This window comes from Pseudomonas farris (assembly GCF_019145235.1).
Classification (GTDB): Bacteria; Pseudomonadota; Gammaproteobacteria; order Pseudomonadales; family Pseudomonadaceae; genus Aquipseudomonas; species Aquipseudomonas farris.
The window spans coordinates 568,622-626,292 of sequence record NZ_JAHSTV010000002.1; the positions used below are offsets into that span (position 1 = coordinate 568,622).

The window sequence follows — 57,671 nt, forward strand, 5'->3', positions numbered from 1 at the left end:
AAAACCGCGCCATCGGCCGCGCCGGGCTGCTGCCCAGGATCGGTTACAACTACAACAAGGGGCGTAACACCTCCAAGGTCACTCAAATTAATGAGGGGAGACCAGACTTCACCGAGGACCGCAACTACAGCAGTTACGGTTCGACCTTGACCCTGCAACAGCCGCTGCTCGATTACGAGGCTTATGCGGCGTACCGCAAAGGCGTGGCGCAATCGCTGTTCGCTGACGAAAACTATCGTGGCAAGAGCCAGGAACTGCTGGTTCGTGTGCTGGAGAATTACACCAAGGCGCTGTTCGCTCAGGACCAGATCGACATCGCGCGGGCCAAGAAAAAAGCCTTCGAACAGCAGTTTCAGCAGAACGAGCAGATGTTCCGCCAAGGGGAGGGCACGCGCACCGATATCCTCGAAGCCGAGTCACGTTACGAACTGGCGACCGCCGAGGAGATCGAGGCGCGCGATGAACAGGATGCGTCCTTGCGGGAGCTGGGCGCACTGATTGGCGTGCCGGCCATTGACATAGGCGACCTGACGCCGCTGGATCAGAACTTCCAGACCTTCACCCTGCAACCGGCCAATTACGACACCTGGCACGAGATGGCGGTGGCCAATAACCCGAAACTCGCCTCCCAGCGCCAGGCGGTGGAAGTGGCGCGTTACGAAGTCGAACGCAACCGTGCCGGCCACCTGCCAAAAGTCAGCGCCTACGCCTCGGTGCGCCAGAACGAATCGGAAAGCGGCAACACCTACAACCAGCGCTACGACACCAACACCATCGGCATTGAAGTCAATGTGCCGCTGTATGCCGGCGGCGGGGTCTCGGCCTCGACCCGGCAAGCCAGCCGAACCATGGAACAGGCCGAGTACGACCTGGACGGCAAGACCCGGGAAACCTTGATTCAGTTGCGCCGTCAGTTCAGCGCCTGCTTGTCGGGGGTCAATAAATTGCGGGCTTATCAGAAGGCATTGGTGTCGGCCGAAGCGCTGGTGGTTTCGACCAAGCAAAGCATTTTGGGCGGCGAACGGGTCAACCTCGATGCGCTGAATGCCGAACAACAACTGTTTACCACCCGCCGGGATCTGGCTCAGGCGCGGTACGACTATTTGATGGCCTGGACCAAGTTGCACTACTACGCCGGGACCTTGAGCGAGCAGGACCTGGCCAAGGTGGATGAGGCCTTCGGTCAAGGCCGGCCAACGAAGACCCAGTAACCCCTGTGGCGAGGGGGCTTGCCCCCGTTGGACGGCGAAGCCGTCGTGAAGCACGCGGCGCGATGTATCTGAAGTTGTGCATTGCATTGTTTGGCGCCGCTTCGCGGCCCAACGGGGGCAAGCCCCCTCGCCACACCGTCCCCGAACCGGGGGACTACAACTCTAAAAACGCCAAAAAGCGAGAGTCATGAACATGGATGTACAAATCAAGCCGATGTCGGTCGGCACGCTATTGCTCCTGATTGCAGCAGTGCCAGGCCCAGCCCAGGCGCTTTACCTGGAAACCGGCACTCTAGGCGATCCCGCCAGTTGGCGCTCGACGGAGTTCCAGCGCGATTGGGGCCTGGCGCGCATGCAGGCCGATCAAGCCTATGCCGCCGGCATCACTGGCAAGGGCGTGAAAATCGGCGCACTGGATTCCGGTTTCGATTCCAGCCATCCCGAATTTGCCGCCGAGCGTTATCACGCAGTGACCGCCAGTGGCAGCTATGTCGACGGCTCAGCGTTCAACGTCGACGGCACGCTCAACACCAACAACGACTCTCACGGCACCCACGTCACTGGCACCATGGGCGCTTCCCGGGATGGCACTGGCATGCACGGCGTGGCGTACAACGCGCAAATCTATGTCGGCAACACCAACAAGAACGACAGTTTCCTGTTCGGCCCCAGCCCCGACCCGCGCTACTTCACAGCGGTCTATAACGCCCTGGCGGATGCCGGTGTACGCGCGATCAACAACAGCTGGGGCAGCCAGCCGCCGGACGTCAGCTACCGAACCCTCGACGATCTGCACGCTGCCTACGCCCAACACTGGAACAAAGGCACCTGGCTCGATGCCGCCGCCGACGTTTCGCGCCGCGGCGTGATCAATGTGTTCAGCGCCGGCAACAGCGGTTACCCGAATGCCAGCGTGCGTTCGGCCTTGCCGTATTTTCAGCCGGACCTGGAAGGCCACTGGCTGGCAGTGTCGGGGCTGGATCAAAGCAATCAGCAGAAATACAACCAGTGCGGGATCGCCAAGTATTGGTGCATCACCACACCGGGCGCGAAGATCGACAGCACCATTCCCGGCGGCGGTTACGCGATCAAGTCCGGCACTTCCATGGCCGCGCCGCATGCCACCGGGGCACTGGCGCTGGTGATGGAACGCTATCCGTACATGAACAATCAGCAGGCGCTTGAGGTGCTGCTGACCACCGCAACGCAGCTCGACGGTTCGGTCACCGACGCACCAAGTACGCGCATCGGGTGGGGTGTGGCCAACCTTGAGCGGGCGATGCGCGGGCCGGGGCAATTGCTCGGGTCGTTTGACGCCAATCTGGGGGCAGGGCAAAGCGATGTCTGGAGCAACGGCATTACCGACAAGGCGCTGATTCAGCGTCAGGCCGAAGACGCCGCCGAACGCAGTGCCTGGCAACAGACGTTGAAGGACAAGGGCTGGGAGAACGGTGTCCCGGCTGGAGCCAGTCAGCAGGATCAGACCGATTACGCAGTGGGTACAGCTCGCGATTCCGCCGCCGCAAACCGAGTCTACGAAGGCAGCCTGATCAAGTCCGGTGCAGGGCGGTTGATGCTCACTGGCGACAACACTTATCGCGGCCCGACCACGGTCAATGGCGGGTTGCTGGCGGTGAACGGCTCGCTGACGTCGGCGGTCACCGTCAATGACAGTGGCACCCTCGGCGGTAACGGACGAATCGCTGCGGTGACCGCCAATCCCGGCGGCACCGTGGCGCCCGGTAATTCCATCGGTACGTTGCAAGTCAGCGGCGATGTGACGTTTGCGCCGGGTTCGACCTATGCCGTCGAACTGTCACCCACCAGCAGCGACCAGATTATTGCGGGCGGTACGGCCACGATCAGCGGCGCCACCGTGAGCCTGTCCCTGGAAAACAGCCCGACCTTACTCAGCACCCAACAAGTGCAAAGCCTGCTGGGCAATCAGTACAACATCTTGCAAGCGGCGGGCGGGATTCAAGGCCAGTTCGGCGCGGTGCTGCCCAACTACGTGTTCATCGGCGGCAGCCTCGATTACGCCGCGACCGGCATTCAGCTGAGCATTGAGCGTAACGCCACAACCTTCGCCAGCGTCGGGCAAACGCAGAATCAGCGTTCTGTCGCCGCCGCAGTGGAAGGGCTTGGCGCGGGTAACGCGGTGTACGAAAGTCTGTTGCTGTCACCGACCGCGAGTTCGGCGCAACAAGCCTTCCAGCAGTTGTCGGGGGAAATTTACCCGGCGCTGGGCTCGGTGCTGATCAACGACAGTCGTTATCTACGCGACGCAGTGGGTGAGCGTCTCAACGAAGCCAATGGCTCCCGAAGCAACGGCTGGATCAAGGCATTGGGCGCTTGGGGCAAGACCGATGACAGCCACGACACCGCCGGCTACACCACGTCGATTGGTGGTTTGTTGGCGGGTGTCGATGGCGCGGTGGATGACCAAACCCGTGTGGGCCTGGTCGCCGGTTATAGCGACAGCTCGGTCAGCATGGGCTCTGGAACTCACTCATCGGCGCAGGTCAACAGTTATCACTTGGGTGCCTATGCCGGCCACGAAATGGGCGCCTGGCGTCTGAGTGCCGGCGGTGCCTACAGCTGGCATCGGGCCGACATCAAACGTGACCTGCAATACGGTGACGTCAGCGCCAAACAGAAAGCCAAAGTCGATGCCGGGACCACCCAGGTGTTCGGCGAAGCGGCCTATCGCTTGAACCTACAAGCAATGGCCTTGGAGCCATTCGCCAACCTGGCTTACGTGCACCTCGACACCGAGGGCTTCACCGAAAAAGGTGACGCCGCCGCGCTCAAAAGCCGCGGCGACCGGCGCGACGCGGTACTCAGCACCTTAGGCATGCGAGCTCTGAAAACCCTGAAGCTGTCCGGCCAGCAACAACTGGACCTGAGCGGCAGCCTCGGCTGGCAGCACAACCTGAGCAACACCGATTCCGAGGAACACCTGGCGTTTGCCAGCGGTGGCACTCCGTTCGTGGTGGAAAGCTCGCCGCTGGTTCGCGATGCGGCGCTGGTGGGCGCCCATGTCAGCCTGGCCTTGAGCCGGGATGTTCGGTTGAACCTCGATTACACCGGCCAACTGGCCCGCCGCGAGAAAAGCCACGGCGTCGGGCTGAGTCTCAATTGGCAGTTTTAATGCGGTAAACACCGATTGTGGGTGAGGGGGCTTGGCGCGATCCATGTGGGAGCGGGCTTGCTCGCGAAGGCGGCGGAACAGTCAACATTGATATCGCCTGACACATCGCTTTCGCGAGCAAGCCCGCTCCCACAGGTTCCGCGCCTTCACTCAGAGGAATTGGCCCCCCCTGGCCACAAGGATTTTGCCAACACAACTAAGGACGGTAGCTCGATGATGAATAACAAGTACAACAACCTTGCCTTGCTCTGCGCATTGGCCACCCTGGGCACCGCACACGCGGCGCCCTACGTGGAAAACGGCAGAACAGGCGATCCCGATAGCTGGCGCAGCACGGAGTTCAACGCCGATTGGGGCCTGGGGGCGATCAATGCTCAGGAGGCCTATGCCGCCGGTTACACCGGCAAAGGGGTGAAACTGGGGATTTTCGACCAACCGGTTTACGCCTTGCACCCGGAGTTTTCCGGTGCCAATAAAGTGATCACGCTGGTCACCAGTGGCATCCGCGAATACACCGACCCGTACATTCCGGTCAAAGCCGGGGACGCCTTTCTCTATGACGGTTCGCCCTCGGTGGGCTCCAACGGCAAACTCGGTGCCCACGGCACCCACGTTGGCGGGATCGCCGCGGGCAGTCGCGATGGCGGGCCGATGCACGGCGTCGCCTTTGGTGCGCAAATCATCAGCGCCGACAACGGCGACCCGGGCCCGGAAGACGGGATCATTCGCGGCAACGACGGCGCGGTGTACAAGGCCGGTTGGGATGCCCTGATCGCCAGCGGCGCACGGATCATCAACAACAGCTGGGGCATCGGCATCACCGACCGCTTCGACCTGGGTGGTCGGGACCCGGCATACCCGCACTTCACCGTGCAGGACGCACAACTGCAATTCAACGAGATCCAGACTTTGCTGGGGACCAAACCCGGCGGTGCCTACGACGGCGCCATCGCCGCGGCCCGCAGTGGCATCGTGACGATCTTCGCCGCCGGCAACGACTACAACCTCAACAACCCGGACGCCATCGCCGGCCTCGGTTACTTCGTCCCGGAGATCGCGCCGAACTGGATGACCGTCGCCGCGTTGCAGAATAACCCGGACACCAGCAGCCCCGACCCTTACAACATCAGCACCTTCTCGTCGCGTTGCGGCTACACCGCGAGCTTCTGCGTGTCGGCACCGGGCAGCCGGATCTACAGTTCGATTATCAGCGGCACCAATGCCGATGACCTGACCACCGGCTACGCCAATTACAACGGCACCTCCATGGCGGCGCCGCACGTTGCAGGCTCGGTGGCGGTGTTGATGGAACGCTTCCCGTACATGACCGGCGCGCAAGTCGCCAGTGTGCTGCGCACCACCGCCACCGACCTCGGCGCAACCGGCGTCGACTCGCTGTACGGCTGGGGCATGATCAACCTGCGCAAAGGCATCGATGGCCCGGCCATGTTCGTGACCGAGCAGGACATTCCCGAAGAATTCCGCATCGAAGGCGCCTACGGCTCCAGCCAGTTTGTCGCGGACTTGCCGGGTATCGGCGCGATCATCGATGCCGGCAAACCCACCGAGCGTGTGTGCAATGACGTGCACTGCGGGCTCGACGTCTGGCGCAACGACATTTCTGGCCATGGCGGCTTGACCAAGCAGGGCATCGGCACGCTGGTGCTGACCGGCGCCAACACCTACGCTGGCCCGACCCTGGTCAATCAGGGCCGATTGGCGATCAATGGTTCGCTGCTGTCGGCTGTCACCGTCAATAACAGCGGGATCCTCGGCGGTAACGGCAGCATCGCGGCGCTGACCGCGAAAAGCGGCGGTACCGTGGCCCCCGGCAATTCCATCGGCACCCTGCAGGTGGCGGGCGACGTGGTTTTCGAACCTGGCTCGACCTATGCCGTAGAGCTGTCGCCCACCAGCAGCGACCAGATCATCGCCGACGGCAAGGCGATCATCGAGGGCGCAACCGTCAGCCTGTCTCTGGAAAACAGCCCGACATTGCTGACCACCAGTGAAGCGAAATCCCTGCTCGGCAATCAGTACAACATCCTGCAAGCGGCCGGCGGAATCGAAGGGCGCTTTGGTGCGGTGCTGCCGGATTACCTGTTTATCGGTGGCAGTCTCGACTACTCGGCTAGTGGCATTCAACTGGCAGTGGTGCGTAACGCGACGTCCTTCACCAGCGCTGGCCAAACCCCGAACCAACGCGCCGTGGCCGCTGCCGCCGAGCAGCTGGGGGCAGGCAATCCGCTCTACGAAACCCTGCTGCTGTCGCCGACCGCTGCTGTCGCGCAACAAGCGTTCCAGCAACTCTCCGGTGAGATTCATCCGGCAATCGGCACGCTGCTGATCAACGACAGCCGTTACCTGCGCGATGCAGTCGGCGAGCGTCTGCGTGAGCACGATCTGTTCGACGCCGGGGCACCCACCGATGACCGCAGCAACGCCTGGCTCAAAGTACTCGGTGCCTGGGGCAAGAGCGATGGCGGGGATGACAACGCCAGTTCCAACAGCTCCATTGGCGGGCTGCTGGCCGGTGTCGATGGCTTGATCACTGAAGATACGCGACTGGGTTTCGTCACCGGTTATAGCGACAGCTCGTTGAGCATGGGCGATGGCACGCACTCGTCGGCATCGGTCGACAGCTACCACTTGGGTGCCTACCTGGGCCATGAAATCGACGCGCTGCGCCTGAGCGTCGGTGGCGCTTACAGCTGGCATCGCATCGACGTCAAACGTGACCTGCAATTTAACGGCGTCAGCGGCAAGCAGAAATCCAAACGCGATGCGACCTCCGCGCAACTGTTCACCGAAGCGGCGTATCGCCTGGACCTGCAACCGATCGCTCTGGAGCCATTCATTAACTTGGCCTACGTGCACTTGAACACTGAAAGCTTCAGCGAAAAAGGTGATGCCGCCGCGCTCAAGGGCGGTGAAAACAACCGCGACGTGATGCTTTCGACCCTTGGCTTGCGGGCGAGCAAAGCCATTGCGTTGTCCGACCAGCAACAGCTGGAACTGTCCGGCACGCTCGGCTGGCAGCACAACCTGAGCAACACCCGTTCCGAAGACCACCTGGCCTTCGTCAACGGCAACACCGCGTTCAGCGTGCAAAGCGTGTCCATGGACCGCGATGCCGCGGTGGTCGGTGCCCGTGCGGGATTGGCGCTGGGCCGTGATACCCGTTTGAACCTGGATTACAACGGGCTGCTCGGCTCCCGGGAAAAAGACCACGGTGTGGGCCTGACCCTGGACTGGCAGTTCTGATTTGACGCTAAGGAAGCAAGAACATGGGACTGTTTGATTACAAAAATGCCGGCAGTGAGGCCGGCAAGGCGCTGTACTCCGACGCGATCGCGCTGACGCTCTACGCGTACACGCCGACCGGCCAGCCACTGCCGGTGACCGCTTGGGCGCCGATTGGCGCGGCAGCGTTGGGCTACCAGGGCAACGTCGGCGCTCAAGGCACCTTCTATGGTGAGAAGGACGGCTTCACCAGCGCCGAAGCCGAAATCCTCGGTAAATACGACGGGGCAGGGAAGCTGATCGGCATCGGTATCGCCTTCCGTGGCACTGGTGGCCTGGGCTACAGCGACACTTTCGGCGACATGAAAAACAATCTGCTGGCCGCGGTCGGCCCGGTGGATTACGCGACGAACTACGCGAAAAACGCCTTCGACACTTTGCTCAAGGACGTCGCCGCGTTCGCCATCACCCACGGCCTGAGTGCCAAAGACGTACTGGTCAGCGGGCATAGCCTCGGCGGGTTAGGGGTCAACAGCCTGGCGGAGTTGAGCGGCAATAACTGGGGCGGTTTCTTCAAGGACGCCAACTACATTGCCTTCGCCTCGCCGACCCAAAGCGCCACCGGCAACAACGTGCTGAACATCGGCTACGAGAACGACCCGGTGTTTCGAGTGCTCGACGGCACCACCTTCAGCAGTGGCTCGCTGGGCAAGCACGACGGTCATCAGGATTCGGCGACCAACAACATCGTCAACTTCAATGACCAGTACGCTTCCACTGCGCAAAACCTGGTGCCGTTCAGCATCCTCAATCCGCTGAACTGGTCGGCCCATGGTTCGTTGGGTTATGCCGACGGCTTGAACCGGGTGATCGACTCACGCTTCTACGACCTCACCGACAAAGACTCGACGCTGATCGTGTCCAACCTGTCGGAAGCGTCCCGAGGCACCACTTGGGTCGAGGACCTGGGCCGCAGCGGTGAGCCCCACACCGGCAGCACGTTCATCATTGGCACCGACAGCAATGACTTGCTCAAGGGCGGCACGGGCAATGACTTCATCGAAGGCCGTGACGGTAACGACCGGTTCCGCGATGACGGCGGCTACAACCTGCTGCTGGGTGGCAAGGGCAGCAACACCTTCGAGCTGCAGAAACCGTTGCAGAACTTCAGCGTTGCCAATGACGGCGACGGCACGCTGTATGTGCGCGACGCCTACGGCGGCATCAGCCTGACCCGCGACATCGGCGCGCTGGTGAGCAAGGAATCGGGCGCGTGGTGGGGCAGCAAGGACGTCACCTACAACGTCACCGCCAATGGCTTACTCAATGGCAGTGAACTGACCCACTACAACCATTCGCTCAATGGCAATGTTTACGGCAACACGCTGGTGGCCAGTGTCGACGGTGACTGGCTGTTCGGCAATGCCGGCGACGACCTGCTGCGCAGCGACAAAAGTCAGGTGACCTTCGTCGGTGGCGCGGGCAATGACGTGATGCATGCCTCGGGGAGCGGCAACAACACTTTCCTGTTCAGCGGCGCCTTCGGCTTCGACGCGATCAATGGCTACCAGGGCAGCGACAAACTGGTGTTCATGGGCGTCCAGGGCGCGGGGCAGGGCTATGACTACGCGCAGCATGCGACCCAGACCGGCAACGACACTGTGCTCAAGATTGGCGATTACGCCGTAACGCTGGTGGGCGTGGGTCTGGATAATCTCTCGGCTTCGGGAATTACGTTTGCGTAAAAGCTGCATGCACTAGAGGCTCCGGGGCGCCTCGTGATTGAGACGTCCTGGCTGTGAGCTATCTCTGACAATTCCAACAAAGAGAGAGGCAATACCAATGGGTGTGTATGACTACAAAAACTTCGGCACAGCAGACTCCAAGGCGTTGTTCAGCGACGCCATGGCGATCACGCTGTATTCCTATCACAACCTCGACAACGGTTTCGCCACCGGTTACCAGCAAAACGGCTTCGGCTTGGGCTTGCCGGCAACCCTGGTCACCGCGCTGATTGGCGGCACCGATTCCCAAGGTGTCATTCCCGGCATTCCCTGGAACCCCGATTCGGAAAAAGCTGCTCTCGAAGCTGTGCAAAAAGCAGGATGGACGCCGATCACCGCCGCGCAACTGGGCTATGACGGCAAGACCGACGCTCGCGGAACCTTCTTCGGCGAGAAGGACGGTTACACCAGCGCTCAAGTAGAGATTCTCGGCAAGTACGACGCCCAAGGTCATCTCACTGAAATCGGCATCGCCTTTCGCGGCACCAGCGGCCCGCGAGAAATCCAGATCGGCGACTCCATCGGTGACGTGATCAACGATTTGCTGGCGGCCTTGGGTCCCAAGGATTATGCGAAAAACTACGCGGGTGAAGCCTTCGGTAATTTGCTCAGTGACGTTGCAGCATTTGCCCAGGCCAATGGGTTGTCGGGCAAGGACGTGCTGGTCAGCGGCCACAGCCTCGGTGGCTTGGCGGTCAACAGCCTGGCGGACTTGAGCAGCGAAAAATGGTCCGGGTTCTACCAGGATTCCAACTACATCGCCTACGCCTCGCCGACCCAGAGCAGCAGCGACAAAGTGCTGAACATCGGTTATGAAAACGACCCGGTGTTCCGCGCCCTCGATGGCTCGACGTTCAACCTGTCCTCGGTGGGCGTGCACGATGCCGCCAAGGATTCGACGACCGATAACATCGTCAGCTTCAACGACCACTACGCCTCGACGGCGTGGAACGTGCTGCCGTATTCCATCCTCAACATCCCCACCTGGATTTCACACTTGCCCACCGGTTACGGCGACGGCATGACCCGGGTGCTTGAGTCGCAGTTCTACGACCTGACCAGCAAAGATTCGACCATCATCGTCGCCAACCTCTCGGACCCGGCGCGCAGCAACACGTGGGTCCAGGACTTGAACCGCAACGCCGAAACCCACAAAGGCAGCACCTTTATCATCGGCAGCGACGGCAATGACCTGATCCAGGGCGGTAAGGGCAACGACTACCTGGAAGGCCGCGACGGGAACGACACCTTCCGCGATGGCGGTGGCTACAACATCCTGTTGGGCGGCAAGGGCAGCAACGTGCTGGACCTGCAACAGTCGGTGAAAGAGTTTGTCTTCGCCAATGACGGTGCCGGCAACCTGTATGTGCGCGATGCCAATGGCGGCATCAGCATCACCCGCGACATCGGCAGCATCGTGACCAAGGAGCCGGGTTTTCTCTGGGGTGTGTTCAAGGATGACGTGACCCACAGCGTCACCGCCAATGGCCTTGCGGTCGGTAGCAATCTGACTCAGTACGCTTCAAGCCTGAAGGGCACGACCGGCGCCGACACCCTCAACGCGCACGCAACCGGCGACTGGATGTTTGGCTTCGATGGCAACGATCATTTGATTGGCAGCACCGGCAATGACGTGTTTGTCGGCGGGGCGGGTAATGACCTGATGGAGTCGGGCGGCGGGGTCGATACGTTCCTGTTCAGCGGCGCGTTTGGTCAGGACCGGGTGGTGGGTTATCAAGCCAACGACAAACTGGTGTTTTTCGGGGTTCAGGGCGTTGCGCCGAACGACGACTTCCGCGCCCATGCCACGGCGGTGGGGCAGGATACGCTGCTGACGTTTGGCAGCGATTCGGTGACTTTGGTGGGCGTGGGGCTGGACAGTTTGTCTGGTAGCGGGATTGTGATCGCCTGAGGGTGATGCGGTGCCGGTAAGGGCCTCTTCGCGAGCAAGCCCGCTCCCACATTTTGATCGCAGGTGTACCCATATTGGGTGTTCACTGAAGATCTAATGTGGGAGCGGGCTTGCTCGCGAAGAACGATAACGCGGTAAACCTGCCTGCCTACGTGACTCACCGTTCACTCCCGGACTCCAATACCTGCACCAACAGGAACTGGCACTAAACCATCAGCCCATCCACGCGTTATCCCTATGACGCCGGTGCTGCATGCCGCCATTGAGTACAGGAGATTTTGCAACGTGAGTAACAGCAAGAGGTACACCTTCGGTCTGGCGCTGGCCTTGTTATCGGCAACCGCCGCCGCAGAACTGCCTCAAAGCTCGATTCTGACCCGTTACGGGGTCACCTCCGATCAACTGCCCAAACCGGCCGAGATCGAAACCACCAAACCCGCCAAGCCCGTCGAAGAGAAAAGCCGCTTTCAGGTCCAGCCGGAACAGCCTTGGGTGACAGTGCGCCTGGGCGACGGCAAACAACCGGAGAAGACCGGCAATATCAGCATCGATCGTTCGATGCAGCAGGAACGGGAGCGTTGCCAGCGGATGCAGGAACGACTGATGCTCAAAGGAGGACAGTCCTTCTCCTGCGATAACAATATTCTGGGAACTCACTGAGCATAACGGGGGCCTTTGAGAACAATGCTGTTCACTTAAAAGCGTCTTGAGTCAGAGAAACCTGTGGCGAGGGAGCTTGCTCCCGCTTGAGTGCGCAGCACTCACAAAAATCGGCAATGGTTGTCAGATTTTTGGGGCTGCTACGCAACCCAACGCGAGCAAGCTCGCTCGCCACATACTGCATGGGCGATCAATAACCCTGCGCACGATCGATCTCACCGAGCATCGGCTCCCCCCGTTGATGCCGGCGAATGTTCTCCAGCAACACCCCAAAGGCGCTTTCTGGCTGGGTCATCGCCGCGATGTGCGGTGTCAGCAGAATCTGCGGGTGGTGCCAGAACGGGTGATCCACCGGTGCCGGTTCCTGCTGCAGCACATCAAGGACCGCGCCGCTCAAATGCCCGCTGTCCAATGCCTCAAGCAAATCATCCTCAACCAAATGCCCGCCACGGCCCATGTTGATCAGCGCCGCGCCACGGGGCAGTTGCTCAAACAGCCTGCGATCAAGAATGCCCTGGGTCTGTTTGGTCAGCGGCAATACACACAAGAGAATGTCGCACTGGCTGAGGAACGCTGGCAGTTGCTGGTTGCCGGCATAACAATCGACCCCCGGAATTTGATGGGCACTGCGCGCCCAGGCTGACAAGGCAAAGCCCAGCGGTTGCAAGGTCGCCAGAATCTGCTGCGCCTGAGCGCCAAGCCCCATGAGCCCGACCCGACGCCTGGCGGCCGGTTGCAGCAAGTGCGCTTGCCAGCAGCGGGCCATTTGTTGCTGGCGATAGCGCAACATGTCCCGGTGCAGGCTGAGCACGGCAAAACTGGCGTATTCGCACATGCCACGGGTGATGCCGGGGTCCAGCAGGCGCACCACCGGCAAGCTCGTCGGCAGGCGATTGAGGTCGAGTTGATCGACGCCGGCGGACAAGGCAAACAGCACTTGCAGATTGGGCAGCACAACCTCGAGATCGTCGGGTGCCTGCCACGCGGCCAGGTACTGAATGTCCTTCGGGTCGCCGATGTCCGGCCACGCGCGCCATTCGATATCCGGGGCGTGTTCGGCGAACAGCGCTTGCCACTGTTCGCCGCGCACAGGGTCAGCTTTATACAGCAGGGCCATGGGCATTTCCTGATAGGTGAAGGTGCTGCCCATCATCGCGCAACGCCAGCGCAGGATCTGTCGAAAGCAGCGGGTTTAACGCGTTGAGTAACGTTGTATCGGCCACGCACCGGCAGATTCGGCCGGCTAAAGGAATCTGCCGTTTGGCGGGGTGAAAACAGTCGATCCGAATTTCTCAGGGGGCAAGTTCGGCGTAGTTCGTTTCGCGCAAGCCTTAACCTGAACACCATCGCAACCACTTCCCGGTTGCCGGACTCACGATGGGAAATGCCATGAACAGCAAAGTCGACGAAACCCCTCATTTGCTCCGTCAGCGCGATCAATTCGTGCCACGTGGCCTGGTTACCGCGCATCCGTTGGTGATCGATCGGGCCCAAGGTTCAGAATTGTGGGACGTGGACGGCAAGCGCTACCTGGACTTTGTCGGCGGTATCGGTGTGCTGAACATCGGTCACAACCACCCGAAGGTGGTCGCGGCGGTGCAGGCGCAGCTGCAAAAAGTCTCCCACGCCTGTTTCCAGGTGGTGGCCTACAAGCCTTATCTCGACCTGGCTCAGCGCCTGTGCGAAATGATCGGCGGCCAGGAATCCTATAAAGCGGCGTTCTTCACCTCCGGCGCCGAAGCCGTGGAAAACGCGGTGAAGATCGCCCGCGCCCACACCAACCGCTCGGCGGTGATCGCCTTTCGCGGCGGGTTCCACGGCCGGACCTTGCTCGGCACCACGCTGACCGGCATGAGCCAGCCCTATAAACAGAACTTCGGGCCGTTCGCGCCGGAGGTCTTCCACACCCCGTATCCGAATGCCTATCGCGGCGTGACCAGCGACATGGCGCTCAAGGCGCTGGACGAATTGTTGGCCACTCAAGTGGCGCCCGAGCGGGTCGCGGCGATCATTATCGAACCGGTGCAGGGCGATGGCGGTTTCCTCTCGGCACCGACAGAGTTTCTCCAGGCCCTGCGTGCCTTGACTGAAAAACACGGCATCGTGCTGATCCTTGATGAAATCCAGACCGGTTTCGGTCGCACCGGCAAATGGTTCGGCTTCCAGCACGCCGGCATTCAGCCGGACCTGGTCACTGTCGCCAAAAGCCTGGCCGGTGGTTTGCCGCTGTCCGGCGTGGTCGGCAAGGCCGAGATCATGGACGCGCCGTTACCCGGCGGCCTCGGCGGCACTTACGGCGGTAACGCGCTGTCGTGCGCGGCGGCGCTGGCGGTGATCGAGGCCTACGAGCAAGAGCAGTTGCTGGCCCGTGGTGATGCTTTGGGCGAACGTCTGCGTCAGGGTTTGTTGAGCTTGCAGGCTCGTTACCCGCGCATCGGCGACGTGCGCGGCAGCGGCTTCATGCTGGCGATCGAGCTGATCAAGGATGACGACGCGCGCACCCCCGATGCCGACCTCAACCAACGGCTGATCGACGAAGCCCGGGCCGGTGGCCTGCTGGTGATCAAGTGCGGCGTGTACCGCAACGTGCTGCGCTTCCTCGCGCCGCTGGTGACCACCGAAGCGCAGGTCGACGAAGCGCTGCAGATTCTCGACGCGGCGCTGGCACGAGTCTTGAACTGAGCTCACGCCTGCTCCGGGCGGTGCCACCTGGCATCGCCCGTGAGCATTTATGGAGCATGGATTGATGGAATGCATCATCGGAGGCTTTACACACCATGGGGCTGACTGATTATCGAGCGTTGTTGATCGATTGCGATGAGGTCCTGGTGGATCGCGATTCCGGGGTCTGGACGGCGTTGCAGCCGCTGCTCGACAGCCGTGGCGGCCACCCGGACAAAACACAGGTGCTGGCCGAATTCAGCGAGGTGGTGCATGCGCTGTACCCGCGCTTCGGCGAACTGGGTTTCAGCGGCTTGCTGTGTTTCGCCCACCGTCAGTTGGCCGAGCGCTGGGGGCTGAAAGCCAGTTGGGAGGAGGGCATGAGCTTTGCCCGGTCAGTGGCGGGTTGGTCGTTGTTCGAAGACGCGCCCGGCGCCATGCTGTACCTGCGCAAGTTCTATCGGCTGCTGGTGCACGGCGATCGCGATGCCGAGGATCGCGGCCTGCTGTGCGAGCGTCTGGGGATCATGCCCGACGATTTTATTTCATTGGCCAGTGATCCCCTGCGGGATCACGATTGGCTGGCGGCCAATGAACTTGACGCCAAAACCATCCTCCAGGTGACCCGGCCTTCCGCCCGGCAGCAGGGCGCGGGCGCTGTCTGCCTGATCTGTCGCGGCCGGGGCAAACACCCGACGCCGTGCGCGGCGGATTACTGCATCAACAGCATGGCGGATCTGGTGGCTCAGCATCAGCTGTCTTTACGGCGCTGATTTTGCTAGAAGATTGTCTTACAAACGGCAGTCAAGAGGTACGCAATGGAAGGTTTAGTAAAACTGGACCGGATCGACATCAGCATCTTGGTTGAGCTGCAAAAGGATGGGCGCATGACCAACGTCAGCCTGGCCGATGCCGTGGGCCTGTCGGCCAGCCCCTGCCTGCAACGGGTCAAACGGCTTGAGTCGGCCGGGTATATCTCCAGCTACAAGGCTCACCTGAACCTGGCCAAGATCACCGACTCGGTCACGGTATTCACCGAAATCACCTTGAGCGACCACAAGCGCGAAGACTTCGCCAAGTTCGAATCCAATATCCGTCTGGTCGATGAAGTGCTCGAATGCCACCTGATCAGTGGCGGCTACGATTACCTGGTGCGTTTCATGACCCGTAGCATCCAGCATTATCAGGAAGTGATCGAAAGCCTGCTGGACAAGAACATCGGCATCTCCAAGTACTTCAGCTACATCGTCATCAAGTCACCCGTGCTCAAGGACGGCGTGCCGCTGCGCAAATTACTGCGTCACTGAAACTCCCTCCGCATATACACCATTCCCTTGCAACCTGCCGCGCCTTTAAAAAAGGCGCGCGACGGGCTAATACCGCAATCCATGTGGGAGCGGGCTTGCTCGCGAAAGCGGTGTGTCAGGCGAAATAAATGTTGACTGTGCCGGCGCCTTCGCGAGCAAGCCCGCTCCCACAGGTTCCTCACCTGACTGACATTGTGCATGCACCCCGATTGGACATCGCCCCCGCCAAACCTCTCAACACGCTTCATGCTGGCGCAGGCCGCATAAATAGCTGTTTACGCCACGAAAACAGTCTTCGTTTGCGTTATGAGCGATGAATTCGGCGCGAAGCACAAAATAGCCTGCGTTGTAATGCGTTCAGAGAGAGGGGCAGATCGTTGCAGGGCAGCGACGATCCGTTGAACAACACCAATCGGAGCGCAAAAAAATGCGAATGAGCCACGCAAAAAAAGCACTGTTGGGTTACGGCGTCTTCATGCTGGCAAGCAGCAGCGAAGCGCATCAAATCTGGTACGAGCAGCCACCGGGGCAACCCCTGGCGTTGTACTACGGGGAATATGACAAGAACATGCTGGAAGTCACACCGGGCGGGATGGACCGGTTCCGGCAACTCAAGGGCTGGTCGATCAGCAACAAGTCTCAACCGTTGAGCCTGACCTTGCAGCGCCAGGCGTTTGCCGTGGCGCATCAAACCAAGGCGGATGACTCGCTGCTGGCCGAGGACGCGCATTACCCGATCTTCGACCTTCACGACGGCGATAAAACGCAAAAGGCTTACTGGACGCCCGCTACCCGTTGGGTCGGTGATTTGCGCACCCGCACGCCGGAACTGACGCTGGATATCGTGCCTACCGGTGTCGCCGATACCGGCAAGGCACAGTTCCAGGTGTTCTATGCGCACAAGCCCTTGGCCGATCAAGACGTGGTGCTGGAAACCGGTTCCGGCGAAGTGTTTACCCGGCGCACCGATGCGACCGGCAAGGTCAGTTTCGAGCTGCCCTGGCAGGGCATCTATGTGGTGGCCGTCGAATACAAGGACCACACCGCCGGCGAGCGCATCAATCCCCAGGGCCAGGCCGAACCCTTTGACGTGAAGAGCTTCAGTTCGACGTTGTCGTTCTATCGAAAGGAAGGTCAGGTACCCTTGCCGCGGGCACCGTCGCAGCTGCCGGCATCGGAAGTTGCCAGGCTGAAGAAACAGGGCTGAGCCAGCGGTAGTCCACTGACCACGACATGAGTGACTGATATGACCCTATCCACAAGCGTGGCAGGGCAGGCGGGAAGTGTTTCCCCTGCGCTTGCCTCCAGCGCTGCAAAAACCAACACCCGGATGCTCGCTATCGATGCCCTGCGCGGCTTCGTCATGCTCTGCATGCTCGTCGACCATGTGCGGGAAACCTTTTTGCTGCACCGCCAGGTGACCGACCCGATCGACGCCTTGAGCGTGACCCCGGACCTGTTCTTCACCCGATTGCTGAGCACCATCTGCGCCCCGGTGTTCATCTTCCTCACCGGTTTGTCAGCCTGGCTCTACAGCCAGAAACACACGGCCAATGAGACCTCGGTGTTCCTGCTCAAGCGCGGGCTGTTCCTGGTGTTCCTGGAGCTTACGTTCGTGTGCTTCGCCTGGAACGCCGAGTTCCCGCCCAAGACGTTGTGGCTGCAAGTGATCTGGTGCATCGGCATCTGCATGATCGTGCTCGCCGGGTTGCTGCACTTCAAGCGCGGTTGGTTGATCGTGCTCGGGGTAGCGATTGTCGCCGGGCACAACCTGCTCGATGGTGTGACTGTGGGGCCGGAGTCGCCGTTCTTTGTGCCGTGGTCAATCCTGCATCAGCGGGTGTTCATCGACATCACCGAGTTCACCCGGGCTCGCACCACGTATCCGGTGTTGCCTTGGATCGGGGTGATTCTGCTGGGTTGGGCCATCGGGCCATGGTTCGGCAAGGACATGGATTCGGCGGAGCGGGTTTCGCGGTTGCTGAAAGTCGGCTGCGGCCTGCTGGTGGCCTTCGTGTTCATCCGCTACTTGAATGTTTATGGCGAGAAGCCTTGGGTGCAAACCGGTGAGTCGCTGCGCACTTTCATGAGTTTCCTGAGCGCGAAGAAATACCCACCGTCGCTGATGTTCCTGATGCCGACCCTCGGCCTGGGGCTGATCCTTTTGGCGTTGTTCGAGAAGGCCCAGGATCGCTGGTCCACCGCGACTTTGGCGATCTACGGCGGTGCGCCGATGTTCTTCTATTTGCTGCACCTGTACGTGCTCAAGGCCATGTACCTGGTGTCCGTTGCGATCTGGGGCGCCAATCAGGGCACTTATTATGGTTTCGATAACCTGCCCATGGTCTGGCTGTGGAGCGTGATCCTCGGGGTGTTGCTGTTCTTCCCGACGCGCTGGTTCGCCAACCTCAAACAGCGCCGTCGCGACATCGCGATTCTCAAATACCTCTGATTTACAGGCGTTGATTTACAGACGCTGATTCCCAGAGTTGCCCCTCGGTGTCCCCCATTCGGCGGGACACCTTGCAGACCCGCTACGTACGACTGATTTTCCAGGAGTCAAACTGTGAAGACATTGACCACGCACGCCCTGCTTTTGGCATTGGGAGGGCAAAGCCTGCTCGCTCAGGCATCGGAACAAGACAATGCCAAAGGTTTTTTAGAGGACGGCCAATGGAACCTGCTCAATCGCAGCGTCTATGACCGTCGCGATTATGAACACGGCTCGCTTAGTAATGGCGCACGCAACGCCTATAAATCCAGGGCCCAGCGCAGTGATCTGGCGGAGGAATGGGCTTACGGTCTGATGGCCGATGTGGCCTCGGGTTTCACCACCGGCACCGTAGGCTTTGGGCTGGACGCGCACCTGTATTCCGGCTGGCAACTGGACAGCGGAGGCGGGCGTGCCGGCAAGGCCCGACTGCTGGGCGTCGACAACGAAGGTCACCCCAAAGACGAGTTCAGCCGAGGCGGCGCGGTGGCCAAGCTGCGTTTCTCCTCCACCGAATTACGTTACGGCGAGCAGCGAGTGAAAACCCCGGTGTTCGGCTCTTCCGACAGTCGCTTGTTACCCGAGACCGCCACCGGCTGGCTGTTGACCAGCCGCGAACTGCCCGGCACCACGCTGTATGGCGGGCACTTCAATGAGAGTACCGACCGTAACGCCAGCAGCCATGACCAAGGCTTCGTGGTCAATTACTCCAACGGTAAACAAGGCAACAGCTTCGACTTGATTGGTGCGCGCAACACCTCGATCAAAGGGCTCAACGCCAGCCTGTTCAGTGCGGTGTATGACGATACCTGGCGTCAGCACTATTTGGGCGCGGTCTACACGCAGCCGTTGGCCGAAGGCCAGGACCTGATCTTCGACCTCAATCTGTATCGCACCCAGGACACCGGCAAAGCCTTGTCGGGCGGAATCGACAACACCACCTGGAGTTTTCTCTCCACCTACAAGGTCGGCTCCCACAGCTTCGGCCTGGGTTATCAAAAGGTCGACGGCGACACGCCCTTCGACTACGTGACCCGCGGTGCGATCTACCTGAGCAACGCGGTGGCGCTGTCTGACTTCAACGCGCCCGAGGAAGCATCCTGGCAAGCCCGCTACGATCTGAACATGGCCGGCTACGGCGTTCCCGGCCTGACCTTCGGCGCACTGTATGTACGCGGCAGCGGCATCGATGGCACTCACATGGACCCGAACGGCGGTTACAAATGGTTGGGCTACGGGCAGGGTGGCAAACATTGGGAACGTGATCTGCAAGCCAAGTACGTAGTGCAGTCGGGACCGGCGAAAAACCTCGGGTTTACCCTGCGGCATGCGGTCCACCGGGGGAATTCGGCGCAGGCCGAGCTGGATGCCAATCAGATTCGTCTGGCGATTGAATACCCGTTGGGTGGGAAGTTCTAAGACAAGCAGGCTCGCTCCCACAAGGGATTTGTGGTGAACCCGTTTTTTTGCGAACGCCACAGATCCAATGTGGGAGCGGGCTTGCTCGCGAAGGCGGACTTACATTCAACCCGGATACTGAATGTTATGGCCTCTTCGCGAGCAAGCCCGCTCCCACATAGTGCTTCATGGCATTTATTTAACGGCGTAAACCTTGCGCACATACCGCGCACTGCTCCAGGCGCACGGTGCGCCTTGCGGTACGAACACGGTGTCGCCGGGGTTGACGGTTACGCTGGTTCCATCCGGTGCCTGCAAGGTCACGCTGCCTTCGAGCAGGTGCATCAGCTCGTTGAGTTTGTGCGCTCGGCCATGGCGGGTGTACGGCGTCGAATCCCAGACACCGACGCGCAGATCAGTGGCGTCATCTTCGAAGGCATTGCGGGATCGGCACTGCGGTGTAGGTCCGATCAGTATTTGCGGTTCCGGTGCCGCCGAAGGTGACAGCATCGCCAACGGGTCGAGGGCTGTCAGCCCCGGCGTCGATTCGGCAGTGGGGATGCTGACGGTGCAGAAGGCCCAGCAAGTGCCCGGTTGCGGCTGAACTCGCAGGGTCGTACCACGACCGATCACAGCGCTGGCACCGATCCCCAGTTCCAGCGTCTGTTCCCGGGATTGCAGCACGACATGCCCGGCGTGGACCACGATCACTTCGGTGTGCGGAAAGTCATCGATATCGAGGGTTTCGCTGGTGTGAACGATGCCCGCCGATACGCCGTCGGGCCCGATGTAGGCGACCTGACGAGCGCCCATGAACGGATCGATGGAGCTCAAGGGGGCTGCTTTGAAAGGCGTAGAAATACGGCTGCCGTCGGCGCGAGCCAACAGCAGAACGGTAGGTTGAGACATACGGGTGACGCTCCCTGCAAATGGGGGATAGAAGGTGTTGGATGGCGCTTGCTTCATCGCGCGCCGGGGTCAACCAATGGCTTGGGTGACGAGGGCAAATTGGCGGACGCCGTTGACCGCTTGCGGCGGTGTGCCGAGTGCCATTTGTGCCACAGTGTCGACCTGCTTGAGACCGGCCTGCTCCAGCCATTCGCCCAAGCCACTGTCCGCCGGAATGTCGATCCGCACGAAAGCCTCCGGCACCTGGGCCAACAACATGGCGATCAGGTGTTTGGCCTGCTCGGGGGTTTCAGCGATGACCGGACCGAGGCAACGACCACGACCGAAAGGGCGCAGCAGGGCAAAGGCACGCAATTGACCGTCGCGCTCGATGCCCACCGATTGCTCGACCACCCCGAACAGATCCGTGAGCACCGCTTGGCGGTCCAGCCCGCTGCCGGCGTTGGCCAGCTCCAGTTGACGCGCCTGATCAGCCGCGCGCAACGGGCGACATTCTTCACCGTCCGCCAGTGCTTCCAGCGCGGGTGCTTGCGCCTGGCCTTGATGCTGCTGAACCCGGCCGAATTCGACAAAACCCTGGCTGACGTAAAGCGGTGCGCCGGCGAGGGTGGCATTGAGCATCGGCGTGCATGAGTGGCAAGCCTCCAGTGCGTATTCCATCAATCGACGACCAATCCCCTTGCCTTGATAGTCGTCACTGACGATCACCAGGCCGATGGTCGCGAACTTGCCTTGCGGGCAGGTGAATGCGCTGCCGATCAGTCGCTCACCATCGAGCACCACAAAGCCTTCGCTGACCCGCTGCAACATCGCCCAGTCTTCCAGGCGATGGGGCCACTTCAACTGCACGGACAAGGCATGGGCCGAAGGAGTATCGGCGGCAGTCATCGGCCGATAGACATAAGAAGGTTGCGAGGCGGACATGGCGAGTCTCCGTTTTCAGTGTGCGCAATCAACCGGTTTTCCGGCGCTAGGGTGCCTGTATCCCATCTGCGTGAAGGCCTGACAAGGGGGCCTGGAAGATTCGGCAGATTCCTCACGTCGCAGGCCTGCAGACCACACTTACTACTAAATTGCCCCATAAGGTCGGCAGCAAATGCTTGGGCTTTTTTTCTACGATGGAAGCCTGAGTTCACGCCTCGCCGTCCCTTTTTGGAGTGCTCCATGGATAGCTTCGATCCTTGCCTTATCGCTGTGCGCAGCGCTCACTTTATTGCCGGTCACTACCGCGATGCCCAACCGGGACTGGAGGTGGTTCGCCCTTCGGACGGCCAGGCCTATGCCCAGTTGCCGATCGCCGATGCCGACCTGGTGGATGAGGCGGTCAATGATGCCTGGCAGGCTTTTAATCGCAGCGACTGGGCCAGTCGTCCACCCCGGGAACGGGCGCGTGTCATGCGCCGCTGGGCCGATCTGATCGAAGCCGATGCCGCCATTCTGGCGCCGCTGGAAGCGGTGGGTTCGACCCGCCCACATAAAGATGTGATCGCCTGGGACATTCCTTATGTTGCCGAGGGCATTCGTTTCTTTGCCGAACTGGCGGACAAGCACGGCGGCCATGTCGCGGCCACGCAGACTGATCGATTGGGCATGCAGATCGCCGAACCGTACGGTGTGATCGCGGCCATTGCGCCGTGGAATTTCCCGTTAAGCATGGCCTCCTGGAAAGTCGCTCCGGCACTGGCCGCCGGTAATGCCGTGGTGCTCAAGCCGTCGGAGCTGACGCCGTTCTCCAGCCTGCGCTTCGCCGAGCTGGCGCTGCAGGCGGGTATTCCAGCAGGGATTTTCAACGTGGTGCAGGGCGATGGCCGCGTCACCGGCGATGCCTTGTGCCGTCATCCACGGGTGGGCAAGGTCACCTTCACCGGGTCCACGGCGACCGGGTCGAGCATCATGTCTACCTGCGCGCTGGTGGGGCCGAAACCGGTGACGCTGGAGCTGGGCGGCAAGAGTCCGCAACTGGTGTTCGCCGACGTGCCGGACATCGCGACAACCGCGCGCACCGTGGCGCTGGCCATCACCGGCAACGCCGGGCAGGTGTGCGTGTCCGGTTCGCGGCTGTTGATTGAGCGTTCGATCATGGAACCGTTCATTGCGCACTTGCAGGCGTATTTCGAAGAACTGCGCCCGGGGCCGACCTGGTCGTCCGAGAGCACGCTGTCGCCGATCATTTCCCGGCTGCAGGCCAGCCGCATTGACGGCATCGTCCAGCGCTCCCTTCAGGCTGGGGCCGAAGTGTTGACCGGCGGTGGCTTGTTCGAAGGGCTGGGTGGTGCTTATTACCAACCGACCTTGTTGGCGGGTCTGGACAACCACAACCCGGCGGTCTGCGAAGAAATCTTCGGCCCGGTGCTGACGGTGCAGGCGTTCGATGATGAAGAGCAGGCATTGAGCCTGGCCGCACACGCCACCTACGGCCTGGCGGCGGGGGTGCACACCGCTGACATCAATCGTGCGTTGCGGTTGGTCCGGCGTCTGGAAGCGGGCACGGTGTGGGTCAACCGTTACGGACGCAGCAACGACTACATCCTGCCGACCGGCGGCTACAAACGCTCCGGCATCGGCAAGGACCTGGGGCGCGAAGCGTTCGAAGCCAACTTGCGCTTCAAGAGCGTGCTGATCGATATCGTGCAATAACGCCTGACACATAACCCTGTGGTGAGGCGGCCTGTGGCTAGGGAGCAAGCTCCCTAGCCACAGGGATCCGCTGACCGTTGATCGTCGACAGGTTTCAAATCGCACCCAAACGGGCGCTTCCTCACCGAAGCGCCCGTTTTCGTTCCGCCCGGCGCAGGTTCTGCCGTGAATGCGGGCGTTATTGAGCCTCGCGCGGCCATCAAGGTCCATAAAAGCGCACAAATACGGGGTTTGCCCAAGGCTGGAGCGAGCCGCAAAGTCTGCTGAGGGGGGTGGCTAAAACGGTGGTTTGTATCAAGCAGAGGTCGCTTTTAACGCCATCTGCTGGTTTCACGGTGTTGTAATGACGGTGTGCTGCAGCGTTGCATCGCCGCTCCCGAAACGCAGCGAATACCTGTCGCGCCATGACCTCAACGAACTTCAGGACCGCACTCAATGAGCTTTCTTCGCCCCAAATTCATTACGTTCGACTGCTACGGTACGCTGACCAATTTCCACATGGGCACGATGACTCGCGAACTGTTCGCCGATCGCGTGGTACCCGAGCAGATGGATCAGTTCGTCAAGGACTTCTCCGCCTATCGTCTGGATCAAGTGATGGGTGACTGGATGCCATATGACGAAATCCTCAAGACCTCACTGGCGCGAGTCTGTAAGCGTTGGGGCATCGAATACCGTGACGAAGGTCAGCTGTATTACGACGCCGTGCCGACCTGGGGCCCACACCCGGACGTGCCGGCCGGCCTGTCGAAAATTGCTGACAAGATTCCTCTGGTGATTTTCTCCAACGCCAGCGACAGCCAGATCATGTCCAACGTCGACAAACTCGGCGCGCCGTTTCACAAGGTTTTCACCGCCGAACAGGCCCAGGCCTACAAGCCGCGTCTGGCCGCATTCGAGTTCATGCTCGATAACCTCAACTGCGGCCCGGAAGACATCTTGCATGTGTCTTCGAGTTTCCGTTACGACCTGATGCCGGCCCACGACATGAAGATCAAGAACAAGGCCTTTGTCGCCCGCGGTCACGAGGTTCCGGGCAATGCGTTCTACGGCTACCAGCAGATCACCGACATCGGTGGGCTGGCGGCGCTGGTCGGTCTCTGAGTCGAACGGTAACGGCATTCTTCATTTGGCATAGGCGGGTTAGACATGGGCAGTGAATCCTACTGGCTCGACACCGCACCGGCGTTTACCGGTGCTCAGCTCGGTGCATTGCCCGGGCAGGTCGACGTGGCCATCGTCGGTGGTGGTTTCACCGGCCTGGCGGCGGCGCGGGCATTGGCGCTGAAGGGCGCCAGTGTGGTGGTGCTGGAAGCCGGAAGGGTGATCGGCGAAGCCTCCGGGCGCAACGGCGGCCAGTGCAATACCGGCGTTGCCCAGGACTACGCCGGGCTGAGCGCCAGCCTCGGTGCCGACAAGGTCCGCGCTTATTACCAGGCCTATGAAAGCGCGGTGCAGAGCGTGGTGTCGCTGGTGGAGCAGGAGCAGATCGCCTGCGACCTCAAGCGCAACGGCAAGCTCAAGCTGGCGGCCAAACCGATGCACTACGAAGGCCTGGCGCGTACCTGCGAATTGATTCGCCAGGAAGTCGATGCCGAGGTCGAGCTGCTGTCCGCCGAACAGACCCGCGCCGAAGTGAATTCCGCTCAGTTCCACGGCGGCTTGCTGCAACGCAACGGCGTGCAGATGCACGTTGGGCGTTTCGGCGTCGGTCTGGCCGAGGCCGCGGCACGTCACGGTGCGTTGATCCATCAAGGGACGTCAGTGACGGACTGGAAAGCCCAGGCCGGCGGCTATCGGGTCAATACCAGCAAGGGTTCGCTGCACGCCGGGCAAGTATTGCTGGCGACCGGCGCCTGCCAGCACGGCGGTTTAGGTTGGTATCGGCGGCGGATCGTGCCGGTCGGCAGTTTCGTGATCGCCACTGAGGTGCTGCCACAGTTTCTCATCGATCAGCTGCTGCCCGGTCGGCGTGCCTATGTCACCAGCCGCATGATTGGTAACTACTTTCGCCTGACCCCGGACAACCGCTTGCTGTTCGGCGGGCGTGCGCGGTTTGCGATGTCCGACAGCGTGTCCGACGCCAAGAGCGGCAAGGTGCTGCAAGCGGCGATGGTGCAGATGTTCCCGCAGTTGGCCAACGTCAAGATCGATTACTGCTGGGGCGGACTGGTGGACATGACCTCCGACCGCTTGCCTCGCGCCGGTCAGCACGGCGGTGTTTATCACTCCATGGGCTACAGCGGCCATGGCGTACAGATGTCGGTGCACATGGGGCAGGTCATGGCCGAGGTGATGGCCGGCAAGGTCGAGGCTAACCCCTGGCGCGAACTCGACTGGCCGGCGATCCCCGGGCATTTCGGCAAGCCGTGGTTCCTGCCGTTCGTGGGCGCTTATTACCGTTTCCAGGACTATTTGCATTGAGTTGATGTTGTGGCGTCACCGTCGTTTGCGTTTCCAGGACGCCCCGGATATCCGTGGGCACTCGAGCCTCATTTTTTCGACAGGTACAACTGATATGACTGACAACAAAATCGACTCGACACTGATTTCCGGCCAGGAAAGTCTGCGGGTATTCGAAGGCCTCAATCGCGGCATGTCGCGCCGCAACGCCTTGCAGATGCTCGGCGTGGCGGGTGTCGCCGCAGCGGGTGCCGGTAGCCTGTTCGGCGCCGCCGGCAAATTGTTCGCCGAAGAAGCAGCGACCCCGGGCAAAGGCAAGCCGGGCGGGCGGATTCGCGTCGCCGGCATGTCCAGCTCCACCGCCGATACCCTGGACCCGGCCAAGGGCGCGCTGTCCACTGACTACGTGCGCCACTTCATGTTCTACAACGGCCTGACCCGTTTCGACAGCCATCTGGTGCCGCAACTGGAACTGGCCGAGCGCATCGACAACACCGACGCGACGCTGTGGATCATCACCCTGCGCAAGGACGTGACCTTCCACAACGGCAAAACCCTGAGCGCCGCCGACGTGGTGTACTCGCTGTCGCGCCACAAGGACCCGTTGACCGGTTCCAAGGTCATGCCGCTGATGGCGCAGTTCGAGGAGATCAAGGCCACCGGCACCCACGAAGTGCAGATCCGCCTGAGCGCGCCGAACGCCGAACTGCCGTCGATCCTCGCCGTGTCGCACCTGATGATCGTTCCCGAAGGCACCACCGACTTCAATCAGGGCATCGGCACCGGGCCGTTCAAGGTCAAGGAATTCAAACCGGGCGTGCGCTCGATTGCCGCGCGCAACACCGGCTACTGGAAACCGGGCCTGCCGTACCTGGACGAGATCGAATTCATTGCGATTGGCGACGAACCATCACGGATCAATGCGTTGCTGTCGGGCGACGTGCACATCATCAACGAGGTCAACCCACGCTCGACCACGCGGATCAAGGCCAGCACCACCCACCGCGTCGTCGATGCACCGTCGGGCAACTACACGGACCTGATCATCCGTCAGGACCAGATGCCGGGTAAAAGTGCGGAATTCACTCAGGCCATGAAGTACCTGCTGGACCGTGAACAGGTCAAATCCGCGGTGTTCCGTGGCTTTGCCGTGGTCGGTAACGACCATCCGATTTCCCCTGGTTCGCGCTATTACAACGCCGACCTGCCACAGCGGGTCTACGACCCGGAAAAAGCCAAATTCCTGCTGAAGAAGGCCGGCATGGAAAGTATCAGCATGCCGCTAATGTGCTCACCGGCCGCAACCGGTTCGGTAGACATCGCCGTGCTGTTACAGCAATCGGCGAAACAGGCCGGGCTCAAACTCGACGTCAACCGCCTGCCCAGCGATGGCTACTGGTCCAACCACTGGATGAAGCACCCGTTGAGCTTCGGCAACATCAACCCACGGCCGAACGCCGACGTGATGTTCTCGCAGTTCTTCCAGTCGAGCGCGCCCTGGAACGAGTCGGGCTGGAAGAACGATCAGTTCGACCAGTTGCTGATGCTCGCCCGCGGTGAAACCGACGACGCCAAACGCAGCAAGATGTACGCCGACATGCAGGCCCTGGTGCACGACCACAGCGGCATCGGCGTGCCGGTGTTCATCAGCAACATCGATGGCGTCGACCAGCGCATCAAAGGCTACGGCAGCAACCCGTTGGGCGGTTTCATGGGCTACATGTTCGCCGAGCAGATCTGGCTGGATGCTTGATCGGCCGCACACGCGTGTAAGCGGGGATATTGCATGAGGGTAGGGCGATGAATAGCAACACACTGTGGTTGATCGGCCGGCGCCTGGGCGCGGCGGTCGTGACCTTGTTGATCGTGTCCATGGTGGTTTTCGCCATCACGGCGGTACTGCCGGGGGACGCGGCGCAACAGGCTCTCGGGCAATTCGCCACGCCGGAACAGGTGGCGGCCTTGCGCCTGAAACTGGGGCTGGATCAACCCGGTGTGGTGCGTTACCTGCATTGGTTGATGAACCTGCTCAGCGGTGACATGGGGCAGTCGGTGTCCAACGCCATGCCGGTCAGCGACTTGATGGCCGGGCGGGTGCCCAACACGCTGATGCTGGCGGCCGTCACGGCGCTGGTGTCGGTGCCGGTGGCGCTGATCCTCGGCATCGGTTCGGCCATGGGCCGCGGCGGGCGCATCGACAGCTTCCTCAGCTTTGTCACCCTGGCCCTGGTCGCGGTGCCGGAGTTTCTAGTGGCGACCCTGGCGGTGCTGATTTTTGCGGTAAACCTGGGCTGGCTGTCGGCGTTGTCCTATGCCAGCGACATCACCTCACCGCTGCAATTTCTGCGCACCTACGCCTTGCCGGTGATGACGCTGTGCTGCGTGATTGTCGCGCAAATGGCGCGCATGACCCGGGCGGCGGTGATCGATCAACTCGACAGTGCCTATGTGGAAATGGCCCGGCTCAAAGGCGTGAGCCCGATGCGAATCGTCCTGCGCCATGCCTTGCCCAACGCCATCGGGCCGATTGCCAATGCCATCGCCCTGAGCCTGTCCTACCTGCTGGGTGGGGTGGTGATCGTCGAGACCATCTTCAACTATCCCGGCATCGCCAGCCTGATGGTCGATGCGGTGACCAACCGCGACATGGCGCTGGTTCAGGCCTGCACCATGCTGTTTTGTACGGCGTACCTGGGGTTGGTGCTGATTGCCGACCTGTGCGCGATTCTTTCCAATCCGAGGCTGAGAAACCAATGAACGATCTCATTGCGAAATCGGCGCCTGCCGGCCCCGAACTGGCGCTGGGCAAGGTCTCCCATGGGCCGTCGTGGCTTGGTCTGGTCGGCGCTGCGATGTGTGTGATCTGGTTGCTGGTGGCCATCTTCGGTCCGTGGCTGGCGCCGCACCCGGTGGGCGAAGTGATCTCCGACAACGTCTTCGACAGCCTCAGCGCGGCTTACCCGTTGGGCACTGATTACCTGGGCCGCGACATGCTCAGCCGCATCCTCGTCGGCGCGCGGTTCACCGTTGGCCTGGCGTTGATTTCGGCAGTGCTGGCCAGCACGCTGGGCACCGGATGTGCGTTGCTGTCGGTGGTCTCGCCGAAGTGGCTGGACGAGGTGATCAGCCGGTTGATGGATGCCTTTATTTCCATTCCGAGCAAGATGCTGGCGCTGATCATGGTCTCGGCTTTCGGCTCCTCGGTGCTGTTGCTGATCTGCACCGCGGTGCTGAGTTTCACCCCCGGTGCATTCCGCATCGCCCGCAGCATGGCGGTGAACATCGAAGCGCTGGAATACGTGCAAGTGGCCCGCACCCGTGGCGAACGCCGGCTGTACATCGCGTGCGTGGAAATCTTGCCGAACATGCTTAACCCAGTGTTGACGGATCTGGGACTGCGCTTCGGTTTCATCGTGCTGCTGCTCAGTGGCATGAGCTTCCTCGGCCTGGGCGTGCAACCACCGGATGCAGACCTTGGCTCGCTGGTACGGGAAAACATCGGCGGTCTCAATCAGGGCGCGCCAGCCATCGTGATTCCGGCGCTGGCCATCGGCACTCTGACCATCGGCGTGAATCTGTTCATCGACCGACTGTCGTCACGGCGTAGTCGACGTGCGGGAGGTCATTGAAATGAGTGATTTGATTCGAGTCGAAGACCTGCGCGTGGTCGCTTGTGGTGAGCGCGGCGAGGTGGAAATCGTCAAGGGCGTGAGCTTCTCCCTGGCAAAAGGTGAAGTGCTGGCACTGATCGGTGAGTCTGGCTCCGGCAAGACCACCATCGCCCTGGCGTTGCTCGGCTATGCCCGGCGCGGTTGCCGGTTGGCGGGCGGGGTGGTGCAGGTCGGCGAACACGACATGCTGGCGTTGAGCGAAAACGAGCTGCAAGGCCTGCGCGGCAATCGGGTGTCCTATATCGCCCAGAGTGCCGCCGCCGCGTTCAACCCGGCGAAAAAGCTTATCGACCAAGTGGTGGAGGGCGCCTTGATTCACGGATTGGGCAGTCGGGCCGTGCTTGAAGCCAAAGCCATCGAACTGTTCCGCGACCTGGCCCTGCCGGATCCCGATCACATCGGTCAGCGTTATCCGCATCAGGTGTCCGGCGGGCAGTTGCAACGAGTGATGGCGGCCATGGCGCTGATCAGCGATCCATTGCTGGTGGTGCTCGACGAGCCAACCACCGCCCTCGACGTGACCACCCAGATCGACGTGCTGCGCGCCTTCAAACGCGTGGTCCGCGAGCGTGGCGCGACGGCGGTCTATGTGTCCCACGACTTGGCGGTCGTAGCGCAAATGGCTGATCAGATTGTGGTGCTCAACGGCGGGCAAATCTTTGAGCAGAGCGCCACCGCGCCGTTGCTCAAAGCCCCGGCCCACGAATACACCCGCAGCCTGCTGCTGGCGGCCCGTCCGGATACGACAATTCGCCCGCCTTGCGGCATCGCCGAAGAAACGCCGCTGCTGACCATCCAGGGGCTGACCGCCGGTTACGGCAACAAGAATATGCAAGGCATGCCGGCAATCCGCGTGCTGGAAGACATCGACCTGACTGTGCGCCGGGGCCAGGCCATCGGCGTGATCGGGGAGTCGGGTTCCGGCAAGTCGACCCTGGCGCGGGTGGTGGCCGGGTTGCTGACGCCGGCATTGGGCGGCCTGACCTTCGATGGTCAGCCACTGGGCGGCAGCCTGTCCGAGCGCACTGACGAGCAGTTCCGACGGATTCAAATGGTGTTCCAGAACGCCGACACCGCGCTCAACCCGATGCACAGTGTTGGCACCATTCTGAGTCGTCCGCTGAAGATGTACTTCGGCCTCAAGGGCGCCGCACTGCGCGAGCGTATCGGCGAACTGCTGGACCTGGTGCGCCTGCCGCGAGCCATGGCCGAACGACGCCCGAATGAACTCTCCGGCGGGCAAAAGCAGCGGGTCAACCTGGCCCGTGCCTTGGCGGCGAAACCGGACCTGATCCTTTGCGATGAAGTGACCTCGGCGCTGGATACCGTGGTCGGCGCGGCGATTCTTGAACTGCTGCGCGATCTGCGCCAGCAACTGGGCGTGTCGTATCTGTTCATCAGCCATGACATCTCCACGGTGCGGGCGCTGTGCGACGACATTGTGGTGATGTACAGCGGCCACAAGGTTCAGGCCGGCACTCGGCAGTCTTTCGCGCAGGCACCGTTCCACCCCTACACCGACCTGTTGATCCATTCGGTGCCGGAGCTGCAACAGGGCTGGCTGGAAAACTGCGGCACCACTTGCGGCACGCTGCCGCCGATCGGCGCCAAGGCCAATGTGCCTGAGCTGTGCACCTTCCTCAGTCGCTGCCCGGTGCGGGTCGACGGCCTGTGCAATCACACCGCGCCGAACCGCCGGATCATCGACGGAGGCAGTGAAATCCTTTGCCATCACGACAGTGCCGAGTTGCTGAAAACTCAGCGGGACTTAACCACCATGAGCCTGGGAGCCTACGCATGAACGGGCGTTTTGTGAGGCTGGCCGAGCAGGGCCGGCCGACCGTCAAACTGACGGTGGACGGTTCGCCCATCGAGGCTTTGCAGGGCGACACCCTGATGGTCGCATTGCTGACCCAGGGCAACGCGCTGCGCCAATCGGAATTCGATTCGGGCCGCCGCGCCGGTTTCTGCCTGATGGGTGCCTGCCAGGATTGCTGGGTCTGGACCCGTAGCGGCGAACGCCTGCGCGCCTGCTCCAATGAAGTCCGCGAAGGGCTGGACATCATCACCACACAACCGGAGGCGATATGGCCACTGCGCGGATAGTCATTGTTGGCGCCGGGCCCGCCGGCATTCGCTGTGCCGAAACCCTGTTGGCGGCTGGCCTCAAACCGATCCTGATCGACGAGAATCGCCGGGACGGCGGGCAGATCTACCGTCGCCAGCCTGAAGGGTTTACCCGGGACTACGTCACCTTGTATGGCACCGAAGCCGCCAAGGCCAAGGATTTGCACCAGAGCTTCGACCGTTTGCGCGGGCAGATCGACTACCGCCCGGACACGCTGGTGTGGAACCTGACGCCGGGGCAATTGTGCTGCGTCAGCCAGGGCAAGCACTCGACGGTGGATTACGACGCGCTGATCCTGTGCACTGGCGCCACTGACCGCTTGATGCCGACTGAGGGTTGGCAATTGGCGGGCACCTACAGCCTCGGCGGGGCGCAGATCGCGCTCAAGTCCCAGGCGGTTTCCATTGGCCACCGCGTGGTGTTCATGGGCAGCGGGCCGCTGCTGTATCTGGTTGCCAGCCAATACGTCAAAGCCGGGGCCTCGGTCGCGGCGGTGCTCGACACTTCGCCGCGGATCAAGCGCATCGGCGCCTTGCCCAAGTTGTTGGCGCGGCCGGGGTTGCTGTTCACCGGGATGAAACTGCTGGCGCAGCTTTATCGGGCGAAGATCCCGGTGCACTTGGGGATCAACCCCCTGCAAGTGCTGGGTGACGCCGCCAGCGGGGTCAGTGGTGTGCGGATCAGCATGGCGAAAGGCGAAACCCTGACGATCGATTGCGATGCCGTGGCCCTGGGTTATCACTTGCGCCCGGAAACCCAATTGGCCGACCTGGCTGGTTGCCGCATGCGCTTTGACGAGGCTTCCAGTCAATGGTGGCTGGCTGTCGATGAAGCGGGTCGCACCTCGGTCAGCGGTGTGTATGCCGCCGGGGACGGTTCGAAGATTCGCGGCGCCGATGCCGCCGAGCATGCCGGGCGACTGGTGGCGATGGCGTTGCTGGAAGATTTGCAGCAACCGGTGAACATCGGGTTGCGTGACGAACAACGGCACGCCTTGGCGGTGATGGATCAGTTTCGCCTCGGCCTGGCCCAGGCGTTTCCCTGGCCTGCGGCGCAGGCCAAAGCGCTACCGGATTCAGCCATCGTCTGCCGCTGCGAGATGATCAGCGCCGGCGAGTTGCGCCGCACCGTGAGCGAGAAGGGCGCCTGTGAAGTCAATCGGGCAAAGGCCTTCAGTCGGGTCGGCATGGGCCGTTGTCAGGGCCGTTATTGCTCCCAGGCCGGGGCCGAGGTGATTGCCGCCGCCGCGGGCGTCAGCGTGCAACAGGTCGGTCGGCAGCGTGGTCAAGCGCCGGTCAAACCCCTTTCGATGCTCACCGAGGAGGTGTCGCCATGATGCTACACAAAGCCGATGTCGTGATTGTCGGCGGCGGCCTGATGGGCTCGGCGGCGGCGTTTTTCCTGCGCCAGCGCGGGCAGTCGGTGATTCTGCTGGAACGCGATCAGATCGGCCAGTACGCCAGCGGCGTGAACTTCGGCAACGTTCGGCGCCAGGGGCGATTCCTCGGGCAACTGGAATTGGCCAATCGGTCCTGGGCGTTGTGGAGACGCCTGCCGGAATTGATCGACGACGACCTCGAATTCATCGCCAGCGGGCACATGCGCGTGTGTTATCGCGAAGACGAAATCCCTGAGCTTGAAGCTTACGCGGCGGCGCCCGAGGCGGCGCAGCTGGATTTGAAGATCTATCGCGGCGCTGAGCTGCACGAGCGCTTTCCATTCCTCGGGCCGGAGGTGAAGGGCGGTTCTTATGCGCCCCACGACGGCCACGCCAATCCGCGACTGGCCGCTCCGGCATTTGCCCGGGCGGCACGACGCCTCGGTGCGCGGATCGAGGAACAGACCGAAGTCGCCGATGTGCAGAAGGTCGGCGGCGAGTTCACGGTGACCACCACCGATGGCCGTCAATTCAGCGCCGAGCGCTTGCTGATCACGGCCGGTGCCTGGGGCCAGAAACTCTCGGAGCAGTTCGGCGAACCGGTGCCGCTGGACACCCACGGCCCGCAAATGGCCGTGACCGAACCGGTGCCTTACGCCTTGCCGACGGTGATCGGCGTGTACACCAAAATTCCCGAAGAAGTGATCTACTTCCGGCAGATCCCGCGCGGCAACATCATCATCGGCGGCGGTTACCGGAGCAAACCGGACATGCTCAACCGCCGGGCCTATGTCGAGCCGCGCAGTATTCTCAATCAGATGGACCAGATGCGCCGCCTGCTGCCGGGTGTCGGCAACCTGAACATCATCCGTGTGTGGAGCGGCATCGAAGGCTATCTACCCGATTCCCTGCCGGTGATGGGGCCGAGCGGCAACGTTGACGGCTTGTACTACGCATTCGGCTTCTGCGGTCACGGCTTCCAACTCGGCCCTGGTGTCGGCGATGTGATGGCTGAACTGATCAGCACCGGCAGCACTAGCACCTCGATTGAGCCGTTCTCCATCCGCCGGTTCGCCTCTTCAGCCGAGCAACGGACAACTGAGCAACGGAGCAGGGCCTCATGAAACCCCGTGTACTGGAAATTCTCAAACGCCTGATGGCCTTCGACACCGTATCGTCGGAGTCGAACATGGCCCTGATCGAGTACGTGCGTGACCTGTTGCTGAGCAAGGGCATCGAGTCGTTGATCGTCAAGGACGAAACAGGCAAAAAGGCCAACCTGTTCGCCAGCACCGGCCCCAAGGAGTTGCCGGGGATTTTGCTGTCCGGGCACACCGATGTAGTGCCGGCTGCGGGGCAGGCCTGGACCTTTCCAGCGTTTCAGGCGACGGTGCAAGACGGCCGGGTTTACGGCCGTGGCAGTTGCGACATGAAGGGGTTTATTGCTTTGGCGATCGACGCCATGCTCGATGCCGCCGACCATTCCTTGAGCCGACCGCTTCAAATCGCTCTGTCCCATGACGAAGAGACTGGTTGTGTGGGGGTTCGACGTTTGCTCGATGTGCTGCATCTGGCGCCGGTGCGGCCGTTTTTGTGCCTGATCGGTGAGCCGACCAATATGCAGTTCGTGCTGGGGCACAAGGGCAAGGGTTCTTACCGCACTTACTGTCGTGGGCTGGAGGCGCATTCCTCCCTGGCACCGCGTTCGGTCAATGCGATTCACGTGGCCTGCGATTTCATCGCGGCACTGCGCCAGAGCCAGCAGCAACTGCAAGCGCAGGGCGCGCAGGATGCCGACTACGACGTACCTTACAGCACCGTGCATGTCGGGCAGATTGTCGGCGGCAAGGCGCTGAACATCGTGCCCAACCTGTGCACCCTGGATTTCGAGGTGCGTAACTTGCCGGCGGACAATCTGGATCAGTTCCTGGAACAGATGCGCGAGCGTGCCGAAGTGATCGTGCGCGAGGCCAAAAAACTGTCCAGTGTCGCAGCGATCGACATTGAAACGGTCAACGTCTATCCCGGCCTCGATACCCACCCGAGCGTTGAAGCGGTGCGCTTCCTGAAAAACTTCGCCGCCCCGGACACCGGCACCGCCAAAGTCTCGTTCGGCACCGAAGGCGGGTTGTTCAAGCAGCGTCTGGATGTGCCAGTGGTGGTCTGCGGCCCTGGCTCAATCGAACAGGCGCACAAGCCGGATGAGTTTATCGAGATCAGCCAGATGGAGGCTGGTGAGCGGTTTCTTGAAGGGTTGCTCGGTTCCCTGAAACTGTAATCAGGTCTTGCGGGTAAATGGAGATCAAATGTGGGAGCGGGCTTGCTCGCGAAGGCGTCGGGTCAGGCGACATCCATATCGACTGGAGGGACACCTTCGCGAGCAAGCCCGCTCCCACAGGGTTTTGTGTTTACCCTTAAGCTCGGTAGAGCCTGCCGTCCCACCGCAAATTTCAGCATCCAACACTGCCCATCAAACGCTTTCAGCATCCTCATCCGTGGCATCTCCCTAGACTGGAAATGTCTCGGATCAGGACTCGACCATGCTCAAGAATCGTTTGAAAGACCCCAGCCTTCTGGCAGAACTCGCTTACCTCGACGGGCAGTGGATCGGCGCCGATAACGCCGCAACCCTGGACGTCATCGACCCGGCCACCGGCCAATTGCTCGCCCGAGTCCCGGCCATGCAAGGCGCGGAAACCCGGCGTGCCATCGAAGCCGCCGAACGCGCCTGGCCTGCATGGCGCGCACGCCCGGCGGCGGAACGTGCGGCGCTGCTGGAGCGCTGGTATCAGGCGATGATCGACAACCTCGACGACCTCGCCTTGATCATGACCTGCGAGCAGGGCAAACCGCTGAACGAGGCCAAGGGCGAAATCCGCTACGGCGCCGGGTTCGTCAAGTGGTTCGCCGAAGAGGCTCGCCGGGTCTATGGCGAAACCATGCCGGCCCCCAGTGGCGACCGCCGCCTGCTGACGCTCAAGCAACCGGTGGGCGTGTGCGCCGCCATCACCCCGTGGAATTTCCCCAACGCGATGATCACTCGCAAGTGCGCGCCGGCCCTGGCTGCCGGATGCCCGATCATCGTCAAACCTTCGGACCTGACCCCGCTGTCGGCCCTGGCCCTGGCGGTACTCGCCGAGCGTGTCGGCATTCCGCCTGGGGTGTTCAACGTGTTGACCGGGATGCCCGCCGGCATCGGCGAAGAGCTGACCGGCAACCCGACGGTGCGCAAAATCTCCTTCACCGGCTCCACCGCGGTCGGTCGCCTGCTGATGCGCCAGAGCGCCGAACACATCAAGCGCTTGAGCCTGGAACTGGGCGGTAACGCACCGTTCATTGTGTTCGACGACGCCGATCTGGAACAGGCAGTCGCCGGCATCATGCTCAGCAAGTTCCGCAACGCCGGCCAGACCTGCGTCTGCGCCAACCGCATTCTGGTGCAGGACGGCATCTACGAACGCTTCGCTCAGCGATTGGTGGAAGAGGTGGGCAAGCTCAAAGTCGGCAATGGCCTGGACGCCGACGTCACCATCGGCCCGCTGATCAACCCGGCAGCGGTGAGCAAGGTCGCCCGGCACATCGACGATGCCCTGAGCCAGGGTGCGCGTTTGCTCTGCGGCGGTATTCCCGAAGGCGACAATCAGTTCGTTCAGCCAACCGTCCTCGGCGACACCCACGCCGGCATGCTCCTGGCCAACGAAGAAACCTTCGGCCCGGTGGCGCCGTTGATGCGTTTTACCCTTGAGGCCGAAGCGCTCGCATTGGCCAATGCCACGCCTTATGGCCTGGGCGCCTACTATTTCACTCAGGACTTGCGTCGTTCATGGCGTTTCGGCGAGGCGCTGGAGTTCGGCATGGTCGGTCTCAACACCGGGATCATTTCCATGGAAGTCGCGCCGTTCGGCGGCATCAAGCAGTCGGGCCTTGGCCGTGAAGGCAGCAAGTACGGCCTGGACGAATACCTTGAAGTCAAAGCCTTCCACATCGGCGGGCTGTGATAACGATTGCACAGCCATTTTGCGAGGCATGATTAATGAGTAAACCATTCAGAATCGCCGCGATTGCTGGCGATGGCATCGGCAAGGAAGTCCTGCCGGAAGGATTGCGGGTACTGGAGCAAGCCGCGAAGAAGTGGCAGCTCGATTTGAGCATCGAAGTGCTCGACTGGGCTCACTGCGATTACTACCTGGAACACGGGCAGATGATGCCCGACGACTGGTTCGAGCAACTCAAGGGGTTCGACGCCATCTACTTCGGCGCCGTGGGCTGGCCGGACAAGGTGCCGGATCACATTTCCCTGTGGGGCTCGCTGCTGAAGTTTCGCCGCGACTTCGACCAGTACGTGAACATTCGCCCGGTGCGCTTGTTTCCCGGTGTGCCGTGCCCACTGGCCGGGCGCAAACCGGGCGACATCGATTTCGTGGTGATCCGCGAGAACACCGAGGGCGAGTATTCTTCGGTCGGCGGCAAGATGTTTGAAGGCACCGAGCATGAGTTCGTGCTGCAAGAGTCGGTGTTCTCTCGGCGTGGCGTGGACCGGATTCTCAAGTTCGCCTTCGACCTGGCCCAGACCCGACCGCGCAAACGCCTGACGGCGGCGACCAAGTCCAACGGGATATCCATCAGCATGCCGTACTGGGACGAGCGCACGGCGTTGATGGCCGCGCAGTACCCGGACATCACTTGGGACAAGCAACACATCGACATCCTCTGCGCGCGTTTTGTGCTGCAACCGGACCGGTTCGATGTGGTGGTGGCGTCGAATCTGTTTGGCGACATCCTGTCCGACCTCGGCCCGGCCTGTGCCGGCACCATCGGCATTGCGCCGTCGGCCAACCTTGATCCCGAGCGGCGTTTTCCGTCGCTGTTCGAACCGGTGCACGGTTCGGCCCCGGACATCTACGGGCGCAACATCGCCAACCCGGTCGCCATGATCTGGTCCGGTGCGTTGATGCTGGATTTTCTGGGGAACGGTGATGAGCGTTATCGCGCCGCGCACGACGGGATTCTGCAGGCGATCGAACGGGTGATTGCCGAGGGGCCGATCACGCCGGATCTGGGCGGGAAGGGCTCGACCCAGGAGGTCGGAAAGGCGATTGCAGAAGCGCTCTAAAACCCCGGTGCGATGAAAATTTTGTAGGAGCGAGGCTTGCCCGCGAAAAATGCACTGCGGTTTATCAGGCATTACGCGTCATCGTTCTTCGCGGGCAAGCCTCGCTCCTACAGGATCTACGTTGGGATCAGTCTTCCTTGCGAACCGTGGCCACTTCATCGGCCCGGACTTTCACTTTCGCCCCGGAAATATCTTCAAATTCGTAGAAGCCATCCTCGGTTTTGGTGTTCGGCATGTCCTTGGTCAAATACTGGGTGCCGTTCTGCAGGGTCACGACCGTTGGCGTCGAGCAGCCGGCCAAGGCCAAAAAGGCCGCTACTGCCAGGGGCAAACCCAGAGTCTTGATATTCATACACACCTCTCATCACTGAATAAAAACAGCGCGACAGCCCCGCTTGAGGTCAATCGTCGCTGTGCCTCTACCGCGGTTTGTGCGATGGAATGGCAGAAAGTTCGATGGTCACCCGAAAATTGCCGAATAGCGTCGCCACTGATCCTTTTCCGTTTGCACCGGGTGGGGCATAGCTGGTATCTGTACGCATAACCAGTACTCGTTTGCCATGGCCCTTTTGCCCGTGATTGTAAATCCTCTCGATGATCCGTTCTATTACTTGAACAACTTCATGCAAGTGCTTGATTGGCTTGAGCATCGTTATGCCGATGTGTTGAGCGTCGAGGAGCAGGATTTCATCCATGACTTCAATCGACTGCCCCGCGAGTCCCAAGCCCTGCTGGTGAGACTTGTGATGCGCAAGGGCGTGCATTTCAGGGCCGGCAAACTGAGTTACGTCGAGATCGGCGACATCGACAGCGCTGCGGCGCCGCTATTGGTATCGGGCTGGATCGATGAGCAGTCGCCGTTGCACATCGAGGACTTGTTCGAGGTGTTGCTCAAGGCCGAGATTCTCCAGTGCTTTGGCGACGCCATCGATCAGCCCAAAGGCAAAAAGACCGATTGGCTGCCGATCCTGAGCGAGCAGTTCCCCGAAGCGCAAAGTTTTGCCCAGTGGTGTCCGGCACTCAATGACCGGTTGTTCAGCCTGACCGTCATGGGCTTGTGTGACCGGTTGCGGCTGATGTTCTTCGGCAACCTTTACCAGGACTGGTCGGAATTCGTGCTGGCCGACCTGGGCATCTTTACCTACGAAAAAGTCGAGTTCTGCGCCGAGTCTCGAGGCTTGCGCAGTCGCGAAGACGTCGATGCCTGCCTGTTCCTGCACAGTTGTCAGCAGCGTTTCGAAACCGGTGAAGCGGTGGCGGCGATTGTCGAGCAGATCAACGGACTGCAGCTCGACAATCCCTGGCTGCAAAAACGTCGGGGCAAACTGCTGTTCCAGATCGGTCAGCATTGCGAACGCATCGCGGATTTTTCCGTCGCCCTGAGCCTCTACCGCGAATGCGACTATCCCGGCGCACGTCTACGGCTGATTCGGGTGCTGGAGCGCTGTGCTGAATATCAACTGGCCATGGACCTGGCCGCCCACGCCGAACAAGCCCCCGAAAGCGCCGCCGAGCATCAGCATTTATTGCGTGTGCTGCCCAGACTGCGGCGCAAACTGGGCGGGCCGCCAATCAAGCGGCCAACCCCTCGGGCCATGCAGCGCCTGGACCTGCAACTGCCCAGACACGATCCGGCGTTGTCGGTGGAGTCTTACGTTCAAGCACATCTGGCGCAGGAGTCGCCGGTGCATTACGTCGAGAACAGCCTGATCAACTCACTGTTCGGCCTGCTGTGCTGGCCAGCGATTTTCGCGCCATTGCCGGGGGCGTTTTTTCACCCGTTCCAGCGCGGGCCGGTGGACCTGCTCAACGAAGATTTTCATGCGCGGCGCGCGGATCTGTTCCAGACCTGCCTCGCTGAACTCGATGACGGGCGTTATGTGCAAACGGTTCGCGAGCGTTACAGCGCCAAGTGGGGCGTGCAGTCACCGTTCGTATTCTGGGGGGCTCTGAGCGAGGAACTGCTGGAGCAGGCACTCGATTGTCTGCCCGCCGAGCACCTCAAACACTGGTTCAATCGACTGCTGCTCGACATCAAGGCCAACCGCGCCGGCATGCCGGACCTGATTCAGTTTTGGCCGCAAGACAAAACCTACCGGATGATCGAAGTCAAAGGCCCCGGCGATCGGTTGCAAGACAATCAATTGCGCTGGCTGGAATTCTGTCACGAGCACCAGATGCCAATCGCCGTGTGCTACGTGCAATGGGCGGAGCAGGGCGCGTGAGCTACAGCATTGCGGTGCGCGCGCTGTGTGAATTCACCGCCAAGGTCGGCGATCTCGACCTGCGCTTTACCCCGTCGCCGACTGCGCTGGAAGGCATCGTCGGACATCGCACTGTGGCGTCACGGCGTAGCGAGGGTTACCAGAATGAGGTCGCGCTTGAGGGCCAGTATCGAACCTTGACCGTGAAAGGCCGGGCGGACGGCTACGATCCGGCGCAAAACTGCCTCGAAGAAGTCAAAACCTACCGTGGCGACCTGAGCAAACAACCTGCTAACCACCGCCAATTGCACTGGGCGCAGGCGAAGATCTACGGTGGGTTGATGTGCCAGAAACTGCAGTTGAAGCAGATTAATCTGGCGCTGGTGTACTTCGATATCGTCAGCGAAAAGGAAACCTGCCTGGTCGAGGCCTTCAGCGCCGCCGAATTGCAGTTGTTTTTCGAACATCATTGCGGGTTGTTCCTGCACTGGGCCGAGCAGGAAATGGCCCATCGCGAAGGGCGCAATCTGGCGGCGCAACAGCTGACATTTCCCCATGCCGATTTTCGTCCCGGACAACGGCATCTGGCCGAATCGGTGTTCAAGGCTGTCAGCACCGGTCGCTGCCTGATGGCCCAGGCACCGACCGGTATCGGCAAGACCGTTGGCACGCTGTTCCCGATGCTCAAGGCGCTGGCGCCGCAGCAACTGGATAAGGTGTTTTTCCTAACGGCGAAAACTCCCGGGCGCAAATTGGCGCTGGACGCCGCTCAGGTCATCCTCGACAGCGCCGATGCTCCGCCATTGCGCGTTCTCGAGATGATCGCCCGGGACAAGGCTTGCGAGCATCCGGACAAGGCCTGCCATGGCGAGTCCTGCCCGTTGGCCCAGGGCTTTTATGATCGTCTGCCGGCCGCGCGTCAGGCCGCCAGCCAACTGAGCCTGCTGAACCAGAGTGCCTTGCGCGAGGTTGCCCTGCAGCATGACGTTTGCCCCTACTACCTGAGCCAGGAAATGGCCCGCTGGGCGGACGTGGTCGTCGCTGACTACAACTACTATTTCGACTTCAGCGCATTGCTGTTCGGGCTGGCCCAGGCCAATAACTGGAAAGTCGCGGTGCTGGTGGACGAGGCTCACAACCTGGTGGAGCGTGGCCGGCAGATGTACAGCGCCAGCCTTGATCAGGCGACATTGAACAGCGTGCGAAAAACCGCGCCTGAGCCACTGAAGAGATCCTTGCAGCGGGTCAATCGCGAATGGAACGCCCTGCATGATCAGCAACTGAGCCCCTATCAGGCCTACGACAAAGCCCCGGAAAAACTGCTTCAGGCGCTCTCCTTATGCTGCGCGAGCATCGGCGACTACCTCAATGATCACCCTCAGGGCCTGGACAGCGGGTTGCAGAATTTTTACTTCGACATGCTGCAATTCGGCCGCGTGGCTGAACTGTTCGATGAGCATTTCCTGTTCGACATCAGCAAACGCGACCTCGACCGCAAGCGCAACCTGTCGCAACTGTGCCTGCGCAATGTGGTGCCCGCCGCTTTCATTCGCCCGCGCCTGACTGCTGCGCGTAGCTCCGTGCTGTTTTCCGCCACCCTGAGCCCTCGGCATTACTATGCCGATTTGCTGGGAACACCGGCGAATACAGTCTGGATTGATGTGGAATCGCCGTTCAGCGCCGAACAGTTGCAAGTGCACATCGTCAGCCAGATTTCGACCCGCTATGTCCATCGTCAGGCATCCCTTGAGCCCATTGTCGAGCTGATCGCCAAACAGTTCACCCAACGCCCCGGTAACTACCTGGCATTTTTCAGCAGCTTCGATTATTTGCAGCAAGTGGCCCAGTTGTTGGCCGAACGGCATCCGCACATCACGCTGTGGTCGCAGTCCCGGGGAATGGGGGAAGGGCCGCGTCAGGCGTTTCTCGATCAATTCACCCTCCATAGTCAGGGCGTAGGGTTTGCGGTTTTGGGTGGCGCATTCGGCGAAGGCATCGATCTGCCCGGCGCGCGGTTGATTGGTGCATTCATTGCCACCCTGGGTCTGGCGCAACTGAATCCGGTCAACGAACAGATGAAACAGCGCATGGCGGCGATTTTCGGTGCCGGGTATGACTACACCTATCTGTTTCCTGGCGTGCAGAAAGTCGTGCAAGCAGCGGGGCGGGTGATCCGCACTCAGCAGGATCAAGGGGTGGTGATGCTGATCGATGACCGGTTTGGCGAGAGCAAGGTCAAGCAATTGCTGCCCCGTTGGTGGTCGATGGAATCGGCGCCTTTTTAGCCTGTTGAGTAGTGCTCCCACCAACGTATTGGTATTTTTGAATTTCCAAACGAGCGGTTTGTCGCATACTCCAGACGAACAACAATAGGGACAGGGATCCATGAGCGATGACCGGACCAAGACCAATGCCATGGAGGAGATGCGCTTTCGTCTGCTGATCGATGCCGTGGTCGACTATGCGATCTACATGATTGACCCCGATGGCATCATCACCAGTTGGAACGCTGGCGCCAAGCGTTTCAAAGGGTATGAGGAAGCGGAAATTCTCGGCCAGCATTTCTCGCGTTTCTATACCGAAGTGGACCGCAAGGCCGGTTTGCCTCAGCGCGCCCTTGATACCGCTATTCACGAAGGGCGTTTCGAGGGCGAAGGCTGGCGGGTTCGCAAGGACGGCACGCATTTCTGGTCCCACATCATCATCGATCCCATTCTGGATCCGTCGGGCAAATTGCTGGGTTTTGCCAAGATCACCCGGGATTTGACCGACCGAAAAATGGCTGAAGAAACCCTCAAACAAAGTGAGCAGCAGTTCCGGCTGCTGGTGCAGAGCGTCACCGACTACGCCATCTATATGCTCGCCCCGGATGGACGCCTGACCAACTGGAATCTGGGGGCTCAGCGAATCAAGGGGTATCGCCCCGAAGAAGTGATCGGCCAGCATTTCTCGATGTTTTACACCCCTGAAGACCGTGAAGCCGGTGAACCGCAACGCGCGCTGGAAATCGCTACGCGCGAGGGGCGATTCGAAAACAAGGCCTGGCGCATGCGCAAGGACGGCACGCGGTTTTTCGCGCATGTGGTGGTCGACCCGATTTGGGGCGAAACCGGCACGTTGCTGGGATTTGCCAAGATCACTCGGGATATCACCGAGGTCACCCAGGCCCAGCAAGCGCTTGAAAAAACCCGAGAAGCGTTGTTTCAGGCGCAAAAGATGCAGGCCATCGGTCAACTCAGCGGAGGGATTGCCCACGACTTCAATAATTTGCTGACCGTTATCCTCGGCAATCTGGAAATCATTCGCAAACGTGCGGCGGACGACCCGAGAATTACCCGTTTGCTCGACAATGCCACTCAAGGCGCCTTGCGTGGCGTTTCCTTGACCCAGCGCATGTTGGCGTTTGCCAGGCGTCAGGAACTCAAGACCGAATCCGTCGAGATACCAACGCTGATACAGGGGATTACCGGGCTGTTGCGCAGCTCTCTGGGGCCGTCGGTGAGCATAGAAACGCGCTTTGCGCCTGGACTTGAACCGGTCATGGCCGACGTCAATCAGCTCGAACTGGCGGTACTGAACTTGGCGACCAACGCCCGCGATGCCATGCCCGACGGTGGAAAACTCATCATCAGAGCCCAGACAGAAGAGGTCTGCGATCAGTCGAGATTAGCCCTGGCGCCAGGCCGCTATGTCTGCCTGAGTGTCACGGATATAGGGGAGGGCATGGATGACGCTACCCTGGCGTCGGCAATGGACCCTTTCTTCACCACAAAAGGCGTCGGCAAAGGCACTGGCCTGGGGTTGTCGATGGTTCACGGGTTTACTGAACAACTGGGTGGACGTTTCATCCTCAAAAGCCAGAAAGACGTCGGCACCACCGCCGAACTCTGGTTACCTGTTGCGCTAGCCAACGCGACCACCGAGCCCGCTGTTGAGGAGGCCGCCATGTCGCGGGTACCTCGTCTGTGTGTGTTGGTCGTGGACGACGACAGTCTGGTGTTGACCAGTACCAGCCTGTTGCTTGAGGACCTGGGCCATCGGGTGATCAGTGCAGCGTCCGGCGCACAGGCACTGGAGCTGTTCGACAGCGAGCACGACGTTGACCTGGTCATTACAGACATGGTCATGCCCAAGATGAGTGGCGCGCAATTGGCGCAGGCTATTCGGGTGATAAGGCCACACCTGCCGATCATCCTCGCCACCGGTTATGCGGAGCGCCTGGAAGGCTTCGCGGCCAGACTTCCACGCCTGTCCAAGCCCTTTACCCAACTTAATCTGGTGGAAGTCATTGCCTTGGCGATGAAGTGACACCTTCCGTTCGGGGCATGGTGGTGCTCCTTTGTGGCGAGCGAGCTTGCTCCCTCGCCACAGGTTTCTCACTGACTCAAAACTCTCGTAAGTCATTCGCCGGGCTTTGCTCTTCCCTCCATCAAGCAGCGAGATTGGGCGCGCCCAGCTCTTTTTTGTATCGGGCTTTCAGGGTTTCCATTTCTGCACCCAATTCGTCGAGCGTCGTTTTGCCCAGTAGTTTTTTGGCCTGAGGAAACATTTCCTTTTCCTCTTCTTCAATGTGATGTTCCAGCAACTCCTTGACCACTTTCACTCGACCGGAAAATTCGACGGTAGAGGGATCAGTGGTTTTCAGGTCGGGAAGCACCAGCGTATCGACGGTGCGATGTTCTTCCTTGGCTTCGTAATACATGATGTCCTGCTCTTTGCCCCCGGCTTTTTTATACGCCGGATACAAGACTTCCTCTTCCAGACGGGTATGGATCTTGATTTCCATTTCCAGTTTGGCCAGCAACTCGGTGCGCTTTTTAACCCCACGCTCGGTGGACTCGCTCAACTGGGCCAGGATGCCTTTTACGCGTTCATGGTCGGCTTTCAACAGGTCAATGGCGTTCATGGTCAAACCTCTTGTTTAGTCACGGGGCACACGCAAACGGTCTTGCTGCCGTTGTCGCTCACACTGCTGGAGCATTTCTCGTGCCTGTTTCAAGGTTTACCAAAAAACCATGAAAAACAGAGGGATGTGATCGAATAGAAACGACGTTTGTCGTGCAACCTGCATGAATATTTGTTGCTGTTCAATGCAGGTTGACCGAAGGAGGAAACCGTCAGGCGTCTTGCTTATTGCGCCGCTCATAACGGGCCAGCATCGGTTGAGTACTGATGCCATGCGCCAGAATGCTCAGCGCCACCACCGACAGCGTCAGGTCGGTGCACAGCGTCGCTGCCGCCGGACCGAGGTCGTGGTTCAAGGCGTAGAACAGGTAATAAAAGCTCCCGATCCCGCGAATCCCGAACCAGCCGATCAACAGGCGCTGACGGCTGTCCAGCAAGCGCCCCCACGGTATGAGCCATACGCACAAGGGGCGAATGGCACAGAACAACACCAGCGCAACCACCAACGCTCGCCAATCCCAGTGGCCCACCAGCACCACGCCCAGCAGGGTGACCAGAAACACTTCCATGGCGCGTTCCACCAAACTGCCGAATGCCAACATGTCGCCCATCATGATGCCCGCCGCGACCTGGGTTTCTGGCAAGTTCGTCACGTCGCCGTGGACGGCAGCCGCAGGTTCGACGTTCTGGTGGCCGACCACCGGTTGCACCAGATGCTCGGCGGGAATCCGCGCGTCGCCGGTGGATTTGACTTCGGCCTGCCGCAACCCGAGGCCGGCGGCGAATACCGATAAAAAGCCATAGGCATGGATCTCTTCGGCCGCGACATAAGCGAGGGCGATCAGCGCCAGGGTCAGGTAATCGTTGGGAGAAATGGTGCTGTCGGCATTGCGGATGCGCATCGACAAGGTCAAGCGACCGATGCCATGACCCATCCAGTAACCGATGAACAAACCGGCAGGCACGGCCCACAGCACACTTTTCAATGCCCACTCACCGAGCCAGGCGTCGCTATTGCCGCTCTGTTGCACAACCAGCAAGCCGAGGATGACGAAGGGGAAGGCGATGCCGTCGTTGAGGCCCGCCTCACCGGAGAGTGCGAAACGCACCGAATCGTAATCCCTGGCATCGTTGACTTGCACCAGCGAGGCCAGTACCGGATCGGTGGGGGCCAGAATCGCCCCGATCAGCAGCGACGGCCCCCAGGCCAGGGCAAAACCGTAATGCAGCAACAGGCTGACGCCAATGATGGTCAAGATCATCACCGGTCCCGCCAGACCGAACGCCACCCGCCATCGAAGATCCTTCAGCGGCAGGCGTAATTTGAGCCCACAGACAAATAGCGAAAAGAGCACCGCGACCTCAGTCAGGTGCTCCATCCAGACCGCCGCGTCCTTGATGTCCAGCTTCAGCAAGCCCAGGCCCGCCGGACCGATCGCCACGCCCAGCGCCAGGCACACCGCGGAGGTGGTCACCGGCATCCAGCGCAGATAGGACGAGGTCAGTGCCAGAGTCAACAGCACCGTACCCAATACCGCCACCCATACAATGAAGCTCATGCCCGGTTCTCGGAGGTAGGCCGCCGACCGCCGGCGGATGGCGGAATCAGGATAATCACACGCCGGTCACACGCACGTACTCAGGCCCCAGATAGTTGAACCAGAGCAGAATCATCTCCACCAGGATAGTCACCAGCACCAATAGTCCGACGCCCCATACGCTCGCCGCATTCAGCAGGCCTTCCTCCTTGCGCTCGTGCATGAAGATCGGCAAACCGACGAACAGCAGAAACGTTGAATAGAGGGAGGCGGCCCCCAGCACGGTGATCGCCAGCCAGCGGCTCGGGTAGAGCCCGGCGATACCTGCGAGGAAGAACGGGGTGACGGTGTAGGCGGCAAAACCGATGCACTGATTGACGTTGGGGCGTGAGTCAAAGGTGCGCGACATCCAGCGGATGAACAGCCCCATCAGCACCACGCCGACAATGATGCTCAGGTACAGCAGCCCGCAGAGTTGCAGGGCGCTGGAGGCACTGAGTTTGACCGTTTCGTTCTCGGCCAGGCTCCAGCCGACGTAGGTAGTCCCGATAAACAGGCACACGGCGGGGATCAGGGCGAGCAACAGCAAATGAGCGAGGTAATGGCGCGGATGCGCTTCCTCTTCCTTACGAATATCTGTCCAGACGAAATTGGGCTGAGTGAACAGCCTGACGAAAGGTGCGGACATGACGACCTCCAAATAACGAGCGGCCCGGCATAGGGGCCCCTAGAAGTATTGAGGTGCATCCATCGCCGGGGGTTCATTTTTTATCGGGGGGTATGGGCGGTCTGCCCGAGGGAATGTTTGCAAGCGTCGAAGGTCAACCGAGCAGTTCCTCTTGCCTGGATGCCTGATCATGAACGTCAGCCAAACCGTCGTTGAATATTTGCGCCAACACGACCTGCGACTGACGACTGCCGAGTCCTGTACCGCCGGAAAGATCGTGACTTTGCTGGCCGAAGTGCCGGGCAGCGGGGACCTGATCGAGAGCGGTTACGTGGTCTATTCTTCCGAAGCGAAGCAACGGTTACTTAATGTCAGCCCCCATACGATCGAAACCTTCAACCTGACCAGTTGCGAAGTGGCTCGCGAAATGGCCTTGGGCGCCTTGCTCGACAGCACCGCCAACGTCGCCGTGGCCACCACCGGTATCTTGGGGCCGGAGGATGTCGACGGGATTCCGGCCGGCACCATCTGTTTCGCCTGGGCCTACCAGACTGAGCAAGGGAAATGTGTATTCACCCAACAGCATCGTTTTTTCGGGTCCCGCAGCAAGGTCCAGTTACTGGCCGCAGAACATGCCTTGAAGCGGATCTCGTTTTTTCATAAACGTGCCCTAGCCGGAGAACAAGATCAGGTGAATCAATGAACGACGAATCCCACCGCACCGAATACCACAGCCGCGATTATCCGGTGAGTGAAGACATGGCCTATCAGGTCAGGGTCTGGCGATTCGAGCGCTGGGGCTGGTACGTGATGGTGCTGCTGGTGGTGCTGGCATTACTCGGCTTGTTTTCCCGTGGCCCGCTCAGCTCCCGGGACGTTCACGGCAGCGATGGCAAGGTACGGGTGGAGTACGAGATGTTCCACCGTCATGGCTCGACCAATCCGATGAAGGTCAGTGTGATCGGCCGGCCGGATGCCACGGTTGAGCTGGAACTGACCGGAAAACTGCTGGAGGGTTTCGAAATCGAAACTCTGCAACCAGAACCTGTGCGTGCACTCAGTGGCGAGCAGGGTATGAAACTGTGGGTACAAACGGACGCGCAAGGCCAGGCCAGTCTTTACCTGACTTTGCGTGGCGAGGGGCTGGGCCTGTTTCGCAGCCATATCGCCTCGCCCGGGGCGGCCTCGGTCAAGGTGGATCAATTCATTTTCCCTTAGGTGACTTATGGATTCGGTATTGCGCGCGGCCGTGATGTACCTGGCGTTGATGGTGCTGTTCAAGATTGCCGGTCGGCGCTCGCTGGCCGAACTGACGACATTTGATTTCGTGTTGCTGATGATCATCGGCGAGGCGACCCAACAAGCCCTGTTGGGCAATGACTTTTCCCTGACCAACTCGATGCTGGTGATCGTCACGCTGATTACCATTGATGTCGGGCTTTCACTGCTCAAACAACGCTCGCAATGGGTACAGCGGCTGATTGATGGCGGGCCGACGATCATCGTCGAAAACGGCAAGATCCTGCACAAACGCCTGCGCCATGCGCGACTGGTCGAAGCAGATATCATGGAGGCTGCGCGTTCGAGCCAAGGCATTGAAACCCTTGAGCAGATCAAATTCGCCATCATCGAGCGCAACGGCAAAATTTCGGTGATTGCTCAAGAGCCCTGATTCACCGCGATCCCCGTAGGAGCTGCCGAAGGCTGCGATCTTTTTGGTCTTGCTTTCGCTGACATCAAAGTCAAACGATCGCAGCCTTCGGCAGCTCCTACAGGGGCCGAACGCTGGCCATGCCAGTTGCGTCAAAGCATCGGCTTGCCGCCCGTGACGCCATACCGTTGCCCGGTGATGTAACTGGCTTCATCCGAGGCCAGCAGTACATAGATCGGCGCGACTTCCACCGGTTGACCGGGACGGCCGAGCGGGGTTTGCGATCCGAAGTTTTGCACGTCTTCCTCGGGCATGGTCGAGACGATCAGCGGCGTCCAGATCGGCCCCGGTGCCACGCTGTTTACCCGAATGTTTTTCGGGCCGAGCATCTGCGCCAGGCCGGCGGTGAAGTTGGCAATCGCGCCTTTAGTGGTCGCGTAGGCCAGCAATGTCGGCTTGGGCATGTCGGAGTTGATCGAGCTGGTGTTGATGATCGAACTGCCTGGCTTCATGTGCTTCAGCGCGGCCTGACAGAGCCTGAACATGGCCGTGACGTTCACATCGAAGGTCATCACCCATTCTTCGTCCGGGATGTCCTCGATGTTTTCGTGGGTCATCTGGAAGGCGGCGTTGTTGACCAGAATGTCGATCCGGCCAAAGCGCTCGACCGTTTTGTCCACCAGCGCCTGGCAGTGCTCTTTCTGCGCCACATCGCCGGGCAGAAGCAGGCATTGACGACCGGCCTGTTCGACCCAGCGTGCGGTTTCCTGCGCATCTTCAGTTTCATTCAAGTAGGCAACCACCACATCCGCGCCTTCCCGGGCGAATGCAATCGCCACCGCACGGCCGATGCCGCTGTCACCCCCAGTGATCAGGGCAATCTTGCCCTCCAGCCGACCCGAGCCTTTGTAGCTCTGCTCGCCACAATCCGGGTAAGGGTCCATTTTCGTTTGAACCCCGGGGACTGGCTGGCTTTGTTTGGGGAAGGGTGGTTTTGGATAGTCAGTCATCGGGAAATCTCCTCTGTTCAAGGCAAAAGACTCAAACGCCACAAGCGCTCGTTGAGGGTTGACCCCGGTCTTTTGCCTTGAGTTCGGTTGGACTTCCGACGGGTTTAGCGCAAGGGGAGAGCTCACTGTTTCTGCATACACTCAACTCATGAGTTAGGTTCAATGCGATGCAAGAAACTCGATGAGGAGTTGCTCATGAACACCCAATCGCTCGTTGCACTGGCACTCTCGTTGGCATGTCTCGCTGGCTGCGAAAACAAATACGAAGTGAATGAGAAAAATTGCGAGCCGAAAAACTTCATGAAGCTACCGGACGATCAGAAGCGGCAAGATTTCATCAAAGCCTGCATGGAGCGCATAACGCCTTGAACGGGATTCGATACTGCGCATATCGCCCATAAAAAACCCGATGCACGGGCATCGGGTTTTCGGTGTCAACCTGGGGCGTCAGGCCTGGTGGTTACGCAAACTACGCTCCATCCGCGCGATCCCTTCCTCCAGCAGCGCCCGCGGGCAGCCGAAGTTCAAGCGCACGAACTGCTGGGCGTTATCGCCAAAATCCAGCCCTGCGCTCAGCCCGACCTTGGCCTGCTCGAGGAAGAATTGCTGCGGGTTATCCAGCCCCAGCGCCGTGCAGTCGAACCACGCCAGGTAAGTGCCCTGAGGGATGTTCATGGTCACACCCGGCAACCGCGTACGAACCGCGTCCACCAGATAATCCCGATTGCTTTGCAGATAGGCCATGAGCTCGGTCAGCCACGGGCCGCCTTCGCGGTAGGCGACGCGGGTGGCTTCCAGGCCCAGCGGGTTGACGCTGTCGACCATGCCGCAGCGGGCGTTGTTGACCCGATGGCGCAGTGTCGCGTCCTGGATGATCATGAACGCCGTCTTCAAACCGGCAATGTTGTAGGCCTTGCTCGCCGACATCAGGGTGATGGTGCGCTTGGCGATTTCTGGGCTGAGCGAGGCGGTCGGAATGTGTATGCGCCCGTCGAAGCACAGCTCGGAATGGATCTCGTCGGAGATGATCCAGGCGTCCTGCTCCAGGCAAATGTCGGCGACCGCTTGCAGTTCCTCACGCGGGAAGACCTTGCCCAGCGGGTTATGCGGGTTGCTCAGCAGCAGCGCGCCGCCCCCTTGCAGCGCCTCGCGCAAGGTATCGAGCGGCGTGGCATACGTACCATCGGCCAACGCGTCGAAGTCCAGCTCGACCTTGTTCAACTGCCAGTGGCCCGGCGCATGGCGCAGCGGCGGGTAGTTTGGCGTTTGCACGACCACGTTCTGCTGCGGCTGAACCAGCGCATGCAGGGCCATGTTGAAACCCGACTCGATACCCGGCAGGAATATCAGCTCTTGAGGTTGCACACGCCAAGCGTACTTGTTCCAAAGGTCGGCGACGATGGCGTCACGCAAGTCATCCTGAGCCACGCTGTAACCGAGCATCGGGTGTTCCAGGCGTTTTTGCAGCGCCTGAATGATCGCTGGCGGCGCGGCAAAGTCCATGTCGGCGACCCACATCGGCAACACATCGGCCGGGTAGCGGCTCCATTTGGTACTGCCGGTGCCATGGCGGTCGAACACCTGATCAAAATCGAAAGTCATGCTCAGTCTCATAAAAGGCAGGGGGTTAATCCGGCGGCCATGATAAGCGCCAACCTTGATCGCTGGCGAATTGCGCAACAGAGCATGACCGGCAAGCCGCCGACGGTCGGTTTTCAGACGGCGGACGGCAACATTGTCTAAAGTTCTAAGTGGCGGTAGTTCCGTTGCCGTCACCGTGATCGTCCAGAAAAACCCGGCCAACGTACAACGCCAGGCAGTTAAGCAAAACCCTTGTGGGAGCGGGCTTGCTCGCGAAGAGGGCGGCACCGTCAACATTGATGTCGCCTGACACACCGCTTTCGCGAGCAAGCCCGCTCCCACAGGTTCCGTGTCTTGACTGACTGGCCAACGCACCGGGTTTCCACCTGATCAGGAGTGCACGATGGACCTCAACCGTCGTCAGTTCTTCAAGGTCGCTGGTCTCGGCCTTGCGGGCTCAAGCCTCGGCGCGCTGGGCATGGCCCCGACGCCAGCTTTCGCCGAACAAGTGCGTCATTTCAAGCTCGCCCATACCCATGAAACCCGCAACACCTGCCCGTACTGCTCGGTCGGTTGCGGCTTGATCATGTACAGCCAGGGCGACAACGCGAAGAATGTCGCCCAGAGCATCATCCACATCGAAGGCGATGCCGACCACCCCGTCAATCGCGGCACCCTCTGCCCTAAAGGCGCAGGCCTGCTCGATTTCATTCACAGCCCCAGCCGTCTCCAGTACCCGCAGGTGCGCAAGCCCGGCACCACGGAGTGGACGCGAATCTCCTGGGATGAAGCGCTGGATCGCATCGCCGACCTGATGAAGGCCGACCGCGACGCCAATTTCATCGAGAAGAACGCCCAGGGGCAAACGGTGAACCGCTGGCTGACTACCGGTTTCCTTGCGGCGTCGGCATCGTCCAACGAAGCGGGGTACATCACCCACAAGGTGATTCGCAGTCTCGGCATGCTGGGGTTTGATAACCAGGCACGTGTCTGACATGGCCCGACGGTGGCAAGTCTTGCCCCGACGTATGGCCGTGGTGCCATGACCAACCACTGGACCGATATCGCCAACGCGAATCTGGTTCTGGTGATGGGTGGCAACGCCGCGGAAGCGCACCCTTGCGGTTTCAAATGGGTGACCGAAGCCAAAGCCCACAACAAGGCGCGGCTGATTGTGGTCGACCCGCGTTTTACCCGTACGGCCTCGGTGGCGGACTATTACGCGCCGATCCGCACCGGCACCGACATTGCCTTCATGGGCGGGCTGATCAATTACCTGCTGACCGAAGACAAGATCCAGCACGAATACGTACGCGCCTATACGGACGTGTCGTTCATCGTCAAGGCCAACTACGGCTTTGAGGACGGGTTGTTCAGCGGTTACGACGCGAGCAAACGCATCTACACCGACAAGTCCGGCTGGGGCTACGAAATCGGCGAGGACGGTTTCGCCAAAGTCGACCCGACCTTGCAAGACCCACGCTGCGTCTATCAATTAATGAAGCAGCATTACAGCCGCTACACCCTGGAGCTGGCCAGTCAGGTCTGCGGCATGCCCGTGGACGCGATGCAGAAAATCTGGGAAGAAATCGCCACCTGCTCGCAACCGGGCAAAACCATGACTATTCTTTACGCGCTGGGCTGGACCCAGCACTCGACCGGCTCGCAGATGATCCGCAGCGCGGCCATGGTGCAACTGCTGCTGGGCAACGTCGGCATGCCGGGCGGGGGCGTCAACGCTCTGCGCGGGCACTCCAACATCCAGGGCCTGACCGATCTGGGCTTGCTGTCCAATCTGCTGCCCGGTTACCTGACCCTGCCGGCCGAGGCCGAACAGGATTACAACGCTTATATCGCCAAGCGCGCACTCAAGCCGCTGCGTCCCGGGCAAATGTCTTACTGGCAGAACTACGGCAAGTTTCACGTCAGCCTGATGAAAGCCTGGTACGGCGCCAATGCCACCGCAGAGAACAACTGGGGCTACGACTGGCTGCCCAAGCTGGACATTCCTGGCTACGACATCCTGAAAATGTTCGACATGATGGGCAAGGGGCAGGTCAATGGCTACATGTGCCAGGGCTTCAATCCGATCGCCGCCTTGCCGGACAAGAACCGGGTGATGAAGGCGCTGGCCAAACTCAAATGGCTGGTGGTGATGGACCCACTGGCCACCGAAACCTCGGAGTTCTGGCGCAACGTCGGGCCATACAACGATGTGCAAACGGCCGAGATCCAGACCGAAGTCATCCGTCTGCCCACCACCTGTTTCGCCGAAGAAAACGGGTCGCTGGTCAACAGCGGTCGCTGGCTGCAATGGCACTGGAAGGGCGCCGATGGCCCGGGGCAGGCGCACACGGATGTGAAGATCATGGCCGAGTTGTTCTTGCGCCTGCGCAAGCGCTATCAGGCCAATGGCGGTGCCTGGGCCGAGCCGATCCTCAAGCTCGACTGGCCCTACAAAGTGTCGGATGACCCGACGCCAGAAGAGCTGGCCCGGGAATTCAACGGCTACGCCGTATCCGATGTCACCGACGCTTCGGGCGCGGTGATCAAGACCGGTCAGCAGCTGTCCGGCTTCGGCCAGCTCAAGGACGATGGCAGCACGGCGTCCGGGTGCTGGATTTTCTGCGGCAGCTGGACCGAGCAGGGCAACCTGATGGCCCGGCGTGACAACAGCGATCCTTTCGGCATGAAGCAGAACCTGGGCTGGGCCTGGGCCTGGCCGATGAACCGACGGATTCTCTACAACCGCGCCTCTTGCGACCTTCAAGGCAAACCGTGGGACCCGAACAAGAAGCTGGTGTGGTGGAACGGCAAGGTCTGGACCGGCACAGACGTGCCTGACTACAAGGCCGATGTGCCGCCGGAAGCCGGGATGAACCCGTTCATCATGAACCCCGAAGGCGTGGCGCGTTTCTTCGCCCTCGACAAGATGAACGAAGGGCCGTTCCCGGAACACTATGAGCCGTTCGAGACACCCATCGGCATCAACCCGATGCACCCCAACAACAAGCAGGCGACCAGCAATCCGGCCGGACGGATCTTCGATTCAGTCTGGGACACCCTCGGGCAGGCCAAGGACTTCCCTTATGCGGCGACCAGTTACCGGCTGACCGAACACTTCCATTTCTGGTCCAAGCATTGCCCGATCAACGCTATTACCCAGCCCGAACAGTTTGTCGAAATCGGTGAAGTCCTGGCCAAGGAGAAGGGCATTGCTGCCGGTGACCGGGTGCGGGTCAGTTCCAAGCGCGGGCATATCGAAGCGGTGGCGGTGGTGACCAAGCGGATTCGTCCGCTGCAGGTCAACAATCAAGTGGTGCACCAGATCGGTATCCCGTTGCACTGGGGTTTCACCGGCGCCACCCGTCACGGTTACCTGACCAACACCCTGGTGCCGTTCCTCGGCGATGGCAACACACAGACCCCGGAATCCAAGTCATTCCTGGTCAACGTGGAGAAAGTCTAATGGCCAGCCAAGACATCATCGCCCGTTCGGCCACCACCACCGTGCCGCCCTCGGTGCGCACGCAAGAGGAAGTGGCCAAGCTGATCGACACCACCAAGTGCATCGGCTGCAAGGCCTGCCAAGTCGCCTGCTCGGAATGGAACGAGCTGCGCGACGATGTTGGTCACAACCTCGGCACTTACGACAACCCTCAAGACCTCAGCGCAGATACCTGGACCTTGATGCGCTTCACCGAGCATGAAACCGACGCCGGCAACCTCGAATGGCTGATCCGCAAGGACGGCTGCATGCACTGCGCCGAGCCCGGCTGCCTGGCGGCGTGCCCGAGCCCCGGCGCGATCATCAAGCACGCCAACGGCATCGTCGATTTCGATCAGGACCATTGCATCGGCTGCGGGTATTGCATCACCGGGTGCCCGTTCAACATTCCGCGCATCTCGCAAAAGGACCACAAGGCTTACAAATGCACGCTGTGCTCGGACCGGGTGGCGGTGGGGCTGGAGCCGGCCTGCGTGAAAACCTGCCCGACCGGCGCCATCGTTTTCGGCAGCAAGGAAGACATGAAAGAACACGCTGCCGAACGTATCGTCGACCTCAAGAGTCGCGGTTTCGAAAACGCCGGTTTGTATGACCCCGCAGGCGTCGGCGGCACCCACGTCATGTATGTGCTGCACCATGCCGACACGCCCAGGTTGTATGCCGGGTTGCCGGATCACCCGGCGATCAGTCCGCTGGTGGACCTGTGGAAAGGCCTGAGCAAACCCCTGGCGTTGTTGGCCATGGGCGCGGCGGTGCTGGCCGGATTCTTCCATTACGTGCGCGTTGGGCCGCAGTTGGTTGAGGAAGACGAACACCCAGTTACCGTCGACCCTGCGGTGCATGAGTTCGATCCATCGGTGCACACCTTTGATCCGACGAAACCCGGCGGGGAGGACAGGCCATGAACGACAAAACGATCCTGCGCTACACCTCCAACCAGCGCACCAATCACTGGCTGGTGGCGCTTCTGTTTCTCATGGCCGCGCTGTCGGGGCTGGCCTTGTTCCATCCGGGGTTGTTCTGGCTCAGCAACCTGTTTGGCGGCGGTTCGTGGACGCGTATTCTGCATCCGTACATGGGCGTGGCGATGTTTGTGCTGTTCCTCGGCCTGGTGTTCAGTTTCTGGCGGGCGAATTACTTCAGCGCCAACGACCGGTTGTGGCTCAGGCGCGTCGGGACTGTCATGCGCAACGATGAGGAGGGCGTGCCGCCGATCGGCAAATACAACCCGGCGCAGAAACTACTGTTCTGGGTGTTGCTGATCTGCATGCTGGTGCTGTTGTTCAGCGGGCTGGTGATCTGGCGTGCCTGGTTCAGCGCGTACTTCGGCATCACCGGTATTCGCTGGGCGATGCTGCTGCATGCGCTGGCGGGGTTCATCCTGGTGCTGAGCATCATCGTTCACGTCTATGCCGGTATCTGGATTCGCGGCTCGGTCCACGCCATGGTGCGTGGCAGGGTCAGCCGCGCCTGGGCGAAAAAACACCATGAACTCTGGTACCGGGAAGTGACCCAAGACGAGACGCCTGAGCGACCGATCACCAAAAAAGGATGACCCCTTGGCCACGATCCTCGAGCCTGGGCAGATAGAAGCGGCGGCGAGTTCACCGCCGTTTCTGTACCTGCCACCGAACAACCTGTTCACCTTGCGCGCGCTGCGTCTGGAACACCTGGCCGACGGGCATCCCATGGCGGACTACCTGCGTTTGATCGCGGGGCTGTGCCACGTTCAGCAGAACCTGATGGACGATCCGCCCGTGGCCGCCATGCCCGATCCCGAACGTCTTCGGGTGTGCGTAGAACATGGCTTGCCACCGTTCGCCGCCGACAGTCTGGTGCGCGAAAATGTTTGGCTACCGTATCTCGAAGCCTTGCTGCAACGCTATCAGCCACCGCCACAAACGGCGATAGAAAACGCCGTGGCGACTTTGCGCAGCGCCAACCCGGGGCTGCTCAAAGCGTGGGCAATTGCCTTGGTCAGCGGCCAGTATTCAATGCTGCCGGCAGAGCTGGTGCCGTTCCTCGGTGCAGCGCTGCAAGCGGCCTGGAGCCATTGGCTGCTGAGTTCACCCAACCTTGAACTCAAGCGCGGCGACAGTCTTAGTCAATGCCCGGCCTGCGGTTCGCCGGCGATGGCCGGGGTGATTCGTCATCGCGGCAAATACAACGGGTTGCGTTATCTGGTGTGCTCGTTGTGTGCCTGCGAATGGCATGCGGTGCGGGTCAAGTGCGTGTATTGCGAACAGAGCAAGGGGCTGCAATACGTCAGTTTCGAGGATGACCGTCATGCCGCCAATCAGGCGCCGTTGCGGGCGGAAGTCTGCCCCGGCTGCAACAGCTACCTGAAGCTGATCTACCTGGAAAACGACGCCGAAGCCGAAGCACTCTCGGCGGACCTGTCCAGCCTGATGCTGGACATGCGCCTGGAGCAGGAAGGCTACCAGCGCCCATCGCCGAATCTGATGCTGGCACCGGGAGGCGACTGAGCTTGTCTCCCTAAGCCGATCCCTATGAGCCCAGCGGCTACACTCAGACGCGACGATCAATCGC

General features: G+C 60.7%; 46 protein-coding genes (1 of these 46 cut by a window edge). 37 read left to right on the forward strand and 9 right to left on the reverse strand.

The annotated features are described in order from the left end of the window. The 6 genes from KVG95_RS05770 to KVG95_RS05795 all read left to right on the forward strand — a co-directional run. A protein-coding gene (locus KVG95_RS05770; protein WP_217854863.1) for a TolC family outer membrane protein crosses the window boundary here: on the forward strand, positions 1-1,211 show its 3' portion. 160 nt of this gene lie to the left of the window's left edge; 1,211 of the gene's 1,371 nt are visible here — the last part of the coding sequence; its start codon lies beyond the left edge, outside the window; the stop codon is at positions 1,209-1,211. A 193-nt stretch (positions 1,212-1,404) separates the two neighbouring features. Next, complete coding sequence (eprS, locus tag KVG95_RS05775) at positions 1,405-4,362, forward strand: autotransporter serine peptidase EprS (RefSeq protein ID WP_217854864.1); 2,958 nt, start codon at positions 1,405-1,407, stop codon at positions 4,360-4,362. Between the two features lie 216 nt (positions 4,363-4,578). Beyond that, positions 4,579-7,626: an autotransporter serine protease gene (locus KVG95_RS05780; protein ID WP_217854963.1), complete on the forward strand. Its 3,048-nt coding sequence runs from the start codon at positions 4,579-4,581 to the stop codon at positions 7,624-7,626. Between the two features lie 23 nt (positions 7,627-7,649). Beyond that, a complete protein-coding gene (locus KVG95_RS05785) occupies positions 7,650-9,350 on the forward strand; it encodes a polyurethane esterase (protein ID WP_217854865.1) in 1,701 nt (566 codons plus the stop codon). Positions 9,351-9,447: 97 nt separating this feature from the next. Continuing rightward, entirely contained in the window at positions 9,448-11,301 is a 1,854-nt protein-coding gene (locus KVG95_RS05790) for a polyurethane esterase (protein WP_217854866.1), read from the forward strand. A gap of 285 nt (positions 11,302-11,586) precedes the next feature. After that, positions 11,587-11,961 carry a hypothetical protein gene (locus KVG95_RS05795; protein WP_217854867.1) on the forward strand — a complete coding sequence of 125 codons (375 nt, stop codon included), beginning with the start codon at positions 11,587-11,589 and terminating at the stop codon, positions 11,959-11,961. A 190-nt stretch (positions 11,962-12,151) separates the two neighbouring features. Here the strand turns inward: KVG95_RS05795 and KVG95_RS05800 are convergent, their stop codons facing one another. Continuing rightward, the gene (locus KVG95_RS05800) at positions 12,152-13,078 is read right to left on the reverse strand and encodes a 2-hydroxyacid dehydrogenase (protein WP_217854965.1); all 927 of its coding nucleotides are present in this window, start codon (positions 13,076-13,078) and stop codon (positions 12,152-12,154) included. Between the two features lie 272 nt (positions 13,079-13,350). On the opposite strand from KVG95_RS05800, the gene gabT reads away from it, so the two are divergent. From gabT to KVG95_RS05830, 6 genes are all read left to right on the forward strand, one after another. Beyond that, on the forward strand, positions 13,351-14,643 hold the full coding sequence (gene gabT / locus KVG95_RS05805; RefSeq protein ID WP_192344693.1) for a 4-aminobutyrate--2-oxoglutarate transaminase: 1,293 nt from the start codon (positions 13,351-13,353) through the stop codon (positions 14,641-14,643). Between the two features lie 95 nt (positions 14,644-14,738). After that, positions 14,739-15,395 carry an HAD family hydrolase gene (locus KVG95_RS05810; protein ID WP_123359475.1) on the forward strand — a complete coding sequence of 219 codons (657 nt, stop codon included), beginning with the start codon at positions 14,739-14,741 and terminating at the stop codon, positions 15,393-15,395. Between the two features lie 45 nt (positions 15,396-15,440). Then, positions 15,441-15,929 (forward strand): Lrp/AsnC family transcriptional regulator, encoded by a 489-nt coding sequence (locus KVG95_RS05815; protein WP_008055821.1) that lies wholly within the window; start codon positions 15,441-15,443, stop codon positions 15,927-15,929. 433 nt (positions 15,930-16,362) lie between these two features. Beyond that, the gene (locus KVG95_RS05820; RefSeq protein ID WP_225922912.1) at positions 16,363-17,136 is read left to right on the forward strand and encodes a DUF4198 domain-containing protein; all 774 of its coding nucleotides are present in this window, start codon (positions 16,363-16,365) and stop codon (positions 17,134-17,136) included. Between the two features lie 39 nt (positions 17,137-17,175). Continuing rightward, on the forward strand, positions 17,176-18,381 hold the full coding sequence (locus KVG95_RS05825; protein ID WP_217854869.1) for an acetyltransferase domain-containing protein: 1,206 nt from the start codon (positions 17,176-17,178) through the stop codon (positions 18,379-18,381). Between the two features lie 114 nt (positions 18,382-18,495). Continuing rightward, positions 18,496-19,839 (forward strand): OprD family porin, encoded by a 1,344-nt coding sequence (locus KVG95_RS05830; RefSeq protein WP_217854870.1) that lies wholly within the window; start codon positions 18,496-18,498, stop codon positions 19,837-19,839. A 174-nt stretch (positions 19,840-20,013) separates the two neighbouring features. On the opposite strand, the gene KVG95_RS05835 is transcribed toward KVG95_RS05830, so the two are convergent. Both KVG95_RS05835 and KVG95_RS05840 read right to left on the reverse strand, forming a co-directional pair. Then, positions 20,014-20,727, reverse strand: coding sequence for a cupin domain-containing protein (locus tag KVG95_RS05835; RefSeq protein WP_217854871.1), 714 nt, complete (start codon positions 20,725-20,727; stop codon positions 20,014-20,016). Positions 20,728-20,796: 69 nt separating this feature from the next. Further along, positions 20,797-21,651: a GNAT family N-acetyltransferase gene (locus KVG95_RS05840; RefSeq protein ID WP_217854872.1), complete on the reverse strand. Its 855-nt coding sequence runs from the start codon at positions 21,649-21,651 to the stop codon at positions 20,797-20,799. Between the two features lie 240 nt (positions 21,652-21,891). On the opposite strand from KVG95_RS05840, the gene KVG95_RS05845 reads away from it, so the two are divergent. The 13 genes from KVG95_RS05845 to KVG95_RS05905 all read left to right on the forward strand — a co-directional run bounded on the left by KVG95_RS05845 (position 21,892) and on the right by KVG95_RS05905 (position 38,057). Next, the gene (locus KVG95_RS05845; RefSeq protein WP_217854873.1) at positions 21,892-23,364 is read left to right on the forward strand and encodes an aldehyde dehydrogenase family protein; all 1,473 of its coding nucleotides are present in this window, start codon (positions 21,892-21,894) and stop codon (positions 23,362-23,364) included. Between the two features lie 435 nt (positions 23,365-23,799). After that, positions 23,800-24,468: a haloacid dehalogenase type II gene (locus KVG95_RS05850; protein WP_123359468.1), complete on the forward strand. Its 669-nt coding sequence runs from the start codon at positions 23,800-23,802 to the stop codon at positions 24,466-24,468. Between the two features lie 45 nt (positions 24,469-24,513). Further along, the gene (locus tag KVG95_RS05855; protein ID WP_217854874.1) at positions 24,514-25,788 is read left to right on the forward strand and encodes an NAD(P)/FAD-dependent oxidoreductase; all 1,275 of its coding nucleotides are present in this window, start codon (positions 24,514-24,516) and stop codon (positions 25,786-25,788) included. 94 nt (positions 25,789-25,882) lie between these two features. Next, positions 25,883-27,520 (forward strand): ABC transporter substrate-binding protein, encoded by a 1,638-nt coding sequence (locus KVG95_RS05860; protein ID WP_201060413.1) that lies wholly within the window; start codon positions 25,883-25,885, stop codon positions 27,518-27,520. Between the two features lie 47 nt (positions 27,521-27,567). Then, the gene (locus tag KVG95_RS05865; protein WP_123359465.1) at positions 27,568-28,524 is read left to right on the forward strand and encodes an ABC transporter permease; all 957 of its coding nucleotides are present in this window, start codon (positions 27,568-27,570) and stop codon (positions 28,522-28,524) included. Next, positions 28,521-29,396 (forward strand): ABC transporter permease, encoded by an 876-nt coding sequence (locus KVG95_RS05870; RefSeq protein ID WP_123359464.1) that lies wholly within the window; start codon positions 28,521-28,523, stop codon positions 29,394-29,396. The genes KVG95_RS05865 and KVG95_RS05870 overlap by 4 nt, the downstream gene beginning before the upstream one ends. A gap of 1 nt (position 29,397) precedes the next feature. Then, a complete protein-coding gene (locus tag KVG95_RS05875; RefSeq protein ID WP_217854875.1) occupies positions 29,398-31,239 on the forward strand; it encodes an ABC transporter ATP-binding protein in 1,842 nt (613 codons plus the stop codon). Further along, positions 31,236-31,544: a (2Fe-2S)-binding protein gene (locus tag KVG95_RS05880; RefSeq protein ID WP_217854876.1), complete on the forward strand. Its 309-nt coding sequence runs from the start codon at positions 31,236-31,238 to the stop codon at positions 31,542-31,544. Before KVG95_RS05875 ends, KVG95_RS05880 begins: the two co-directional genes overlap by 4 nt. After that, on the forward strand, positions 31,526-32,902 hold the full coding sequence (locus tag KVG95_RS05885) for an FAD/NAD(P)-dependent oxidoreductase (RefSeq protein ID WP_217854877.1): 1,377 nt from the start codon (positions 31,526-31,528) through the stop codon (positions 32,900-32,902). Before KVG95_RS05880 ends, KVG95_RS05885 begins: the two co-directional genes overlap by 19 nt. Then, complete coding sequence (locus tag KVG95_RS05890) at positions 32,899-34,068, forward strand: NAD(P)/FAD-dependent oxidoreductase (protein ID WP_217854878.1); 1,170 nt, start codon at positions 32,899-32,901, stop codon at positions 34,066-34,068. Before KVG95_RS05885 ends, KVG95_RS05890 begins: the two co-directional genes overlap by 4 nt. Next, positions 34,065-35,222: an acetylornithine deacetylase gene (gene argE / locus KVG95_RS05895; protein ID WP_217854879.1), complete on the forward strand. Its 1,158-nt coding sequence runs from the start codon at positions 34,065-34,067 to the stop codon at positions 35,220-35,222. Before KVG95_RS05890 ends, argE begins: the two co-directional genes overlap by 4 nt. 262 nt (positions 35,223-35,484) lie before the next feature. Further along, positions 35,485-36,942 (forward strand): NAD-dependent succinate-semialdehyde dehydrogenase, encoded by a 1,458-nt coding sequence (locus KVG95_RS05900; protein WP_123722799.1) that lies wholly within the window; start codon positions 35,485-35,487, stop codon positions 36,940-36,942. 35 nt (positions 36,943-36,977) lie between these two features. Then, positions 36,978-38,057 (forward strand): tartrate dehydrogenase, encoded by a 1,080-nt coding sequence (locus KVG95_RS05905; RefSeq protein WP_217854880.1) that lies wholly within the window; start codon positions 36,978-36,980, stop codon positions 38,055-38,057. Between the two features lie 127 nt (positions 38,058-38,184). On the opposite strand, the gene KVG95_RS05910 is transcribed toward KVG95_RS05905, so the two are convergent. Next, positions 38,185-38,409 (reverse strand): YgdI/YgdR family lipoprotein, encoded by a 225-nt coding sequence (locus tag KVG95_RS05910; protein ID WP_038983339.1) that lies wholly within the window; start codon positions 38,407-38,409, stop codon positions 38,185-38,187. Positions 38,410-38,617: 208 nt separating this feature from the next. On the opposite strand from KVG95_RS05910, the gene KVG95_RS05915 reads away from it, so the two are divergent. From KVG95_RS05915 to KVG95_RS05925, 3 genes are all read left to right on the forward strand, one after another. Beyond that, positions 38,618-40,282, forward strand: a complete 1,665-nt coding sequence (locus tag KVG95_RS05915; protein ID WP_217854881.1) for a VRR-NUC domain-containing protein — start codon at positions 38,618-38,620, stop codon at positions 40,280-40,282. After that, complete coding sequence (locus KVG95_RS05920; protein WP_217854882.1) at positions 40,279-42,546, forward strand: helicase C-terminal domain-containing protein; 2,268 nt, start codon at positions 40,279-40,281, stop codon at positions 42,544-42,546. The genes KVG95_RS05915 and KVG95_RS05920 overlap by 4 nt, the downstream gene beginning before the upstream one ends. Positions 42,547-42,646: 100 nt before the next feature. Continuing rightward, entirely contained in the window at positions 42,647-44,569 is a 1,923-nt protein-coding gene (locus tag KVG95_RS05925; RefSeq protein WP_217854883.1) for a hybrid sensor histidine kinase/response regulator, read from the forward strand. Between the two features lie 121 nt (positions 44,570-44,690). On the opposite strand, the gene KVG95_RS05930 is transcribed toward KVG95_RS05925, so the two are convergent. The 3 genes from KVG95_RS05930 to KVG95_RS05940 form a co-directional block, all read right to left on the reverse strand. Beyond that, the gene (locus tag KVG95_RS05930; protein WP_052963312.1) at positions 44,691-45,167 is read right to left on the reverse strand and encodes a PA2171 family ribosome-binding persister protein; all 477 of its coding nucleotides are present in this window, start codon (positions 45,165-45,167) and stop codon (positions 44,691-44,693) included. A 211-nt stretch (positions 45,168-45,378) separates the two neighbouring features. Continuing rightward, a complete protein-coding gene (locus tag KVG95_RS05935) occupies positions 45,379-46,725 on the reverse strand; it encodes a cation:proton antiporter (RefSeq protein ID WP_217854884.1) in 1,347 nt (448 codons plus the stop codon). 55 nt (positions 46,726-46,780) lie between these two features. Beyond that, positions 46,781-47,392 (reverse strand): Yip1 family protein, encoded by a 612-nt coding sequence (locus KVG95_RS05940; RefSeq protein ID WP_123722790.1) that lies wholly within the window; start codon positions 47,390-47,392, stop codon positions 46,781-46,783. Between the two features lie 169 nt (positions 47,393-47,561). On the opposite strand from KVG95_RS05940, the gene KVG95_RS05945 reads away from it, so the two are divergent. The 3 genes from KVG95_RS05945 to KVG95_RS05955 are packed head-to-tail and all read left to right on the forward strand — an operon-like array spanning position 47,562 to position 49,043. Continuing rightward, a complete protein-coding gene (locus tag KVG95_RS05945) occupies positions 47,562-48,074 on the forward strand; it encodes a CinA family protein (RefSeq protein ID WP_052963309.1) in 513 nt (170 codons plus the stop codon). Beyond that, positions 48,071-48,589 (forward strand): PDZ domain-containing protein, encoded by a 519-nt coding sequence (locus tag KVG95_RS05950; RefSeq protein WP_217854885.1) that lies wholly within the window; start codon positions 48,071-48,073, stop codon positions 48,587-48,589. Before KVG95_RS05945 ends, KVG95_RS05950 begins: the two co-directional genes overlap by 4 nt. 7 nt (positions 48,590-48,596) lie before the next feature. Next, a complete protein-coding gene (locus tag KVG95_RS05955) occupies positions 48,597-49,043 on the forward strand; it encodes a DUF421 domain-containing protein (RefSeq protein ID WP_217854886.1) in 447 nt (148 codons plus the stop codon). Positions 49,044-49,174: 131 nt separating this feature from the next. Here KVG95_RS05955 and KVG95_RS05960 read toward each other — a convergent pair whose 3' ends face one another. Further along, entirely contained in the window at positions 49,175-50,032 is an 858-nt protein-coding gene (locus KVG95_RS05960) for an SDR family oxidoreductase (protein WP_217854887.1), read from the reverse strand. A gap of 195 nt (positions 50,033-50,227) precedes the next feature. Here KVG95_RS05960 and trbK point away from each other — a divergent pair, with 195 nt between their 5' ends. Continuing rightward, positions 50,228-50,401, forward strand: a complete 174-nt coding sequence (gene trbK / locus KVG95_RS05965; RefSeq protein ID WP_217854888.1) for an entry exclusion lipoprotein TrbK — start codon at positions 50,228-50,230, stop codon at positions 50,399-50,401. 78 nt (positions 50,402-50,479) lie between these two features. On the opposite strand, the gene KVG95_RS05970 is transcribed toward trbK, so the two are convergent. Continuing rightward, positions 50,480-51,634: a MalY/PatB family protein gene (locus KVG95_RS05970; RefSeq protein WP_217854889.1), complete on the reverse strand. Its 1,155-nt coding sequence runs from the start codon at positions 51,632-51,634 to the stop codon at positions 50,480-50,482. Between the two features lie 133 nt (positions 51,635-51,767). Here KVG95_RS05970 and KVG95_RS05975 point away from each other — a divergent pair, with 133 nt between their 5' ends. From KVG95_RS05975 to fdhE, 5 genes are all read left to right on the forward strand, one after another. Further along, a complete protein-coding gene (locus KVG95_RS05975) occupies positions 51,768-51,923 on the forward strand; it encodes a hypothetical protein (protein WP_217854890.1) in 156 nt (51 codons plus the stop codon). A gap of 93 nt (positions 51,924-52,016) precedes the next feature. Continuing rightward, entirely contained in the window at positions 52,017-55,082 is a 3,066-nt protein-coding gene (gene fdnG / locus KVG95_RS05980) for a formate dehydrogenase-N subunit alpha (protein WP_217854891.1), read from the forward strand. Next, positions 55,082-56,026, forward strand: coding sequence for a formate dehydrogenase subunit beta (gene fdxH, locus KVG95_RS05985; RefSeq protein WP_217854892.1), 945 nt, complete (start codon positions 55,082-55,084; stop codon positions 56,024-56,026). Before fdnG ends, fdxH begins: the two co-directional genes overlap by 1 nt. Continuing rightward, a complete protein-coding gene (locus tag KVG95_RS05990; protein WP_217854893.1) occupies positions 56,023-56,676 on the forward strand; it encodes a formate dehydrogenase subunit gamma in 654 nt (217 codons plus the stop codon). Before fdxH ends, KVG95_RS05990 begins: the two co-directional genes overlap by 4 nt. Before the next feature lie 4 nt (positions 56,677-56,680). Continuing rightward, the gene (fdhE, locus tag KVG95_RS05995) at positions 56,681-57,607 is read left to right on the forward strand and encodes a formate dehydrogenase accessory protein FdhE (protein ID WP_217854894.1); all 927 of its coding nucleotides are present in this window, start codon (positions 56,681-56,683) and stop codon (positions 57,605-57,607) included. Positions 57,608-57,671: the final 64 nt, after the last annotated feature.

Coding starts and splice junctions, on each gene's coding strand:
- argE (WP_217854879.1), top strand. CDS start 34,065: ATGAAACCCCGTGTACTGGAAATTCTCAAACGCCTGATGGCCTTCGAC.
- KVG95_RS05930 (WP_052963312.1), bottom strand. CDS start 45,167: ATGAACGCCATTGACCTGTTGAAAGCCGACCATGAACGCGTAAAAGGC.
- KVG95_RS05780 (WP_217854963.1), top strand. CDS start 4,579: ATGAATAACAAGTACAACAACCTTGCCTTGCTCTGCGCATTGGCCACC.
- KVG95_RS05990 (WP_217854893.1), top strand. CDS start 56,023: ATGAACGACAAAACGATCCTGCGCTACACCTCCAACCAGCGCACCAAT.
- KVG95_RS05835 (WP_217854871.1), bottom strand. CDS start 20,727: ATGTCTCAACCTACCGTTCTGCTGTTGGCTCGCGCCGACGGCAGCCGT.
- KVG95_RS05970 (WP_217854889.1), bottom strand. CDS start 51,634: ATGACTTTCGATTTTGATCAGGTGTTCGACCGCCATGGCACCGGCAGT.
- KVG95_RS05905 (WP_217854880.1), top strand. CDS start 36,978: ATGAGTAAACCATTCAGAATCGCCGCGATTGCTGGCGATGGCATCGGC.
- KVG95_RS05915 (WP_217854881.1), top strand. CDS start 38,618: ATGGCCCTTTTGCCCGTGATTGTAAATCCTCTCGATGATCCGTTCTAT.
- eprS (WP_217854864.1), top strand. CDS start 1,405: ATGGATGTACAAATCAAGCCGATGTCGGTCGGCACGCTATTGCTCCTG.
- KVG95_RS05910 (WP_038983339.1), bottom strand. CDS start 38,409: ATGAATATCAAGACTCTGGGTTTGCCCCTGGCAGTAGCGGCCTTTTTG.
- KVG95_RS05865 (WP_123359465.1), top strand. CDS start 27,568: ATGAATAGCAACACACTGTGGTTGATCGGCCGGCGCCTGGGCGCGGCG.
- KVG95_RS05925 (WP_217854883.1), top strand. CDS start 42,647: ATGAGCGATGACCGGACCAAGACCAATGCCATGGAGGAGATGCGCTTT.
- KVG95_RS05860 (WP_201060413.1), top strand. CDS start 25,883: ATGACTGACAACAAAATCGACTCGACACTGATTTCCGGCCAGGAAAGT.
- KVG95_RS05855 (WP_217854874.1), top strand. CDS start 24,514: ATGGGCAGTGAATCCTACTGGCTCGACACCGCACCGGCGTTTACCGGT.
- gabT (WP_192344693.1), top strand. CDS start 13,351: ATGAACAGCAAAGTCGACGAAACCCCTCATTTGCTCCGTCAGCGCGAT.
- KVG95_RS05845 (WP_217854873.1), top strand. CDS start 21,892: ATGGATAGCTTCGATCCTTGCCTTATCGCTGTGCGCAGCGCTCACTTT.
- KVG95_RS05785 (WP_217854865.1), top strand. CDS start 7,650: ATGGGACTGTTTGATTACAAAAATGCCGGCAGTGAGGCCGGCAAGGCG.
- KVG95_RS05825 (WP_217854869.1), top strand. CDS start 17,176: ATGACCCTATCCACAAGCGTGGCAGGGCAGGCGGGAAGTGTTTCCCCT.
- KVG95_RS05955 (WP_217854886.1), top strand. CDS start 48,597: ATGGATTCGGTATTGCGCGCGGCCGTGATGTACCTGGCGTTGATGGTG.
- KVG95_RS05945 (WP_052963309.1), top strand. CDS start 47,562: ATGAACGTCAGCCAAACCGTCGTTGAATATTTGCGCCAACACGACCTG.
- KVG95_RS05875 (WP_217854875.1), top strand. CDS start 29,398: ATGAGTGATTTGATTCGAGTCGAAGACCTGCGCGTGGTCGCTTGTGGT.
- KVG95_RS05870 (WP_123359464.1), top strand. CDS start 28,521: ATGAACGATCTCATTGCGAAATCGGCGCCTGCCGGCCCCGAACTGGCG.
- KVG95_RS05840 (WP_217854872.1), bottom strand. CDS start 21,651: ATGTCCGCCTCGCAACCTTCTTATGTCTATCGGCCGATGACTGCCGCC.
- KVG95_RS05820 (WP_225922912.1), top strand. CDS start 16,363: ATGAGCCACGCAAAAAAAGCACTGTTGGGTTACGGCGTCTTCATGCTG.
- KVG95_RS05800 (WP_217854965.1), bottom strand. CDS start 13,078: ATGGCCCTGCTGTATAAAGCTGACCCTGTGCGCGGCGAACAGTGGCAA.
- fdxH (WP_217854892.1), top strand. CDS start 55,082: ATGGCCAGCCAAGACATCATCGCCCGTTCGGCCACCACCACCGTGCCG.
- KVG95_RS05935 (WP_217854884.1), bottom strand. CDS start 46,725: ATGAGCTTCATTGTATGGGTGGCGGTATTGGGTACGGTGCTGTTGACT.
- KVG95_RS05810 (WP_123359475.1), top strand. CDS start 14,739: ATGGGGCTGACTGATTATCGAGCGTTGTTGATCGATTGCGATGAGGTC.
- KVG95_RS05790 (WP_217854866.1), top strand. CDS start 9,448: ATGGGTGTGTATGACTACAAAAACTTCGGCACAGCAGACTCCAAGGCG.
- KVG95_RS05890 (WP_217854878.1), top strand. CDS start 32,899: ATGATGCTACACAAAGCCGATGTCGTGATTGTCGGCGGCGGCCTGATG.
- KVG95_RS05960 (WP_217854887.1), bottom strand. CDS start 50,032: ATGACTGACTATCCAAAACCACCCTTCCCCAAACAAAGCCAGCCAGTC.
- KVG95_RS05940 (WP_123722790.1), bottom strand. CDS start 47,392: ATGTCCGCACCTTTCGTCAGGCTGTTCACTCAGCCCAATTTCGTCTGG.
- KVG95_RS05850 (WP_123359468.1), top strand. CDS start 23,800: ATGAGCTTTCTTCGCCCCAAATTCATTACGTTCGACTGCTACGGTACG.
- KVG95_RS05950 (WP_217854885.1), top strand. CDS start 48,071: ATGAACGACGAATCCCACCGCACCGAATACCACAGCCGCGATTATCCG.
- trbK (WP_217854888.1), top strand. CDS start 50,228: ATGAACACCCAATCGCTCGTTGCACTGGCACTCTCGTTGGCATGTCTC.
- KVG95_RS05900 (WP_123722799.1), top strand. CDS start 35,485: ATGCTCAAGAATCGTTTGAAAGACCCCAGCCTTCTGGCAGAACTCGCT.
- KVG95_RS05885 (WP_217854877.1), top strand. CDS start 31,526: ATGGCCACTGCGCGGATAGTCATTGTTGGCGCCGGGCCCGCCGGCATT.
- KVG95_RS05815 (WP_008055821.1), top strand. CDS start 15,441: ATGGAAGGTTTAGTAAAACTGGACCGGATCGACATCAGCATCTTGGTT.
- KVG95_RS05880 (WP_217854876.1), top strand. CDS start 31,236: ATGAACGGGCGTTTTGTGAGGCTGGCCGAGCAGGGCCGGCCGACCGTC.